The organism is Chromobacterium sp. W521, from assembly GCF_052805975.1.
In genome coordinates, this window is sequence record NZ_JBRBAF010000005.1 from 228,961 (window position 1) to 281,486 (window position 52,526).

The 52,526-nt window shown below is 60.3% G+C and carries 68 protein-coding genes and 1 tRNA gene (2 of these 69 only partly in view); 47 read left to right on the forward strand and 22 right to left on the reverse strand.

Translation table 11 applies throughout. The annotated features are described in order from the left end of the window. Positions 1-32, forward strand: partial view of a selenocysteine-specific translation elongation factor gene (selB, locus tag ACUXV1_RS09510; protein ID WP_446015244.1) — the end only. The gene continues 1,852 nt to the left of window position 1, outside the view; only the last 32 of its 1,884 coding nucleotides appear in the window; its start codon lies beyond the left edge, outside the window; the stop codon is at positions 30-32. On the opposite strand, the gene ACUXV1_RS09515 is transcribed toward selB, so the two are convergent. Continuing rightward, on the reverse strand, positions 29-1,783 hold the full coding sequence (locus tag ACUXV1_RS09515) for an ATP-binding response regulator (RefSeq protein ID WP_194427636.1): 1,755 nt from the start codon (positions 1,781-1,783) through the stop codon (positions 29-31). The genes selB and ACUXV1_RS09515 overlap by 4 nt on opposite strands. 32 nt (positions 1,784-1,815) lie before the next feature. Continuing rightward, positions 1,816-2,316, reverse strand: coding sequence for a molybdopterin-dependent oxidoreductase (locus tag ACUXV1_RS09520; protein ID WP_043640035.1), 501 nt, complete (start codon positions 2,314-2,316; stop codon positions 1,816-1,818). Between the two features lie 565 nt (positions 2,317-2,881). Between ACUXV1_RS09520 and ACUXV1_RS09525 the strand changes: the two genes are divergently transcribed. Continuing rightward, a tRNA-Sec gene (locus tag ACUXV1_RS09525) sits at positions 2,882-2,976 on the forward strand. A 486-nt stretch (positions 2,977-3,462) separates the two neighbouring features. Here the strand turns inward: ACUXV1_RS09525 and ACUXV1_RS09530 are convergent. Both ACUXV1_RS09530 and ACUXV1_RS09535 read right to left on the reverse strand, forming a co-directional pair. Next, entirely contained in the window at positions 3,463-4,494 is a 1,032-nt protein-coding gene (locus tag ACUXV1_RS09530; RefSeq protein WP_446015246.1) for a phage portal protein, read from the reverse strand. After that, entirely contained in the window at positions 4,494-6,260 is a 1,767-nt protein-coding gene (locus tag ACUXV1_RS09535) for a terminase ATPase subunit family protein (RefSeq protein ID WP_446015247.1), read from the reverse strand. The genes ACUXV1_RS09530 and ACUXV1_RS09535 overlap by 1 nt, the downstream gene beginning before the upstream one ends. A gap of 148 nt (positions 6,261-6,408) precedes the next feature. Here ACUXV1_RS09535 and ACUXV1_RS09540 point away from each other — a divergent pair, with 148 nt between their 5' ends. The 19 genes from ACUXV1_RS09540 to ACUXV1_RS09630 all read left to right on the forward strand — a co-directional run bounded on the left by ACUXV1_RS09540 (position 6,409) and on the right by ACUXV1_RS09630 (position 18,409). Beyond that, positions 6,409-7,248, forward strand: a complete 840-nt coding sequence (locus ACUXV1_RS09540; RefSeq protein ID WP_446015248.1) for a GPO family capsid scaffolding protein — start codon at positions 6,409-6,411, stop codon at positions 7,246-7,248. Between the two features lie 30 nt (positions 7,249-7,278). Then, the gene (locus ACUXV1_RS09545) at positions 7,279-8,304 is read left to right on the forward strand and encodes a phage major capsid protein, P2 family (RefSeq protein WP_446015249.1); all 1,026 of its coding nucleotides are present in this window, start codon (positions 7,279-7,281) and stop codon (positions 8,302-8,304) included. Then, complete coding sequence (gene gpM / locus ACUXV1_RS09550; RefSeq protein WP_446015250.1) at positions 8,301-8,975, forward strand: phage terminase small subunit; 675 nt, start codon at positions 8,301-8,303, stop codon at positions 8,973-8,975. The genes ACUXV1_RS09545 and gpM overlap by 4 nt, the downstream gene beginning before the upstream one ends. A gap of 95 nt (positions 8,976-9,070) precedes the next feature. Then, a complete protein-coding gene (locus tag ACUXV1_RS09555; RefSeq protein WP_446015252.1) occupies positions 9,071-9,553 on the forward strand; it encodes a head completion/stabilization protein in 483 nt (160 codons plus the stop codon). Next, complete coding sequence (locus ACUXV1_RS09560) at positions 9,553-9,765, forward strand: tail protein X (protein WP_446015254.1); 213 nt, start codon at positions 9,553-9,555, stop codon at positions 9,763-9,765. Before ACUXV1_RS09555 ends, ACUXV1_RS09560 begins: the two co-directional genes overlap by 1 nt. A gap of 4 nt (positions 9,766-9,769) precedes the next feature. After that, positions 9,770-10,138 (forward strand): putative holin, encoded by a 369-nt coding sequence (locus ACUXV1_RS09565; protein ID WP_446015255.1) that lies wholly within the window; start codon positions 9,770-9,772, stop codon positions 10,136-10,138. Next, positions 10,135-10,443 (forward strand): phage holin family protein, encoded by a 309-nt coding sequence (locus ACUXV1_RS09570; protein WP_446015256.1) that lies wholly within the window; start codon positions 10,135-10,137, stop codon positions 10,441-10,443. Before ACUXV1_RS09565 ends, ACUXV1_RS09570 begins: the two co-directional genes overlap by 4 nt. After that, positions 10,434-11,225: an N-acetylmuramidase domain-containing protein gene (locus ACUXV1_RS09575; RefSeq protein ID WP_446015257.1), complete on the forward strand. Its 792-nt coding sequence runs from the start codon at positions 10,434-10,436 to the stop codon at positions 11,223-11,225. Before ACUXV1_RS09570 ends, ACUXV1_RS09575 begins: the two co-directional genes overlap by 10 nt. A 303-nt stretch (positions 11,226-11,528) precedes the next feature. Next, positions 11,529-11,786 carry an Rz1-like lysis system protein LysC gene (gene lysC, locus ACUXV1_RS09580; protein ID WP_446015258.1) on the forward strand — a complete coding sequence of 86 codons (258 nt, stop codon included), beginning with the start codon at positions 11,529-11,531 and terminating at the stop codon, positions 11,784-11,786. Then, positions 11,783-11,989 carry a TraR/DksA family transcriptional regulator gene (locus tag ACUXV1_RS09585; protein WP_446015259.1) on the forward strand — a complete coding sequence of 69 codons (207 nt, stop codon included), beginning with the start codon at positions 11,783-11,785 and terminating at the stop codon, positions 11,987-11,989. The genes lysC and ACUXV1_RS09585 overlap by 4 nt, the downstream gene beginning before the upstream one ends. Next, positions 11,973-12,443, forward strand: a complete 471-nt coding sequence (locus ACUXV1_RS09590; RefSeq protein ID WP_446015261.1) for a phage tail protein — start codon at positions 11,973-11,975, stop codon at positions 12,441-12,443. Before ACUXV1_RS09585 ends, ACUXV1_RS09590 begins: the two co-directional genes overlap by 17 nt. Continuing rightward, entirely contained in the window at positions 12,424-12,879 is a 456-nt protein-coding gene (locus tag ACUXV1_RS09595) for a phage virion morphogenesis protein (protein WP_446015262.1), read from the forward strand. The genes ACUXV1_RS09590 and ACUXV1_RS09595 overlap by 20 nt, the downstream gene beginning before the upstream one ends. Before the next feature lie 205 nt (positions 12,880-13,084). Then, positions 13,085-13,660, forward strand: a complete 576-nt coding sequence (locus ACUXV1_RS09600) for a hypothetical protein (RefSeq protein WP_446015263.1) — start codon at positions 13,085-13,087, stop codon at positions 13,658-13,660. Between the two features lie 194 nt (positions 13,661-13,854). Then, positions 13,855-14,526 (forward strand): phage baseplate assembly protein V, encoded by a 672-nt coding sequence (locus tag ACUXV1_RS09605; protein WP_446015264.1) that lies wholly within the window; start codon positions 13,855-13,857, stop codon positions 14,524-14,526. Continuing rightward, on the forward strand, positions 14,523-14,876 hold the full coding sequence (locus ACUXV1_RS09610; RefSeq protein WP_446015265.1) for a GPW/gp25 family protein: 354 nt from the start codon (positions 14,523-14,525) through the stop codon (positions 14,874-14,876). Before ACUXV1_RS09605 ends, ACUXV1_RS09610 begins: the two co-directional genes overlap by 4 nt. A gap of 2 nt (positions 14,877-14,878) precedes the next feature. After that, positions 14,879-15,766 carry a baseplate assembly protein gene (locus ACUXV1_RS09615; RefSeq protein ID WP_446015266.1) on the forward strand — a complete coding sequence of 296 codons (888 nt, stop codon included), beginning with the start codon at positions 14,879-14,881 and terminating at the stop codon, positions 15,764-15,766. Continuing rightward, complete coding sequence (locus tag ACUXV1_RS09620) at positions 15,763-16,329, forward strand: phage tail protein I (RefSeq protein ID WP_446015268.1); 567 nt, start codon at positions 15,763-15,765, stop codon at positions 16,327-16,329. The genes ACUXV1_RS09615 and ACUXV1_RS09620 overlap by 4 nt, the downstream gene beginning before the upstream one ends. Further along, complete coding sequence (locus ACUXV1_RS09625; protein ID WP_446015270.1) at positions 16,326-17,963, forward strand: gp53-like domain-containing protein; 1,638 nt, start codon at positions 16,326-16,328, stop codon at positions 17,961-17,963. The genes ACUXV1_RS09620 and ACUXV1_RS09625 overlap by 4 nt, the downstream gene beginning before the upstream one ends. A 5-nt stretch (positions 17,964-17,968) precedes the next feature. Further along, positions 17,969-18,409: a tail fiber assembly protein gene (locus tag ACUXV1_RS09630; RefSeq protein ID WP_446015271.1), complete on the forward strand. Its 441-nt coding sequence runs from the start codon at positions 17,969-17,971 to the stop codon at positions 18,407-18,409. A gap of 47 nt (positions 18,410-18,456) precedes the next feature. Here ACUXV1_RS09630 and ACUXV1_RS09635 read toward each other — a convergent pair whose 3' ends face one another. After that, a complete protein-coding gene (locus ACUXV1_RS09635) occupies positions 18,457-18,660 on the reverse strand; it encodes a hypothetical protein (RefSeq protein ID WP_162788046.1) in 204 nt (67 codons plus the stop codon). Positions 18,661-18,712: 52 nt separating this feature from the next. After that, complete coding sequence (locus tag ACUXV1_RS09640; RefSeq protein WP_446015272.1) at positions 18,713-19,108, reverse strand: LuxR C-terminal-related transcriptional regulator; 396 nt, start codon at positions 19,106-19,108, stop codon at positions 18,713-18,715. 187 nt (positions 19,109-19,295) lie between these two features. Here ACUXV1_RS09640 and ACUXV1_RS09645 point away from each other — a divergent pair, with 187 nt between their 5' ends. The 13 genes from ACUXV1_RS09645 (at position 19,296) to ACUXV1_RS09705 (ending at position 30,023) form a co-directional block, all read left to right on the forward strand. Beyond that, positions 19,296-20,468 (forward strand): phage tail sheath protein, encoded by a 1,173-nt coding sequence (locus ACUXV1_RS09645; RefSeq protein ID WP_446015273.1) that lies wholly within the window; start codon positions 19,296-19,298, stop codon positions 20,466-20,468. A 12-nt stretch (positions 20,469-20,480) separates the two neighbouring features. Next, positions 20,481-20,993 carry a phage major tail tube protein gene (locus ACUXV1_RS09650; RefSeq protein ID WP_081571661.1) on the forward strand — a complete coding sequence of 171 codons (513 nt, stop codon included), beginning with the start codon at positions 20,481-20,483 and terminating at the stop codon, positions 20,991-20,993. Between the two features lie 26 nt (positions 20,994-21,019). Next, positions 21,020-21,316: a phage tail assembly protein gene (locus tag ACUXV1_RS09655; RefSeq protein ID WP_446015275.1), complete on the forward strand. Its 297-nt coding sequence runs from the start codon at positions 21,020-21,022 to the stop codon at positions 21,314-21,316. After that, on the forward strand, positions 21,244-21,447 hold the full coding sequence (locus ACUXV1_RS09660; protein WP_446015277.1) for a GpE family phage tail protein: 204 nt from the start codon (positions 21,244-21,246) through the stop codon (positions 21,445-21,447). The genes ACUXV1_RS09655 and ACUXV1_RS09660 overlap by 73 nt, the downstream gene beginning before the upstream one ends. Beyond that, positions 21,440-24,313: a phage tail tape measure protein gene (locus ACUXV1_RS09665; protein WP_446015278.1), complete on the forward strand. Its 2,874-nt coding sequence runs from the start codon at positions 21,440-21,442 to the stop codon at positions 24,311-24,313. Before ACUXV1_RS09660 ends, ACUXV1_RS09665 begins: the two co-directional genes overlap by 8 nt. Then, positions 24,313-24,756 (forward strand): phage tail protein, encoded by a 444-nt coding sequence (locus tag ACUXV1_RS09670; RefSeq protein ID WP_114153379.1) that lies wholly within the window; start codon positions 24,313-24,315, stop codon positions 24,754-24,756. The genes ACUXV1_RS09665 and ACUXV1_RS09670 overlap by 1 nt, the downstream gene beginning before the upstream one ends. Then, positions 24,753-25,958 carry a phage late control D family protein gene (locus ACUXV1_RS09675; RefSeq protein ID WP_446015280.1) on the forward strand — a complete coding sequence of 402 codons (1,206 nt, stop codon included), beginning with the start codon at positions 24,753-24,755 and terminating at the stop codon, positions 25,956-25,958. The genes ACUXV1_RS09670 and ACUXV1_RS09675 overlap by 4 nt, the downstream gene beginning before the upstream one ends. A 675-nt stretch (positions 25,959-26,633) precedes the next feature. Beyond that, the gene (locus ACUXV1_RS09680; RefSeq protein WP_114153377.1) at positions 26,634-26,969 is read left to right on the forward strand and encodes an ArsR/SmtB family transcription factor; all 336 of its coding nucleotides are present in this window, start codon (positions 26,634-26,636) and stop codon (positions 26,967-26,969) included. A 24-nt stretch (positions 26,970-26,993) separates the two neighbouring features. Next, positions 26,994-27,473, forward strand: a complete 480-nt coding sequence (locus ACUXV1_RS09685) for an ArsI/CadI family heavy metal resistance metalloenzyme (RefSeq protein ID WP_203390883.1) — start codon at positions 26,994-26,996, stop codon at positions 27,471-27,473. A 25-nt stretch (positions 27,474-27,498) separates the two neighbouring features. Beyond that, the gene (locus ACUXV1_RS09690; RefSeq protein ID WP_203390882.1) at positions 27,499-27,993 is read left to right on the forward strand and encodes an arsenate reductase ArsC; all 495 of its coding nucleotides are present in this window, start codon (positions 27,499-27,501) and stop codon (positions 27,991-27,993) included. Positions 27,994-28,048: 55 nt separating this feature from the next. After that, positions 28,049-29,125, forward strand: a complete 1,077-nt coding sequence (gene arsB, locus ACUXV1_RS09695; RefSeq protein WP_446015282.1) for an ACR3 family arsenite efflux transporter — start codon at positions 28,049-28,051, stop codon at positions 29,123-29,125. A 173-nt stretch (positions 29,126-29,298) separates the two neighbouring features. Then, positions 29,299-29,607: a type II toxin-antitoxin system MqsR family toxin gene (locus ACUXV1_RS09700; protein ID WP_446015284.1), complete on the forward strand. Its 309-nt coding sequence runs from the start codon at positions 29,299-29,301 to the stop codon at positions 29,605-29,607. Between the two features lie 11 nt (positions 29,608-29,618). Beyond that, on the forward strand, positions 29,619-30,023 hold the full coding sequence (locus tag ACUXV1_RS09705) for a type II TA system antitoxin MqsA family protein (RefSeq protein ID WP_446015285.1): 405 nt from the start codon (positions 29,619-29,621) through the stop codon (positions 30,021-30,023). A 192-nt stretch (positions 30,024-30,215) separates the two neighbouring features. Here the strand turns inward: ACUXV1_RS09705 and ACUXV1_RS09710 are convergent, their stop codons facing one another. Both ACUXV1_RS09710 and ACUXV1_RS09715 read right to left on the reverse strand, forming a co-directional pair. Continuing rightward, a complete protein-coding gene (locus tag ACUXV1_RS09710) occupies positions 30,216-31,064 on the reverse strand; it encodes a hypothetical protein (RefSeq protein WP_446015286.1) in 849 nt (282 codons plus the stop codon). Positions 31,065-31,146: 82 nt separating this feature from the next. Beyond that, positions 31,147-31,701 (reverse strand): PH domain-containing protein, encoded by a 555-nt coding sequence (locus ACUXV1_RS09715; protein WP_446015287.1) that lies wholly within the window; start codon positions 31,699-31,701, stop codon positions 31,147-31,149. Between the two features lie 279 nt (positions 31,702-31,980). Between ACUXV1_RS09715 and ACUXV1_RS09720 the strand changes: the two genes are divergently transcribed. Continuing rightward, positions 31,981-32,727, forward strand: coding sequence for a hypothetical protein (locus ACUXV1_RS09720; protein WP_446015288.1), 747 nt, complete (start codon positions 31,981-31,983; stop codon positions 32,725-32,727). A 132-nt stretch (positions 32,728-32,859) separates the two neighbouring features. On the opposite strand, the gene ACUXV1_RS09725 is transcribed toward ACUXV1_RS09720, so the two are convergent. From ACUXV1_RS09725 to ACUXV1_RS09740, 4 genes are all read right to left on the reverse strand, one after another. Next, positions 32,860-33,294 carry a hypothetical protein gene (locus ACUXV1_RS09725; protein WP_446015289.1) on the reverse strand — a complete coding sequence of 145 codons (435 nt, stop codon included), beginning with the start codon at positions 33,292-33,294 and terminating at the stop codon, positions 32,860-32,862. A gap of 11 nt (positions 33,295-33,305) precedes the next feature. Then, positions 33,306-33,743, reverse strand: coding sequence for a Panacea domain-containing protein (locus ACUXV1_RS09730; protein ID WP_446015290.1), 438 nt, complete (start codon positions 33,741-33,743; stop codon positions 33,306-33,308). 116 nt (positions 33,744-33,859) lie between these two features. Then, positions 33,860-34,174 carry a hypothetical protein gene (locus tag ACUXV1_RS09735; protein WP_446015291.1) on the reverse strand — a complete coding sequence of 105 codons (315 nt, stop codon included), beginning with the start codon at positions 34,172-34,174 and terminating at the stop codon, positions 33,860-33,862. Between the two features lie 49 nt (positions 34,175-34,223). Continuing rightward, positions 34,224-34,538, reverse strand: coding sequence for a helix-turn-helix domain-containing protein (locus tag ACUXV1_RS09740; RefSeq protein ID WP_446015292.1), 315 nt, complete (start codon positions 34,536-34,538; stop codon positions 34,224-34,226). Positions 34,539-34,622: 84 nt separating this feature from the next. Here ACUXV1_RS09740 and ACUXV1_RS09745 point away from each other — a divergent pair, with 84 nt between their 5' ends. The 11 genes from ACUXV1_RS09745 (at position 34,623) to ACUXV1_RS09795 (ending at position 40,876) form a co-directional block, all read left to right on the forward strand. Further along, a complete protein-coding gene (locus ACUXV1_RS09745) occupies positions 34,623-34,838 on the forward strand; it encodes a hypothetical protein (RefSeq protein ID WP_227104538.1) in 216 nt (71 codons plus the stop codon). A 61-nt stretch (positions 34,839-34,899) separates the two neighbouring features. Continuing rightward, complete coding sequence (locus tag ACUXV1_RS09750) at positions 34,900-35,346, forward strand: YmfL family putative regulatory protein (protein ID WP_118268227.1); 447 nt, start codon at positions 34,900-34,902, stop codon at positions 35,344-35,346. A 3-nt stretch (positions 35,347-35,349) separates the two neighbouring features. Beyond that, the gene (locus tag ACUXV1_RS09755; RefSeq protein WP_446015294.1) at positions 35,350-35,574 is read left to right on the forward strand and encodes an ogr/Delta-like zinc finger family protein; all 225 of its coding nucleotides are present in this window, start codon (positions 35,350-35,352) and stop codon (positions 35,572-35,574) included. An 89-nt stretch (positions 35,575-35,663) separates the two neighbouring features. Next, complete coding sequence (locus tag ACUXV1_RS09760) at positions 35,664-35,810, forward strand: hypothetical protein (RefSeq protein WP_446015296.1); 147 nt, start codon at positions 35,664-35,666, stop codon at positions 35,808-35,810. A gap of 10 nt (positions 35,811-35,820) precedes the next feature. Further along, a complete protein-coding gene (locus ACUXV1_RS09765; RefSeq protein ID WP_446015297.1) occupies positions 35,821-36,198 on the forward strand; it encodes a hypothetical protein in 378 nt (125 codons plus the stop codon). Beyond that, the gene (locus tag ACUXV1_RS09770) at positions 36,195-38,468 is read left to right on the forward strand and encodes a replication endonuclease (protein WP_446015298.1); all 2,274 of its coding nucleotides are present in this window, start codon (positions 36,195-36,197) and stop codon (positions 38,466-38,468) included. Before ACUXV1_RS09765 ends, ACUXV1_RS09770 begins: the two co-directional genes overlap by 4 nt. A gap of 13 nt (positions 38,469-38,481) precedes the next feature. Beyond that, positions 38,482-38,709, forward strand: coding sequence for a hypothetical protein (locus ACUXV1_RS09775; RefSeq protein WP_446015299.1), 228 nt, complete (start codon positions 38,482-38,484; stop codon positions 38,707-38,709). Beyond that, entirely contained in the window at positions 38,706-39,065 is a 360-nt protein-coding gene (locus ACUXV1_RS09780) for a hypothetical protein (protein ID WP_194427763.1), read from the forward strand. Before ACUXV1_RS09775 ends, ACUXV1_RS09780 begins: the two co-directional genes overlap by 4 nt. A gap of 116 nt (positions 39,066-39,181) precedes the next feature. Beyond that, on the forward strand, positions 39,182-39,415 hold the full coding sequence (locus tag ACUXV1_RS09785; protein WP_043591267.1) for a hypothetical protein: 234 nt from the start codon (positions 39,182-39,184) through the stop codon (positions 39,413-39,415). Further along, positions 39,370-40,566, forward strand: a complete 1,197-nt coding sequence (locus ACUXV1_RS09790; RefSeq protein ID WP_446015301.1) for an Arm DNA-binding domain-containing protein — start codon at positions 39,370-39,372, stop codon at positions 40,564-40,566. The genes ACUXV1_RS09785 and ACUXV1_RS09790 overlap by 46 nt, the downstream gene beginning before the upstream one ends. A 61-nt stretch (positions 40,567-40,627) precedes the next feature. Further along, positions 40,628-40,876, forward strand: coding sequence for a hypothetical protein (locus ACUXV1_RS09795; RefSeq protein WP_446015302.1), 249 nt, complete (start codon positions 40,628-40,630; stop codon positions 40,874-40,876). Between the two features lie 124 nt (positions 40,877-41,000). On the opposite strand, the gene ACUXV1_RS09800 is transcribed toward ACUXV1_RS09795, so the two are convergent. The 6 genes from ACUXV1_RS09800 to flgA form a co-directional block, all read right to left on the reverse strand. Beyond that, positions 41,001-41,288: a hypothetical protein gene (locus ACUXV1_RS09800; RefSeq protein WP_446015303.1), complete on the reverse strand. Its 288-nt coding sequence runs from the start codon at positions 41,286-41,288 to the stop codon at positions 41,001-41,003. A gap of 120 nt (positions 41,289-41,408) precedes the next feature. Further along, a complete protein-coding gene (locus tag ACUXV1_RS09805) occupies positions 41,409-42,752 on the reverse strand; it encodes a DEAD/DEAH box helicase (protein WP_081557102.1) in 1,344 nt (447 codons plus the stop codon). A 115-nt stretch (positions 42,753-42,867) separates the two neighbouring features. Continuing rightward, positions 42,868-43,788 (reverse strand): CobD/CbiB family protein, encoded by a 921-nt coding sequence (locus tag ACUXV1_RS09810; RefSeq protein ID WP_019100620.1) that lies wholly within the window; start codon positions 43,786-43,788, stop codon positions 42,868-42,870. Positions 43,789-44,009: 221 nt separating this feature from the next. Next, entirely contained in the window at positions 44,010-44,474 is a 465-nt protein-coding gene (locus ACUXV1_RS09815) for a flagella synthesis protein FlgN (protein ID WP_043640028.1), read from the reverse strand. A 23-nt stretch (positions 44,475-44,497) separates the two neighbouring features. After that, complete coding sequence (gene flgM / locus ACUXV1_RS09820) at positions 44,498-44,794, reverse strand: flagellar biosynthesis anti-sigma factor FlgM (RefSeq protein ID WP_043640027.1); 297 nt, start codon at positions 44,792-44,794, stop codon at positions 44,498-44,500. 130 nt (positions 44,795-44,924) lie between these two features. Continuing rightward, positions 44,925-45,602: a flagellar basal body P-ring formation chaperone FlgA gene (gene flgA, locus ACUXV1_RS09825; RefSeq protein WP_039753955.1), complete on the reverse strand. Its 678-nt coding sequence runs from the start codon at positions 45,600-45,602 to the stop codon at positions 44,925-44,927. A gap of 154 nt (positions 45,603-45,756) precedes the next feature. Between flgA and ACUXV1_RS09830 the strand changes: the two genes are divergently transcribed. Further along, positions 45,757-47,790 (forward strand): autotransporter outer membrane beta-barrel domain-containing protein, encoded by a 2,034-nt coding sequence (locus tag ACUXV1_RS09830; protein ID WP_446015304.1) that lies wholly within the window; start codon positions 45,757-45,759, stop codon positions 47,788-47,790. 252 nt (positions 47,791-48,042) lie between these two features. On the opposite strand, the gene thrC is transcribed toward ACUXV1_RS09830, so the two are convergent. From thrC to ACUXV1_RS09850, 4 genes are all read right to left on the reverse strand, one after another. Further along, complete coding sequence (gene thrC / locus ACUXV1_RS09835; RefSeq protein ID WP_446015306.1) at positions 48,043-49,452, reverse strand: threonine synthase; 1,410 nt, start codon at positions 49,450-49,452, stop codon at positions 48,043-48,045. Next, complete coding sequence (locus ACUXV1_RS09840; protein WP_019100614.1) at positions 49,452-49,784, reverse strand: hypothetical protein; 333 nt, start codon at positions 49,782-49,784, stop codon at positions 49,452-49,454. The genes thrC and ACUXV1_RS09840 overlap by 1 nt, the downstream gene beginning before the upstream one ends. Further along, a complete protein-coding gene (locus tag ACUXV1_RS09845) occupies positions 49,777-51,087 on the reverse strand; it encodes a homoserine dehydrogenase (RefSeq protein WP_446015307.1) in 1,311 nt (436 codons plus the stop codon). Before ACUXV1_RS09845 ends, ACUXV1_RS09840 begins: the two co-directional genes overlap by 8 nt. 207 nt (positions 51,088-51,294) lie before the next feature. After that, positions 51,295-52,526, reverse strand: partial view of a pyridoxal phosphate-dependent aminotransferase gene (locus ACUXV1_RS09850; protein WP_039753972.1) — the 3' portion only. The gene runs 1 nt beyond the window's last position; 1,232 of the gene's 1,233 nt are visible here — the last part of the coding sequence; the start codon is cut by the window's right edge — 2 of its three bases fall inside, at positions 52,525-52,526; the stop codon is at positions 51,295-51,297.

Sequence of the window (52,526 nt, forward strand, 5' to 3'; positions counted from 1 at the left end):
ACCTTCTGCGCGAAGCCCGGCTGTTCGACTAGCCGGCATGCCCGGGGCCTGGCGGCGACTCCAAGGCCCGGCCCAGCACCGCGCGCAGCCGGCTGATGTCAAACGGCTTCTCCAGACGCGCGGCGAACCAAGCGGCGCGCGGGTCGGCGTACTCTTCCGGATACGCCGTCATCGCGATGATTTTCACGCCACGGTGGCGCACGCTGCGCTTCAGCGCTTCCGCCACTGAATAACCGCTCTCATTACCCAGCTGCATGTCCAACAACACCACGTTGAAGCTCGCCTGCTGCAGCTTTTGACAAGCTTCCGCCACAGAGCTGGCGGTGGACACCGCGTAACCGTTCATCTGCAGACAATCTGAAAATGGCTCTCGGATATTCTTGTCGTCGTCCACCACCAACACCGAGCGCTCCGGCCCCGGCAGTTGGTCGGGCACCACAATCGGCAAACGGACGATGAATTCGGAGCCGACGCCTACCACGCTCTTCAGCTCCAGCTCGCCGCCCAGCAGCGACACCAGCTCCTTGACCACCGCCAAACCCAGCCCGCTGCTGCCCACTCGACGCGCATGCCCCTGGAAAAACGGCTGGAAAATGCGAGATTGAAACTCCTCAGGCACGCCGATGCCGGTATCTATCACCCGGATATCCAAAATATTGCGGCCATCGGCGGCGTCCACACCGGCCTCAACAGTAACCGTCCCGTGATCCGTGTAACGAATGGCGTTGGTCAGCAGATTCCCGACTATCTGCCGCAAACGGTCTCCGTCCAACCTCACCTTCGGCGGCAACTCGCCCAGCCGCACATGCAGTCCCAACCCCTTGCCATCCAGCTGAGCGCGATGCACGTCGATCACCTCGTTCAGCGCCGCCGCCACATCCACATCGCTGATATGCAAGCGGAACTGCATGTTTTTGATCGCGGAGATATCCATGATGTCCCGCACCTGGGTCATCAGATGCGCCATGCAGGTTTTCAAGCGCCCCACCGCCTTGGCCGCCTTTCCTGCCGGATCAATGTCGGGCTCGATCAGCTCCACGCATACCTGCATGGTCTGCAGCGGCGAGCGGATCTCGTGGCTCAGCGTGGCGAGGAAGGTGGTGCGGTCCAGTTCCGCGTTCACCGTGGCCTTATGCGCCTCACGCTCTTGTTCCAATAGTTGCTGACGGGCGGCGGCATCGCGGCGCGCGCCCTGATAGCGGTACAAGAGCACGAAAATCACCATGCAAATGCCGCCCAGCGCGAACCACAGCGAAGCGACCAACTGCTGGTTGTGCCGCAAATCCTTATTGCGCGCGTCGCGGGACGACACCTCGGCCACGCGCGCCTGAACCGCGAACTCCGCCAGCGAAGGCCTGATGCTGTCGATGCGGTCTATATTCTGCTGCGCGGTCCTTAGGCTGGGATGCAGAATATTCTCGTCTTCGAAGAAATCCTGCAGCAGGCTGGCGGTGCCCTTGAAGCCGTCCACGCGGCTCAGCATCTCCTGCATCTTGGATGGAGTGACGAAATCGAGGAAACGGCTGTTGGCCACCGCCAAGCGAAATTGCACTTGCGACTCGGGGACTTCCCCCGCCTTCAACCTCAACAGGTCCGCGCGGGCTTTCTCAAGCTCAAGCTGCATCTGCGCCACCGACCAGTACAAATCTTCGCTGCGCCCCTCAAAGCTGCGCGCCGGCACATAACGCTCGATCGCCATGTAAACGCCGATGGCGAGCAACAAAAAGCCAAGCAAGGCCAGCGCCGGAATCCCCTTCCAGCCGGACAGCATCGATTTGTTCATCGCTCGTCCCGAGCCCTCCTGACCGGCCGGCATCAAAACACCACCAGGCGATTGATCTGCCATACCAGCTTGGCGTCCATCACCGGCCCTTTCTTATCCTCCGGCATTTGGTCCAGTGGATACATCAGCCAAAGCGGCCCGCGGTTGGTGATGTCCAAAGGCTTGTTGTTGACCGAGCGCGCCAGCACGACGTCGAAGTCGTAGAATTCACGGCGGTCTATCCAGTACACGTAGTCGTTCAGCGCGCGCAGTTTCACTTTCTGGCCGCTGGCGCCCACCTTGGCCAGGATGTCCCGCATCAGCGGTCCGCTGAACACCGATTGCGGCGTCCAGCTGGTCTTGGTCACCACCGAATGCTGCTTGAAGTTCTGCAAATCCTGCTCGCGGAACTCGTACACATTCTTTTCTTTATTAGTGAACTGGCTGATCTTGCCCGACACCGTCAACACCACTGGCCCCGGTTCGGCATGCAGCGCGGCCATGCAACACGCCAGCGCCATTCCGCCCAAGACCGCCTTCCAGCTCTTCCCCATGCCACGCTCCCAACCCTGCTCATCCCGTGCCCGTCGTCCGACGTCTTCCGGCGCCGGGCTCATGACATTTGAACTTTGATTTCACAAGCAAAACAATTAAATCTAATTAGAACAAAAATGCCATTAAAATATTTCTGGCCAATATATCAAGCTGCCCGACAAAAAACCATCCGCCCCTATCCGGACCAGTACCATGGGACAGTAGCCGTCGCTCGCGGCGCTCAATGCGAAAGCGGCCCTGAAGGGCCGCTTTCGCTTCGCTCCGCCGGCCTCGCCGGCGATAGGTTCATTTGCCGCGGCGCAGCCCCGGACGTCCCGCGACATGGCAAAGCTGGGTAAACAAAGACAGAAGGTGCTTCATGCTGATTTCCTTTATTCTCAGTAGACGGAATGACCCGCGCGCTCTTGCGGCGCATTGCAGCGGGCCATCCATTCTAATGGCATGAGGCTCTGTCTAGAAATTCATTTTATTTATAAGGCATAAAATTGGCTTATCGCGATTCCGCGATATAATGCCCGCTGGCGTCGGCTTGACGCCAGCGGGCCAATAGTCCGTTCGCACTCTGGAAGAGACTCGTCCCCGGTGGGGCGGCTGGTCTTCAAAATCAGATGGGGCCGCCAGCGGTCCCGGGCAGGTTCGACTCCTGTTCTCTTCCGCCAGTTCCCAGCCGTTGAAAACCACGACAAGCCAAGGAAAGCCAAGCAGGCAAAGGCCTTTCAGGCTGTATCCATCCAGTCGCCGCCGGCCTTGAACGGCTTGCCGCGGCTTCGAAATTCGCACAACTATCGCACAAGTTTTCCAGCGCCCTATCATTCCTTATATATGGCGTTTTGTGCATCAAATTCGGTCAGCCCCTTGTCCTCTGCTGAAAGTCTACGCTCTTGCCGCGATTGCATGCATAGCGCGCATGAAAGCGCATGAGTGCCGGCCCCCCGCCAGCCGCGGCAAACCCCGCACCTAGAGCGCTTGCGGGGCGTTCATGCAGGTGCATGATTTCCCACACATGAAGCGCGGGGGCGAGGCGGGGCTTCGATGGCGCGCGCTGGGGGCTAGTGGGCCTCCTTCTCGGCCCGAAATAGCACAGACCGTCATAGGCGAATGAAAAAAACCCCGCATCGCGGGGCTGGTAGGACGATGGTCTGGCCTCAACCTGGGGAGGTGGCCAGCGCGTACTCTCCGAACTGGATCACCTCCTCGTCCAGCCAGTCGTTGACCTCCTGCAGCCGCAGTTGCAGCGGCTTGATCTCGTTTTCGTAGAACACGCCGGCCGCCTTGGGCGCGTCACCAAAGCCGCCGACATTGCCAGGAATCACGCCCAGCAGCTGCGGCGGCACCCGGTGCGCGGCCAGCACGTCGTCGCGCGTCACGTTCTTGATATTGAGAAATTCATCCTTCGCCGTCACTTCGCTGATGGGGAGCAGCTGCAGCCCATCTTTCTTGCCGTTCGGCGCGTACATGAACAGGTTCTTGAAGTTGCCTGGCCCTTTGCTGTCCTTCAACGCTTTGCGCAGATTGTCGATGTCCTGCTCGTTATTGGCGGCGTCGGTCATATAGAGAATGAAACCGGCGTGCGAGCCGTTCAGATAATACTTGCGGCGGAACAGCGTAGCGGACTCATTTAGCCAAGCCGATTGCAACGCGGCCAGGTATTCCGGCAGGCCGTACACCTCCTGATTGATGTCGGCGTCCATCAGGTGAAGAACCTGGCCGGCGAGCGGCTGCTCCTGATCGAAACCCGGCACCCACCAGAAGCCGGCCAGGTCTTTAGCCCGGCGCACATACTTGGCGCGCGCCGGCTTCAGCTCCATGATGCCGCCCAGCCGGTTGGTGATGGCCTGCAAATAGGCGTTGCCGAAGACCAGATAATCCATCAGCCAGGCGCTAAACGCCGACCGGCTCAGCAGCCGATGCGGCTTGAAGGTGCTGACCAACACATTGCGCTTCACTGTCAGCGCGCTGGCGTGGTGGACGTTGGCGCGCAGGCTGCGCGCCAGGCCGTCCCAGCTGACAGGCGGCTCGTACCAGCGGCCATTGTCCACGCATTGCAGGTAGTCCATCAGTTCGCGCCGGTCCAACACCGGCACCGGCTCGCCAAAGGAAAACGCCAGCGGCGTGCTGGCGGGCACCAGCGGCGTCGACGGCTGCTGGGTAAGGTTGCGGCTACGCGCTTTGGCCATTAGAAAATCTCCATGAAACTGGTATTAGTGGAAGTCGCGCCCTCAAGCGGCTCGTGCGCCAGGGCGTGCATGGTGGCCCACGCCAGATCGGCGTGGCTGGTTTCTTCGGAGCGGCCGGCGGCGAAGGTAACGCCGCGCCCGCTGGGAGTAGAGGTTTTCTTGATCGACAGGAAGGCGGCGGCGATGTCGTTATGGCTGGCGTCAAACTCCAAGCGGCCGCTGTTGATGACGTCCAGCGCTTTCAGCACCAGCCGGGTTTTCACTTCCACGCTGTAGCTGATCGCCACCGCGTCCGGCCGGAATTGCTTCACCAGCTGATAAACGCCGGTGCCCAGGCCGGAGGTGTCGATGCCGATGTATTCGACGTTGTAGCGCAGGGTTTGTTGGCGGATGAAGTCCGCCTGCTTGGCAAAGTCCATACCCTTGAATTGCGCTCGCTCCAAGATGCGGAACTTGCCGCCCGGCACCGCCGGCGGCGCCAGCACCACCAGCGCCGCGCTGTCGCCGGTATGGCTGGGGTCATAACCGAGCCAGACGGGGCGATGGCCAAACGGCCGCACGGCAAAGGGCTTGAAGTCGTCCCACTCGGCCCAGGCGTCCACCATCGCCCGCTGCAGCGCCGCGAAGGAAAACACGCTGGCGCCGTCGTCGATGAACTGGCACATGAACAGCTGCAGGAACTCTTCCGGGCTGTACTCCAGCCGCAACTGGTCGATGTCGAACAGATCGCAGCCGCCGGCCAGCGCGTCGATGATGGTGACGATCTGGCGCCAGCGGCCATCCGGACCGCGCACACCGCCGGCCAGCGCCTGGGCCGACACGTCCAGCTTGATGTGTTCCGCCTTGGGCCGACCACGGTTGAAATGCTCGCCGGTCCACACCTTGTAACCTTCATGCGACATGGCGGACGGCGTGGAGAAATACGTCTGGCGGTACATCTTCTGGCTGGCCATGCCGCTGGCCAGCTTGCGCAGCTCCAGAAAGCGCGGAATCCAGAAGTATTCATCCACATACAAATCGCCATGGCGGCCCTGGGCCGTGCGGCTGTTGGTGCCCAGGAAGGACAGCTCCGCGCCGTTGGGCAGCTTGATCACTTCGCCCTTCAGCTCGACGCCGGTGACGTCCTTCACGAAGTCACAGATATAGGAACGGAACTGGAACGCCTGGGCCTTGGAGGCGGACAGGAAAATCTGATTGCGCCCGGTTTCCAGCGCGGTAATCAGCGCTTCATGCGCAAAGTAGTAAGTGGCGCCGATCTGCCGGCTTTTGAGGATGTCGCGGATGCGCTCTTGCCGGCCTGCTCTGTACCAGTGTTTTTGATACTCGAACATGCCATCAAGGAAGGCCGCCACCAGCTGCGCCTTATGCTCGTCGGTAATCGGGTTCCGTTCCGGCTGGCGTTTAGGTTTGGCGTTGCGGTTGGCGAGGTTCGGGTTCAGATCCGACGCTTTGCCGGTCTGGCTGTACTTGCCCACGCGCGCCAGTCGTTCCACCTGGCGGCCCAGCAAGTCGATTTCCTTGAAGTCCTTCCCTTCCTTGTCCTCTTTCAGAATCAGCTGCTGCATCCGCGTTTCGATAGTGGACGCGATACGGTCGGCCGGGTCGGAGCCGTCCCAGGCATCGCGCCGCTTCCAACTGTGCACCGTCGCCGCTTTCACGCCCACATGCTCGGCAATGCGCGCCACGCGCCAGCCCTGCCAATACAAGGCGCGGGCCAGACGGCGCGGGTCTAGGTCCAGCTCGGCGATAAGGGTTTGAGTATCCATGCCGGCAGTCTGCCGGCTTGTCCGGCGCACTTCTTTGCCTGCCGGTTGTGCCTGCGCGCCACACAACAGCCACCGCTCGACCCCACCCCGCGCGGCCCGGAATATGGGCGCATCGCCACGACAGACACCCGACCGAGGACCGCAAACCATGGCAAGCCAAGACAAACCGAAGCCCACCGGCAAGAAGTCGAAATTCTTCCGTATCGCCACCGAAGGCGATACCACTGACGGCCGCGAGATCAGCCGCCAAGACATCGAGCAGATGGCTCGAAATTACAACCCGGAACGCTACGGCGCCCGCGTCAACATCGAACACGTCCGCGGCATCATGCCGGATGGCCCGTTCGGCATGTATGGCGATGTCGTTGCACTCAAAACCCAAGAAAACGCTGAAGGCAAGTTGCAACTGATGGCGCAGATTGACCCAACACCGGGCCTAGTGGATCTGGTCAACGTGAAGCGTCAAAAGGTTTACACCTCTATCGAAATCCAGCCCAACTTTGCCAATTCGGGCGAGGCGTACTTGGTAGGTTTGGCCGCAACGGATAGCCCCGCCAGCCTGGGCACTGACATGCTGAAGTTCTGCGCAGGCGCTCAAATCAACCCGCTCGCCCATCGCAAACAATCGCCGGAAAACCTGTTCACCGCCGCCATCGAATGCAGTCTGGAATTTGAGGACGACAGCGCCAGCGCGCTGGCCGGCTTCAGCGACAAGATCAAGGGTGTCCTGGGCAAATTCTCCAGACGCCAAAGCGCTGACACCGCCGAGCTGTCCGCTGCCGTGCAAACCATCGCCGAAAGCCAGGCCCAGATGCTGGAGCAGTTCAGCAGCGTGGCCTCTGCAGACCAATTGGCCGAGCTGCGCGAGCAATTCGCTGCCCAGCAAACCGCCCACAACGAGCTGGTGGCCAAACTGAGCAGCCAATCCACCACGCCGGCGCGCACCACCGCCACCGGCGGCACAGCCGAAATCGTCACCGACTGCTGATCCCTACCCTATTCTCCGGAGCCACACCGCATGAAAACCGAAACCCGCAATGTGTTCACCCAACTGCTGGACCAGATCGCCCGCTTGAATGGCGTCACTGCCGATGCGGTGAAAAACGCCTTCAGCGTGCAGCCGTCCATCCAGCAAAAGCTGGAAACCCGCATTCAAGAGTCGAGCGAATTCCTGTCCCGTATCAACGTCGTCGGCGTCGATGAGCTGGAAGGCGAAAAGCTGGGCCTGGGCGTGTTCGGCACCATCGCCGGCCGCACCAAGGTGACGCCAACCAACCCGCGCCGCCCGCGCAATCTGGCGGACCTGAACAGCCACAAGTATCGCTGCGAGTTCACCGAATTCGACACCGCCATCCCTTACGTCCAGTTGGACGCCTGGGCCAAGTTCCCCGACTTCCAGACCAAGCTGCGCGACGTCATCGTCAAGCAGCAGGGGCTGGACCGCATGATGATCGGCTTCAACGGCATCAGCGTGGCAGAACAGACCGACCGCGTGAAATACCCGCTGCTGCAGGACGTCAACAAGGGCTGGCTGCAGCACTACCGCGAGAAAGCGCCGGAACGCGTGATGGCGGAAGTGAAGAAGGGATCGGGCAAAGTGCTGATCGGCCACGGCGGTGACTACGCCAACCTCGACGCGCTGGTGATGGACGCCGTGGCCGGCATGATCGACCCGACCTTGGCCGGCAACCCGGAGCTGGTGGTCATCCTGGGCCGCGACCTGCTGCATGACAAATACTTCCCCATCGTCAACCAGGACAACAAGCCCAGCGAGCAGTTGGCGGCCGATGTCGTCACCAGCCAGAAGCGCGTCGGCAATCTGCCGGCCGTCACCGTGCCGTTCTTCCCGGCCGGCGCGATGCTGATCACCCCGCTGTCCAATCTGTCCATTTACTACCAGAACGGCAGCCGCCGCCGCCATCTGCGCGAAGAACCGGATTTCAACCAAGTGGCCAACTACGAAAGCAATAACGAAGCCTATGTGGTGGAGCGCTACGAGGCCGGCTGCCTGGTGGAAAACATCGAGCTGGTGAAAGCGGCATGAGCCACGCCCGCGCCCACTACCAGCGGGCCAGCGCGGCCAAGGCTTCGGCCTTGGCCGCGGAAGACGGCCCGATTAACTGCACCGCCTACGAGCTGATGCTGGCCAAACTGGCCGAGGACAAGCGTCGCTTGAAGCAAATCCAGTCCATGGAAGGCAAGGCCGCCGTCAAGCGCGAAGTGCTGCCCGACTACGCCCCCTGGGTGGAAGGCGCGCTGGAAGGCGGCCGCGGCCAGCCCGACGACGTGCTGATGACGGTCATGACGTGGCGCATCGATGCCGGCGACTACGCCGGCGCGCTGGACATCGCCGAATACGCGCTGGTCCACGGCCTGCCGCTGCCGGACCAGTTCAGCCGCACCACCTCCACCGTCGTCGCCGAGGAAATCGCTGACGCCGCCAAGCGCGCCCGCGACGGCCAGCAGCCCTTCGATCTGCAAACGTTGACCTACACCGCCGAGCTGACCGACAAGCACGATATGCCGGACCAAGTGCGCGCCAAGCTGCTCAAGGAAGCCGGCCTGATCCTGGCCGAGCATGCGCCGGCCGCCGCTCTGGAACATCTCCGCCGCGCCCAGCAGCTGGACAACCGGGTCGGCGTCAAAAAGGACATCGAGCGCATCGAGCGCGCCATCAAGAACAGCGCCCCGCCGCCCGCCGGCGGCCAGGCGTAGCCGAGCGACCCCGCGCGACTGACGGCAGGGGGTGGACGCCAGGCACCCGCCCACGGCCGAAGCCCCCTCCACCGTCACCCATCAGGACAACTGCCATGCAGATCAACACCGTCAACGCCACGCCCAGCAGCACACCCGCGCCGGACGATGGCCAGCCCATCACGTCCAGCCGCTTCTGGCCGGACGTCGAGCCCAGCCATTTCCGCGCCGCCATGCGCTACGACGGCACCGTCACCGCCGCCCGTCTGCGCGGCGCACTGATCGAGGCCATCGCCGCAGTCAACGGCGAGCTGGCCGGCTGGCGCGTAGCCAAGATCGCCGGCGGCGCGCTGGCGCTGGCCGACCTCGACGCAGAGCAGATCGACGGCGAATCGGTGCTGGTGCAGCGTTGGCGGCGCGCGGTCTACGCCACCGCAGCGGCGGACCTGGCCGAGCGCTACCGCTCGTTTGACGCCACCGGCGCAGCACGCCAGCGGGCGGACGATTTGGACGACACCGCTGAACAACTGCGCGCCGATGCTCGCGCCGCCCTCCGTGCCCTGATGGGCGTCGGCCGCTGCACGGTGGAGCTGATCTGATGCGAGCCATCCGCGCCATGCAGGGCGACAGCGTGGACGCCATCGCCTGGCGCGTCTACGGCAAAACCCGCGGCGTGGTGGAACTGCTGCTGCAACACAACCCAGGGCTGGCCGACCGTGGCCCGGTCCTGCCCAGCGGTGTGCTGGTGCAACTGCCGGACCTGCCGGCAGACCCGGCGCCCGCGCAAATCCTCATCAACCTATGGGACTAACACCATGGCAGAACCTGTAAGCAGTACCGCCACCACCGTCACACTGGCCGTCGTCGCCGGCCTGGCTATGTTGCCCGGCATCGACGCCGCCGTTGTGCTGGGCGCCTTCGCCGGCGCGGCCGTATTCGTGCTCAGCTCAGACAGCCTGAGCCTGATCAAACGGGCTGGATTCTTCATCGTCAGCTTTCTGGCCGGCCTGGTCGCCGCCGCCGGCGTAGCCAGTCTGTTGGCGCGCTGGCTGCCCATCGACGCCAGTCCCGGCGTGGGCGCGTTGCTCGCCGCCGCCCTCGCCGTCAAGGTGCTGCTGTGGCTGATCCGGCTGGCCGACGATCCGGCCGCCGCCGTGCGCGGCATGAAAGGGGGCGGCAAGTGAGCTGCGCCCACATCCTGGTCGCCGCCCTGCTCGCCCTGGTGCTGCTGGCCTTTCAGCGCGGCAGCAGCGCGCACCGCCCCTGGGCCAGTCTGCTGGCCTACCTGCTGATCGTCGTCGCCGGCGCGGTGGCGGTGCTGCGCCTGTTCGGCCATGCCTCCTTGGCGGATCTACCGCAGCTGTTCATCAACCTGGCCTTGCTGCTGGCGCTGATCGCCCAGCGCGGAAACGTGGTGGATCTGTTCCGCAATGGCAGCCCGCGCCAATCGCGGCTGGCCATGCTGCTGAGGAAAGCCACATGGATCTGATGAAGAAAGGCTCGCACGGCCTGGACGTGCAAGCGCTGCAACAGCGGCTCGCCGCCTTCGGCGCCAAGCTGACTGTCGATGGCTGGTATGGCGACGCCACCGAAGCCGCCGTGGCCGCCTTCCAGCGCCGCGACGGTCTGGTGGTGGACGGCATCGCCGGCGCCAAAACCATAGCGGCGCTGGCGGGCCAAGCTGGCCCTCGTCGTCAGCTGGGCGAAGCCGATCTGCAAGCCGCTGCCGAGCGCCTGGGCGTCGGCGTGTCCGTGGTCAAGGCCGTCAATGCGGTGGAGTCGCGCGGCTCCGGCTTCCTGGCAGATGGCCGCCCCGTCATCCTGCTGGAGCGTCATATCGCCTATCAGCGCGCCGGCAAGCAAGCCGGCCCCCTGGCCGCGCAATACCCGGCCCTCTGCAACAAGGCTCGCGGCGGCTATGCCGGCGGCGCGGCCGAGTGGGCGCGCTTCGCCAGCTTGGCCCTCATTGGCGGCGAACAGCTGGCCATCGAGTCATGCAGCTGGGGCGCGTTCCAGATCATGGGCTATCACTGGCAGCGCTTGGACTATGTCGGTGCGTCCGAATGGCGCTTGGCGATGGAGTCCGGCGAGCCGGCCCAGCTCGACGCCTTTGTGCGCTTCGTCCTGGCCGAGCCGGCGCTGCTCAAAGCGCTGCAAGCCAAGAAATGGGCGGCCGTGGCCCGGCTCTACAACGGCCCGGCCTACCGTGAAAACCTTTACGACGCCAAGCTGCAGGCCGCCTATGAGCGGGCGGAAAGGCTGGCCGCATGATCGCCGCCCTGCTCCCGTTTGTGCGGCGTGTGCTGTTCAATCTGCTGCTCGCTGCCGCCCTGCTGGCCGGCTACACCCTATGGCAGCAAAACAGCCAGCTCCAGCGCCAGGCCACCCGCCTGGCTACCGCCCAGCGCGATAACGCCACGCTGGCCGAGCGCAACCGCGCCCAGGGCGAACAACTGGCCGCCCAGGATATCGACATCAAGCTGCAGATCGCCGCCAACCGCGAGCTGGCCGGCCAGCTGTCTGCCCTATCCCGTCAACACGCCGCCGCCGCGGCGAAACTGGAGGCCGCCATTCATGCCACGCCTGACGCTATCGCCTGGGGTCGCGCTGCTATCCCTGACCCTGTTGCCCGCCTGCTCAACACCGCCGGCCAGCGACCCGCCGCCGCGGCTGATCCAGCCTTGCCCGGCGGTGACAGCCTGCTCGCTGCCGGCGCTGACGCCAAAGACCAACGCTCAGCTGGCCGACAGCTGGCAGCAACACCGGGCGGCGCTTGAGTCTTGCGCCGCGCAGATCAACAGCATCATCCATTGCCAACAGAACACACCATGACTGACTTCTATGACCGCGCCCAGGCGCTGGAGCAACGCCAGCGCGAGGAAGCCCTCGCCCGCCAGTTCACCCACCTCGCCCACGGCGCCAGCCTGAGCCATTGCGAAGACTGCGCCGAACCGATCCCAGAAGCGCGCCAGCGCATCGTCGCCGGCTGCACCCGCTGCGTGCAGTGCCAGGAAGATCATGAACAAGCCCGCTGACCTGCGCCGCGCCATCGAGGCCGCCTTGCCGGAGCTGCGCGACAACCCCGACCGCCTGATCATGTTGGTGGAGGATGGCGGCATCGTCACCGCGCCGGGCCGGCTGCATTTCGGCTACCGCTACACGCTGAAGCTGGTCATTACCGATTTCACCGGCCATCTGGATCAGCTCGTCATTCCATTGCGCGCCTGGATCGAGCAGAACGAACCGCCGCTGGTGCAAAACCCGGAGCGTCTGGAAAAGGGTTTCCGCTTTGAAGTGGAGTGGATCAGCGCCACCGCCGTGGATGTGCAAATCATCCTGCGGCTGTCCGAGGGCGTGCGCGTGGACGTGGGCCAGGACGGCAACGTCACCGCCACCCACTACGGCGAACCGGCCAAACCGTTCACTGGCGTCGAATGCTGGACCATCACCGTGAAGGGCGAAACCGTCGATGACAATCGTCCGGCTTGAATCTGAACTGTCCGGCTTGCTGCACAAGGTGGCGCCGGCCGCTCGCCGCGCCCTGGCCCGCGACATTGGCCGCGCGCTGCGGCAAAGCCAGCAACAGCGCATCGCTGCCCAGCAAAACCCGGACGGCAGCGACTTTGCCCCCCGTCAGCCACAATACCGCCAGCAAAAGGGCCGCATCCGCCGCCAGATGTTCGCCAAGCTGCGCACAGCACGCTGGCTCAAGATCGAGGCTAACGCTGGCGGTGTCGAGGTCGGTTTTATACGCCAGGTGGAGCGCATCGCCCGCGTACACCAATACGGCCTGCGCGACCGCATCAGCCGCCACACCCACCGCGAGGCGCAATACCCGGCGCGCGAGCTGCTGGGCTTGAACGAGATCAATTTAAATTTAACACGCTCATTAGTAATAGCCCATTTAGCCAAACAGATAAATTGAAAACAAGTACATTACGTACGTAAACATACATTAAAGCAATTCAAACAAAACAGAATTCAAAACACAAAAATAAATTTAAAATCAGCTCTTGCAAAAGTTAGAACCTGTACCAAATAACAGGAAACAATTAGCTAGCTCATCCTAGAATACTAGCTGGCCAAATCAGCCCCCAAGGCCAAACACAATTAACCCACAGGAGATTCAAATGAGCAGCTTTGCATTAGCACTGAATGAAATGCGCAACCACTACAAAAACAACATTAAGAATGAAAAAATTTCTCGCTACATTCCAAGCAAAGAACATATCACATTCCATCAGAATCAAGAAACAAAAGGCCTATCCAACAACGACCAAGAAGTTGTTGCCGGATTGCAACTCTACAGCCAAAATCTAGCCCAAAAGGAAAGCTCAGATATTGAGGGAGGCATTACGGACTCCACTCAAACATACAAAGACAGCGTCATAACCGACGCCTCAGCACAAACGCGTTTCAAAGACGAGCTTAATCGAAAGAGAGAAGAGGCCAAACGGCAGGCAATTGACAATGTGGATCGCGTATACGATGAAGCTCTGCGAATAGGCGAAGCTCATCCTGAAGCACAAGCCGCCATCATGGGTGTATTAGATCTGGCAGGCATATTCTTTCAAAATCTATTTGAAAAAATAGCATCATTTGTTTCAAGCATTGTTCAGTCAGTTGTCGAGTGGGTTGCAAATGCTTGGAGCAGTATAAAATCCACTTTCAACTCTATCGGATCGTGGATATCAAGCTGGTTCTAAATTAAATCCCAGCGCCCCACGCGCTGGGATTCTATCAATCCAAACAACTCTCAAAACAATCAACCCATTACTGATTAATGTACTAGGCAATTACTGGTGCAAGATTTAGCCGCCAATGTAATAGCAGTTGTGCCAACCCTCCACACAACATCCACCGCGCGACACCCCGCGCCGGCCTGTGCAAACTGGCCGGCATGGATAATTTCGCTGACCTCTCCCGCCGCATCGAGTCGCTGATCCGCCTCGGCACCATTGCCGAGGTGGACCACGCCGCGCGGCGCGTGCGCGTCCAGACCGGCGCGCTGACCAGCAACTGGTTGCCCTGGGGCGCGCGCCGCGCCGGGCAAACCCGCGACTGGAACCCGCCCACTCCAGGCGAACAGATAGTGCTGCTCTGCCCCAGCGGCGATCCGGCCGGCGGCATCGCTCTGCTGGCCATCTATTCCGATGCTTTTGACGCCCCCTCCAGCAGCCCGGACAAGCATCTGACCGTCTACCCGGACGGCGCCCGCGTCCTCTACAACCACGCCACCAGCGCGTTGTCCGTCACCGGCATTCAAACTGCCGTCGTGCAAGCGGGCGAGCACGTCACCGTGGATTGCCCGGAGTCCTTGTTTACCGGCAACGTCACCATCCAAGGCAAGCTGACCGTGCTGGGCGATGTATTCGCCAAGGCCCGCGCCACCGTGTCCGGCCTGTTCAGCTATCTGGCCGGTATGTCCGGTTCCGGCGGCGCCGGCGGGGCCACCCATATCAGCGGCAGCATCAACCATAGTGGCGGCAAACTGGCGTCTAATGGCGTGGTGCTGGATGGCCACACCCACCCGGACGCCCACGGCGGCAACACGGGAGGGCCGAACCAATGAACGCCATCGGCCTGAACCCCACCACCGGCCGCAGCCTGAGCGGTGATGATCACCTGCGCCGCAGTATCGCCTGCATCCTCACCACGCCGCGCGGCTCGCGCCTGGCGCGTCGGACATTCGGTTCGCTGCTGCCGGAGCTGATCGACCAGCCGCTCAACGGCAAAACCCGCATGCAGGCCATGGCTGCCAGCGTGATGGCCCTGGCCGAATGGGAGCCGCGCATCGAGCTGTCGCGCGTATTGCTGTCCGTCGGCACCGGCGACCAGGCCGGCCACCTCACTATCAACATCGAAGCCAAGCGCCGCGACAGCGGCCAGCCCCTGGCCTACTCCATTCCCGTGCGAGGCTGACCATGGCAATCGACCTCACCCGCCTGCCCGCGCCGGCCGTCATCGAGCCGCTGGACTACGAAACGCTGCTGGCGCAATACAAGGCCAAGCTATTGCAGTTGGCGCCGGCCGAGCTGCGCGACAGCATCGCCAGCGCGCTGCAGCTGGAGAGCGAATCGCTCACCCTATTCCTGGAGCTGGCCGCCTATCTGGACCTGCTCCAACGCCAACGCATCAACGAGGCGGCCAAAGCATCGCTATTGGCCTACGCCGCTGGCACCGACCTGGACAACCGCGCCGCCGATTATGACGTGCAGCGGCTGCTGATCCAGCCGGCCAACCCAGACGCCAACCCGCCGACCGAAGCGATATGGGAGTCGGACGCGCGCCTGCGCTACCGCTGCCAGATGGCACTGGAAGGACTCGCCGCCGCGGGGCCGCGCGGCGCGTACCGTTTCCACGCGCTCAGCGCATCGGCCGAGGTGGCTGACGTTGGCATCGACACCCCCATTCCTGGGCGCGTGCGCGTCTGGCTGCTAGGACAAACGGGCACCGCCAGCCAGGGGCTATGCGACACCGTTGCCGCAACGCTCAACGTAGAGCACGTTCGGCCGCTGTGCGATACCGTGGAAGTGCGCGCCGCGCAGCCCCTGGCCTTCCAGATCGACGCCAGGCTCATCTATCAGCCGGACGGCGAGTCGATCAGCGGCGGCGCGGACGGCGCACGCCAGCGCCTAGCGGCCATGCTGGCCCAGCGGCGCGAGATTGGCGGCAGCGTGCCGCGTTCGGCTATCGACGCCGCGCTGCATGTGCCAGGCATAGACCGGGTCATCCTGGCCAGCCCGGCGGGGGATGTGCAATGCGGTGTTGGCCAGTTTCCCGACTGCATCGCCGTCAAGGTGGCGTCATGAGCCGCCAGTTGCTGCCACCCAACGCCACGCCGCTGGAGACGGCGCTGGCCGATACGCTGCAAACCGGCATCAACCCGTCGCCGCTGCGCGGCATCTCCGACAGCGCGCGCTGCCCGGATGCGTTATTGCCATGGCTAGCTTGGGAACGCAGCGTCGAAAACCTCAGCGCCGCCGCCACCGTGCCACAAGTGCGTGCACTGATCCGCTCATCCATCGACGTGCATCGCCACAAGGGCACGATGGCCGCCGTGCGCCAGGTGTTCCGCGATACCGGGCTTGGCGAAGTGCGGATTGATGAAGGCAATAACCAATACTTGGCGGATGGCGCAATGACAGCGGATGGCTTTTGCACCGCAGGCGACCCGGATGGCTGGGCCGAATACCGGGTCCGCATCGACAAGCTGCTGGACGTGAATCAGGCCGAGGCGGCTCGCCGCATCCTCTACGACATCGCCCCCGCCCGCTGCGTGCTGTGGGGGCTGGACTTTACAGGCGCCACGCTCATCGCCAATGGCTACGCCCAGGCAACTGGCAAATACACCGCAGGAGTGATAAACGCATGACCGCGCTACCTACCCCAAAAGATCCTGGCTTCCCGACAGTTACTCAATACGAGGTAACGGAGCGGCTGCTCGGCGGCCCAGGCGGCCCACTCAACCGCGCGCCGGCCGAACTGCTGGAACGCACCGAGTTTCTGAAAAAACAGATCGACGACATCGTGTCCGGCGCGCTGACAGCCGAATACGCCGGCCGCCTCAAAACCCCGCGCAACATCGCCATCACCGGCGATGGCAGCTGGAGCGTCACCTTTGACGGCAATGGCAACGTCAGCGGCCCGCTGACGCTGGCCAATAGCGGAGTCACACCCGGCACCTGGCCTATGACAACCGTGGACGCCAAAGGCCGCGTCACGGCCGGCCGCGCGCTGGCCTCAGCCGATATCCCGGCACTGGAATGGAGCAAAATCACCTCAGGCAAGCCCACTACACTGGCGGGCTATGGCATCGGGGATGCATTGCCCAGAAACGCCCCAACGGTCAGCGGGGATATCTCATTTGATGGAAATGCAGGCAGCCTGGTTAGAAATTTCAGCGGCAGTTTGGCATTGCATGCCGGGCGCTATAGCTTTGTAGAGTCCGCGCTGGATTCCCATCTTTGCCAGAATGCATACTGGGATGGCGTCAACTGGATGCGTTATGACACATCAAAGCCGTCAGCCATGCTTGTTGTGCATGATGGTCAAGCTTGTGTTGCCGAGGCAAGCTCGGGCAATAACCCTGTGAGCTGGCCCGCATATAGCCAAATTTGGCATGCTGGAAACTTTAACCCAGACGCCAAGGCGGACAAGTCCAGCACCTTGGCCGGATATGGCATTTCGGATGCCGCCAGCAAATGGGATTTGCAAAATGCGATTGGCGGCGTACTTGGCAATGCTCCGGCAGGAATGGAGACGCTGCAAAAAATAGCCGCATCCATTGGCAACGACCCTCAATTCATCACATCCATGGACAGAAAGATTGCAAAAAAGCCTGACCAGGCGAGCAGTCTGGCAGGATATGGCATTACTGATGCCTACACCAAGCAAGAGGTGGATGGCCAGTTTTTGACAAAGAATGTGCCTGCAATTAATGGGGATATCCATTTCGACGGCAGTACTAGTAAAGTTAGAAATTTCGGCGGCAGCTTGGCCTTGCATGCTGAGCGCTTCAGTTTCTTAAACTCTCCAAATGACGCCCATGTCTGCCAGAATGCGTATTGGGATGGCGCAAACTGGATGCGTTATGATGTCAATAGTCCATCAGCCATGATTGTCATAAGCAATGGCCGCGCATTTATGGCATCGGGGGCGCCTGGCCCAAATCCGCTATCATGGTCTGCATATCAAGAGCTGTGGTCAAATGGGAATAGTGGCTTCATGGCGGGGGTGAATGGCTATCAAAAACTGCCATCCGGATTAATCATCCAATGGGGCTATGTCGCCGAGTCTCAACACGTAACGGATTACCGATATTTCCCGATAGCCTTTCCGAATGCTTGTTGCTCGCTGGTCCAGAGTTTCGAAGCCAGTACCATTGGTGGATTTGAGGCGAACTTTGGAATGGTATATAAGGTGGTGGATAGAACAAAATTCTTGTGGTCGGGAGGCGGCAATCTCTCCACAGGTGGGTATTGCAGCTTCATTGCAACGGGGCATTAATTAAAATGGAAAATCGATTTTATTTGCAGTTTGACAAGACTGGAAAATTGGCCACCCGCTATGATGTGCTAGTACATGGTAACGATATCCCTGACGATGCGATACCTGTAGAAGAGGACGTGTTTGGTAAAACGCTTTCAGCGTCTGAGTTTGACTGGGTTATTTTGGATGGGGAGGTGAAAAAGGTTTCACCACCCGCCCTCACCCCAAGCCAAAAAAAAGAACAAGATTTGCAAAGGGCTGAATTCAAGCTGAAGCAAGAGCGCGCGATTGCAGACTCAGCCATTATGCCGTTGCAGGATGCATTCGATCTGAAAATGGCAACCGACGCCGAGTCGAAAAATCTCGCGGCCTGGCGGCGCTACCGGGTGGAGCTGTCACGCGTACCGCAACAACCCGGCTTCCCCAGCAAGATCGACTGGCCCACGCCACCGGAAACTAAATGACACAAGCCCCGCACTCGCGGGGCTTGCTCGTTGCCGGCAGGCCGCTATCAAGCGGCGTGCTGGATCTGCTCCGCCTCATACCTCAGCGCCGCGGCGGCGCTGACGGCAAAGAAGTGGATCGACGGGTCTTCATGATGGCTGGCCAGGGTTTCCCCCAGGTGTGCCAAACACACGCAGAGGTTTTCCAGTGTCTCGCGTGGGTCATCCCCAATCAGGGGATTCAAGGTGTTGGCAACAGAACGATTGTGCATTTCTAACCTCATTTATTATTCAATTAGGCAATTAAATGCCAAGACGCTATTTTTACGAAATAGTTACAGGTTTGATATTGTCGTTTAAGCCAATACGTTGCATAACCTCCGGTAAAAAAATGTGCGCCACCAGCACGCGCACATCCTGCCGCTTGCCTACCTCAGATTTAAACCCAAGTTTTATAAAGGAATTTTCCACATGCGCGCGGATAGTGCGCTCGGTAATCCCCAGCGCCTGCGCCGCCTCACGATAACTGCGCCCAGCGGCGATAAGTAAAACTACGTACACCTCTGCATCACTTAACTGTCCTAATCGCTGGGCCTGCACCTGTTGCCGCAATGCGGCGTCCGCCAGCACCTGCCGCAAATCGTCTGCCAGCCGGATCCGCAAATGTGCTGGCGCTTTCTCTTTCGCGATTTCCGCGATGACATCCAACAACGTGAGCATATCCCGCGTGTCCGCTCTCTCCAGAGCGCGCTGGAGCAGGTCGGAGACGGGAAACGGCATAAAGTCCTAGGTAAAAGTACGGTTAAATTCAACGCTAGGTTGTGGCGCGGCCTGATACAACAAGCTCAGCTCGCGCCGGAATATCACGCGGGGCAACATGCGCAGAACCTCATCCGGAGACTGAGACATGCCCCAGGACTACCACCACGGCGTCCGCGTGCTGGAAATCAACACCGGCACGCGCCCCATTCGCACGATTTCAACCGCCATCATCGGCATGGTCTGCACCGCAGACGATGCCGACCCGGCCGCCTTCCCGCTCGATACCCCGGTCTTGCTAACCGATGTGCAAGCCGCCATCGGCAAGGCAGGCAGCAAAGGCACCCTGGCCTCCAGCCTGCAAGCCATCGCCGACAACGCCAGCCCGCTGGTGGTGGTGGTGCGCGTCAAAACCGGCAAGGACGCGGCGGAACAAAATAGCCTGATCATCGGCACCACCACGGCCAGCGGCCAAAATACTGGCCTCAAGGCGCTGCTCAGCGCCCAACAGCGCGTCGGCGTGCGCCCGCGCATCCTGGGCGTGCCAATGCTGGATACCCTGCCGGTGGCTACCGAGCTGGCCGCCCTCGCCGCCAAGCTGCGCGCCTTCGGCTACGTCAGCGTCAACGGCTGCAAGACCAAGGAAGACGCCGCCGCCTACCGGCAAAACTTTGGCCAACGCGAGTTGATGGTCATCTGGCCGGACTTCACCGCCTGGGACGGCGTGGCCAACAAGGACATGCCCGCCCCTGCCGTCGCCCGCGCGCTGGGCCTGCGCGCCATGCTGGACGAAACCCAGGGCTGGCATAAGACGCTGTCCAATGTGGTGGTGCAAGGCGTCACCGGCATCAGCCAAGATGTGTACTGGGATCTGCAAAACCCGGCCACCGACGCCGGCTTCCTCAACGAGAAATCCATCACCACCCTGATCCGCCGTGACGGCTTCCGCTTTTGGGGCAGCCGGACTTGCAGCGATGATCCGCTGTTCGCTTTCGAGTCCTACACCCGCACCGCCCAGGTGCTGGCAGACACCCTGGCGGAAGCGCATATGTGGGCGATGGATAAGCCGCTCACCCCCACCCTGGTCAAAGACATCGTGGACGGCGTCAACGCCAAGGGCCGCGAGCTGGTGACCCATGGCTATCTGCTGGGCTTTACCTGCTGGTACGACGCCACTGTCAACGACAAGGACACGCTCAAGGCCGGCAAGCTCGCCATCGACTACGACTACACCCCCATCCCGCCGCTGGAAAACCTGATGCTTCGCCAACGCATCACCGACCGCTATTTGCTGGACTTCGCGTCCAAGGTCAACGGCTAACAGGAGACAACCATGGCCGCACTGCCGCGCACCCTGCGCAAATTCAACCTGTTCAACGACGGCATGTCCTTCATTGCCGAATGCCTGTCGGTCAAGCTACCGGCGCTCAAGATGAAAACCGAGGACTACACCGGCGCCGGCATGATCGGCCCGGTGGCGCTGCTCAAGGGCGTGGAAAAACTGGAGATGGAACACACTTACAACGGCCCCATCCCGGAAATCATCGCCACCTTTGGCGCGGAAAAACACGACGCCGCCAAACTGCGCTGGATGGGCAGCTATGCCAACGAAGCCACCGGCGAAAGCCACGCCGTGGAAATCGTCGCCGCCGGCCGCCACAACGAGTTGGACTCCGGCGACGCTAAAGCCGGCGAGAACGGCGAATTCAAAGTCAAAACCGACCTGACCTACCTGAAATGGATCATGGACGGCAAAGAGCTGATCGAGATCGACATCGTCAACGACGTGTTCAAGGTAGCCGGCCAAGACCGCATGGCCCAGCACCGCGCCAACGTCGGCCTCTAATCCCCATAATCTAGGAACCCCAAACCATGACCGAAAACACCATCCAGCTGGACGCCCCCATCCAACGCGGCGAAACCAAGATCGAAGCCATCGAACTGCGCCGCCCCGGCGCCGGCGAGCTGCGCGGCCTCAAGCTGGCCGACGTGCTGCAGTTGGACGTGGATGCCGCCATCAAGCTGCTGCCGCGCTTGTCCATGCCGGCGCTGACGGAAGAAGAAGCCAAGCGCCTGGACCCGGCCGACCTGCTGCAATGCGCCACCGTGGTGGCCGGTTTTTTGTTGAAGAAATCGGAGCAGCCCGCCAGCCCCTCCCCGGCAGCGTAGACGACGCCATCGCCGATATCGCCACCATTTTTCATTGGCCGCCCTCGGTCTATCACGCCATGCCGCTGGCCGAGCTGGCCAGCTGGCGCGAGGCGGCCCGCCTAAGATCAGGAGCCGCCGACGATGATTAGCAAGCTGAAAATCGAAGTGCTGCTGGCGGCCGTGGACAAACTGACCCGGCCGCTCAAGCAAGCTATGGCCGGCAACCAAGGGCTGGCGCGCGCGGTGAAGGAAAGCCGCGACCAGCTCAAGCAACTCCAAGCCGCGCAAAGCAGCATTGACGCCTTCCGCAAACTCACCAAAGAAAGCAAGGACACCGGCCAGGCGCTGGCCGGCGCGCGTCAGCGTCTGGAGGCCGTCCGTCAACAAATGACGCAGGCCGGCGGCGCCAGCATCAAGCTATCCCGCGAATACGCCGCGGCCGAACGCGCCGTGGATAAACTCAGCATCGCCCACCGCAAGCGCCTGGAGGCCGCACGCGCCGCCTCGGCCGGGCTGCAAAAGGAAGGCATCGACACCCGCCAGCTTTCCGCCACCGAAACCACACTCGCCGCCCGCCTCCAAGAAACCAACCGGGCGCTGGAGGCGCGGCAAGGCAAGCTCGATGCCGTCGCCCGCCGTCAGCGGCGGCTCAACGAGGCGCAGCAGCGCTACAGCCAACATATCGCTGTGCGCGACAAGATCGCCGGCGCCGGCGCAAAGGCTGCTGCTGGCGGTGCGGCCATCGGCGCCGGCATGGCCATGCCGGTGATGGCCTACGCCCAGGCCGAAGACGCCGCCACACAGCTGAAGGGCGCGATGATGGTCAAAGATGGCAGCGTTAGCGGTGAGTTTGCCAAGATCACCGAGTTGGCCAACCGATTGGGCGACAAGCTCCCAGGCACGACAGCCGATTTCCAAAACATGATGACGATGTTGATTCGCCAAGGCATGAGCGCCAAATCGATTCTTGGCGGCACCGGCGAAGCGGCGGCCTACTTGGGCGTGCAATTGAAATTGACGCCGGAAGCTGCCGCCGAGTTTGCCGCCAAGATGCAGGACGCCACCGGTGCGGCGGAAAAGGACATGATGGGTGTCATGGACACCATACAGCGGACTTTCTACGTTGGCGTGGATCCGTCCAACATGCTCAACGGCTTTGCCAAGCTCTCCCCTGCCTTGGCCATGATCAAGCAACAAGGGTTAGATGGGGCCAAAGCCATGGCGCCGTTGCTGGCCATGGCGGACCAGAAAAACCTTGTTGGCGAATCTGCGGGCAATGCGTTCCGCAAAGTGTTCCAGCGCAGCCTGGATGCCAAGAAAATTGCCAAGGGCAACAAGCTCATCAGTGCAACAAAAGCTGGGTTCAAGCTGGATTTTTCCGATGGTAAAGGCGAGTTCGGCGGGCTAGACAAGGTGTTTAACCAGCTCGCCAATCTGAAAAGATTGAACACCCAGCAACGCAATGCCGTCATTCAGGAGATTTGGGGAGACGATGCGGAGACACTGCAAGCCTTGGATCTGATGATCAAGGACGGCATAAGCGGATACCGCGAAATGCAGCAGAAAATGGAAACCCAAGCCAGCCTGCAGCAGCGCGTCAATCAACAGCTCGGCACCCTGAAAAACCTATGGGACGCCGCCTCCGGCACCTTCACCAATGCCATGGTACGCTTTGGCGAAGCCATCAGCCCGGAGCTGAAGTCGGCCACGGAGTCGATTGGCAAGCTATCAGAAGGACTAGGCGCGTGGGCCATGGAAAACCCGGCGCTAGCCAACGCCATCATGAAAACCCTCGCCATCGTCGGCCTGCTGCTGGCCGGCCTGGGCGGATTGGCGCTGACTACGGCGGCCGTCATCACCCCGTTTGCCATGCTGGGCCTGGTCATGTCCAAGGCATCCATCGTCATCGGCTCGCTGGGCGGCATCTTCGGTCTGCTGCGTGGCGCGCTCTCCCTGCTGGGTGGTGCGCTGGGCATGGCCGCCAAAGCCATGCTGTTTCTCGGCCGCGTGTTCCTGATGAATCCCATTGGATTGGTGGTCACAGCCATCGCGGCGGCGGCCTATCTCATCTGGCGCAATTGGGGCTGGATCGGCCCTAAGTTTGCCGCGCTGTGGCATGGCATCAAGGACGTGTTCTCTACCGTCTGCGGCTGGGTCACCGGCTATCTGATGAACTGGACGCCGGTTGGCTTCATCGTTCGGCATTGGGAAGACCTGTGCAAGATCACCGCCGCGCTTTGGGACCGCTTCAAGGGCATCGTCTTTGCGGCCGGCGGCGCGCTGGTGGCGTACTTCCTCAACTGGACACCTCCGGGTTTGATCATCAAGCATTGGGACAGCATCCAGACAGGCGCACGGGCGGCTTGGGACTGGATCAGCGCCAAGGCGACCGGCGCCGGCCAAATCATCGCTGATTACTTCAAGAGCTGGACATTGTTTGGTGTCATCGTCCGCCATTGGGATCAGATCACCGGCTTTCTGGGCAGCTTGGGCGCGCGGCTGGCCGACCTGGGCCGCATGGCCATGGACGGGCTGATCGGCGGCATCATCAGCAAGCTGGAAGCCTTGCGCAACGCCATCAGTGGCGTGGGCGACAGCATGATCAACTGGCTCAAGATCAAGCTGGATATCCATAGTCCATCCCGCGTCATGGCCCAGTTGGGCGGCTTTACCATGGCCGGCCTAGAACAAGGCATCGACAAGGGCCAAGCCGGGCCGCTGGCCAGCATGCGTGAAGCGGCCAAAAAGCTCACTGCTGCCGGCGCCGGCGTGGCCATCGCCACCGCGCCCGCCATGGCCGGCCAACTGGAGCACCGCCCACCGCTGCGCGCCAGCGCACCGGCCGCTGCGGCCGCTGCGGCCGCGTCCAACATCCACATCACCGTCAACGCTGCGCCAGGCATGAACGAGCAGCAGCTCGCCGCCCTGGTGCAACGCCAAGTGGCGCAAGCGCTGGCCCAAGCCGCCAACCAGCAAGCCGCCGCGCGCCGTTCCCGCTTTGGAGACTACGACTAATGCTAGGCATGCCGATGATGGCCCTGGGCCTATTCGTGTTCACCCTGGACACCCTGCCCTATCAGGATTTCAAACAACAATACGGCTGGCGCTGGCCCAGCAATAGCCGTGTCGGCCTGCGGCCTGCTTATCAGTTCCTGGGGCCGGATGAGGAAACGATCACCCTGGCCGGCCGGCTGATGCCGGAGTTGACCGGCGGCGAAACCGCCCTCAGCCTGCTGCGCCTGATGGCGGACCAAGGCCGCGCCTGGCCGTTGATCGAGGGCACCGGCACGCTGTACGGCTATTTTGTGGTGGAGAAGATGGACATCAGCCGGCAGGAGTTTTTCAGCGACGGCGCGGCCAGATGCATAGACTTCACCCTGTCGCTCAAGCGCGTGGACGATCAGTTGCTAGACCTGCTCGGCACCGTCACCCACGCCATGCTGGAGCTGATCCAATGACCGGCGCCGGCCAGTTGTTCGAACAAACCGCCAGCCAGTTGGATAGCCTGGCCAAGCAGGCCAGCCAGACGCTAGACAATCAGGCCGCCCAAGCGTCAGAGGCACTGCGCCAGCCGCGCCGGCCCGTCTGCCGCATCCTGCTGGGCGGCAAGGACATCACCCGCAATATCACCCCGCGGCTGATCAGCCTGACGCTCACCGACAACCGCGGCTTTGAGGCGGACCAGTTGGACATCGTACTGGACGATAGTGATGGCAAGCTGGACATCCCGGAACGCGGCGTCACCGTCCAACTCGCGCTGGGCTGGGCAGATGGCCCGCTGGTGGATAAGGGCAGCTACATCGTGGACGAGGTGGAACACACCGGCGCGCCGGACACCCTCACCCTACGCGCCCGCGCGACCGACCTGCGCGCCGGCATCGCCACCAAGCGGGAAAAGAGCTGGCACAAAACCACCGTGGGCGCCATCGTGCAAGCCATCGCCAAGGCCAACGGCCTGACGGCGGCCATCCCCGACTGGCTAGCCAAGCAAAAGATCGAACACATCGACCAAACCAGCGAGAGCGACGCCAACCTGCTCACCCGCCTGGCCACGCAATACGACGCCGTCGCCACCGTCAAGCAAGGCCGGCTGATCTTCTGCAAAGCCGGCGACGCCGAAACCGTCACCGGCCAGCCCTTCCCCGCCTGCCTGATCCGGCGCGGTAGCGGCGACAGCCACCGTTTCAACATAGCCGACCGCGACGCCTACACCGCCGTCAAAGCCTACTGGCATGACGTGCGCGGCGCGAAGAAAGGCGAAGTCATCGTCAACAAAGACACCAAGTTTGAACGCCGCGCCACTATCACCAAGCTAGGCCGCAAGAGCAAGCGGACTAAACTCACCTCCATTCAGCAAAAGGGCATTGAACCCAGCAGCGAAAACATCAAAGTCCTGCGCCACGTCTACGTCAGCGAAGCCACCGCGCTGCAAGGCGCCAAGGCCGCTTGGCAAAAGCTGCAACGCAGCGTAGCGGAATTTTCCATCACCCTGGCCGAGGGCCGGCCGGAGCTGTTCCCGGAACTGCCCGCCCAGGTGCAGGGCTTCAAGCCGGCCATCAACGCCACGGAATGGGTGATCAACAAAATCACCCACACGCTGAACGACGGCGGCTATACCAGCCAGCTGGAGCTGGAGATGAAGCTGGATGAAGTTAAATAACGATTTACTTTTATTTCAAATTTAAGGTTACATGACTCGCGTAGTATGTCCCTTTGTACACCTCCGCGACAATAAAGATATTCTGTTTTTCGTTATCTATGGAATAGCTGCCCCAATTTGACTTTGTCGTGACATAATTAGAGTACCCCTCAAGCATATTGTACATTTGATTAGTATACGTTTTATGCTGAAACCATTTTGAATTCTCCAAGTGTTTCCTAAACTCATCTTTCAATTCAGAAAATATCGTATTATGGCTGCAGTACTTAACGGAATTTCGCAAGAGATGCTTATGTATTGCTACGGCATAACACATCGCACCTTGTAGTATGTGATTTTCCGCAAAATTGTCGGTATACTGAACTTTAGGCATTTATTATTCCTCAAGAGATTTGAATGAATATCTGGTTACAGTATTCACTCAGAAAACTATGAACACCCCATCCAGATAAATCAAATGACATTTCCTGTCATTTTGAATAGCTACACATCCTCTTCCCCATCCCATCCGGGACAAAGCCGCGCCCGGGCAAACCGCGCTGAGTAAAGGGCGATCCCGCCTTAGCTATCTCGCAGCCTGTGCTTTCTCAGAATCCTCGCTATCCTTCAGCAGAATTCTGCACAAAACAACCGCTAGGCCTTGACCACATCAATTATTTCGATAAATATAGAAATATGGAAACGAAAAATGCTGTCACCCTATTAGCCGCTTTGGCACAGGACACACGCCTGGCGATCTACCGACTACTGGTCCAGCAAGGCCCCGAAGGCCTGGCGGTAGGCCAGATCGGTGAGCGGCTCGCCGTGGCCAACGCTACCTTGTCCTTCCACCTGAAGGAGTTGTCTCACTCCGGCCTAGTCCAGGCCCGCCAAGAGGGGCGCTTCATCTACTACTCGGCCAACTACGAGCAGATGAATGCCCTGCTGGGCTTTTTGACTGAAAACTGCTGCCGCGGCGAGGCTTGCGCGCCGGCGAGCAGCATCTCGCCCTGCGATGGCGCTTGCTCATAACGAATCACTATCGGGAGTTCGATCATGAAACGCTTTCACGTCCACGTCGCGGTAGCCAATCTGGAAGACAGCATTCGCTTCTACTCGGCGCTGTTCAATGCACAACCCACGGTCCAAAAAACCGACTACGCCAAGTGGATGCTGGAGGATCCACGGCTCAACTTCGCGATCTCCAACCGCGGCACCGCCACAGGAGTCGATCACCTCGGCATTCAAGTGGACAGCGAGGAAGAGCTAGTACGGCTACAACACCAGTTGCAGGCGGCCGACATCAGCATGGTGACGCAGACAGGTACCGCCTGCTGTTACGCCGAATCAAACAAACACTGGGTCACCGACCCCGCAGGCATCGCCTGGGAGAGTTACCAGACGCTGGCGTCGATCCCGACGTTCAACGGTGGCGAGCCCCCTGCAAGTGAACCGGCCAGCACCTGCTGTACGCCGAAGATCGCCGTCAAGATCACACCCAAGAACACCTGTGCGCCGGACAGCGGTTGCTGCTGAAGACTACCGAGAAAGAGAGCCCGCCATGAACCAAGCCGCGATCAATGTGCTTTTTCTGTGCACCGGCAACTCCTGTCGCTCCATCCTGGCCGAAGCAGTCTTCAACCACCTGGCGCCGGCGGGTTGGCATGCAATGAGCGCCGGCAGCCAACCGACTGGACAAGTCCACCCGCGCTCGCTGGCGCTGCTGGCGCGAGAAGGGATCGCCACCGATGGCTACCACAGCAAGTCCTGGGATCATCTGCCAGCGACGCCTGACATCGTGATCACGGTGTGTGCCAGCGCCGCCGGAGAGACCTGCCCCGCCTATCTGGGGCCGGTGCTGCGCAGCCACTGGGGCGTGGAAGATCCCGCCCATGCAACGGGTAGTGATCAGGAGATCGACACGGCCTTCCTCACGGCCTATCGCATCCTGCGCGCGCGGATCGAGGCTTTCCTGGCCTTGCCGCTGGACACGCTGCACCAGGATCGGCCCCGCCTGAAAGCTGAGCTTGATCGCATCGGCACACTGCACCTCTGAGCAGCACTGCCTTCGCGGCAGCATGCATGATCGCCCCCATCCCACGGAGAATGGCATGTCCACCCAATCTGAAGCCGCCCATCCCTGCGCCGCTGGCGCCTCGCTTAGCCTATTCGAGCGCTACCTGACCGCCTGGGTCGCCCTCTGCATTGTGGCCGGCATCGGCTTGGGGCAGGCTTTCCCCAGCCTGTTCCACACGATCGGAGGTTTGGAAATCGCCCAGGTCAACCTGCCAGTCGGCCTGCTGATCTGGGTGATGATCATCCCAATGCTGTTGAAAATCGATTTCGGCGCGCTGCATCAGGTCAGGGCGCACATCAAGGGCATCGGCGTTACCCTCTTCATCAACTGGCTGGTCAAGCCCTTCTCGATGGCCTTTCTGGCTTGGCTATTCATTCGGGTATGGTTTGCGCCACTTTTGCCGGCAGCACAGCTGGACAGCTACATCGCAGGTTTAATCCTGCTGGCGGCCGCACCGTGCACCGCCATGGTGTTCGTCTGGAGTCGGCTGACCGGCGGGGATCCGTATTTCACACTGTCCCAGGTGGCGTTGAACGACTTGATCATGGTGTTTGCCTTCGCGCCGCTGGTCGGCCTACTGTTGGGTGTCTCCAGCATCACCGTACCTTGGGCCACGCTACTGACCTCGGTCGGACTGTATATCGTGGTGCCGGTGCTCATCGCGCAGATCATTCGTAAGATGCTGCTGAACAAAGGACAGGCAATATTTGACGCTGCCATGCACCGGATCCAGCCGTGGTCCATCTCGGCGCTACTACTGACTCTGGTACTGTTATTCGCCTTCCAGGGCAACGCCATCTTGCAACAGCCGCTGGTTATTGCGCTGCTGGCCGTGCCCATCTTGATCCAGGTGTTCTTCAATTCGGCTCTGGCCTATTGGCTCAACCGCCAGGTAGGCGAAACACACTCGGTGGCCTGCCCATCTGCGCTGATCGGCGCGTCTAACTTCTTTGAACTGGCCGTCGCAGCCTCGATCAGCCTATTCGGTTTCCAGTCTGGTGCCGCGCTGGCTACGGTTGTAGGGGTGCTAATCGAGGTACCCGTGATGCTGCTAGTGGTACACATCGTTAATGCCAGCAAAGGCTGGTACGAGAAAGGCTCGCAGCCCTAGTAGGTCTAACTGATATACCATCATCTGGCAGCAATCAGCAGCCCATGGCGCTCACGGTCCAGCATCATATCTGGCTGGCGGTGTGCCAGATCGGTGTGTTGAGAGAGTTGGCGGAGTAAGCAAAATGTAAATAGTGAATTGTAAAAACTAACGGATTCCGTTAGTATTGAGTAATGGAAAAACGCACCGCCCACTATTCTTTGGACGAAATTAAAGCTGCGGTGCAGGTTCGCGGCGTGCCCTGTTTCACCAGAACCGCGCGAACCGGTTTTGTGGAGTTGGGCTTGAGCGAAGCGGAAGCCCTGGCCGTGGTACAGTTGATTGGCCGGCGGGACTTCAACAAGTCGATGACAACCCATCTAGACCACACGGTATGGCAGGACGTGTACAAGCCCATGACCCCATGTGGCCGGGCTTACGTCAAATTCACGCTGCGCACGGATGGCGCCATCGTCATTTCGTTCAAGGCGTGCGCGGAATAAAGGAGAACATCATGGCGCATCATTGCCTGAATTGCGAAGCGGCCGAGATGGTTCTTGAAACCAAGGATGTCACGGTCTCCTACAAGCATTTATCCGCGGTGGTACCGGCGGTGACAGGCTGGCATTGTCCGCATTGCGGCGAAATCGAGTTCACCGACGAGGCCAGTTCGCGCCGCCACATGGACGCGCTGCAGGAACTGGCCCAGCGTCAGCGGGCGGAAACACGCTTCTTTGTGAAGGCCACCCGGCAAAAGCTCAAGCTGACCCAGGCTGCTGCGGCCAAGATCTTTGGCGGCGGCGTCAATGCATTCAGCGAGTATGAGCGCGGTGTCACTCAACCGCCAGTGGCAACCATCAAGCTGTTGAAAGTGCTGGACAAGCACCCGGACTTGCTCCGGGAAGTCGTTGAGGCCTGATCAAAAGCCCCGCTTGATGCGGGGCTTTTTGATTCAGTGGGCGCGTTGGAACCATATCCCTAACCGCGCCACAGTAGCAGGCATCCTATTAGCAGCACCCCGGCCAGCCAGCTGAGCTACGTCACCACCCGGCTGTAACAAACGTGGACACCATGGAGCGATATGTGTCAGGCATGCCTGCACGGGAGATGATTAAAAAATATAGGGCAGCAAATTTATATTATTGACATTAGCCCTAAACTTCTCCAATTCAGATTGAGCATCTTTTATTTTATCAATCCCTTTTTGAATTTCCATTACTGAGGTAGAAACCTTATTCAGTTCAGAGGTCGAGCTAGCTAGGGGATCCAAGTCTTGCAATGCTTTTAAGGCTTTTTGCGCTTTCAGAAAAATATCAGTTTCATTCAAGGAGAAGCACTTTACATTTACCAGATCCCCCATATGCTCATTTACTTCACGTGACGGGTACTCCCTCACCTTCTTTGCTTCCTTAAATTCTTCATCCGATAGCCTTCTGGTACGATACACTGAGTAATCAGCACGATTTGCAATCTCCTTTAGTTTCTCAACCACATCCTCTCCTCGTTCGATTGATTTCTTAAAATCAGCACGAGAAATCAAAAAAGCTTTGGATTCACTCTTAATACGCTCCACTAAATCATAGTAATATTCAAAGTCATCTTGCAATTTTTGCGCAAACCTCAGTGCACCCAAGTGTCGAATTTTGTTTTCTGCCATCCGCGCATGAATAACAAAATTATCGGGATCAAATTTACGACCACAGACGTTACCAATATTGGACACTTTTCCAGATTTCAATCTAATAAGATAGCCTTTGCCATGTGGCTGTCTACAACCTAACTTTTGGCATGGCGTCTTTTCCTTATCCTTTAGCCGATAGTGACCCGAAATTGAAGAGAACTCATCCACCTCTGGATCAATTCTCTCGGTGTAACCTGGAACTTGGCGAATCTCTTCCATGTTGTCGTAAAAATCAAAATCATCAATATTGCCACGTAACTGCTCTGTTGGTACTTTCATATAGTTTCCCATTACTACAGATACATGAACAGCTATCCTTTACCAGCTTTTTGGGCTTCACTAGTGAAGCTTGGTTGCTCGCTTAAATCGAACTAAGAATACGGACTTTCTGTTCAGCAAACTCAGCATCGGTGATCAGCCCCTTGTCTTTCATCGCGCTTAGCTTCTCAAGCCGAGCCACTGGATCGTCTCCTGAGGAAACGACTTGTGGTTGGTGGTACTTCCGCGCATTAATCGCATCCCGCACCTTATTGGTAAACGGCACCACGGTCTTTTTCCAAACATTGTCTATCTTGCGCTCGGATGCGCCATTCTGGATCAGGATCTTGCCAAACAGCAGGCCAGTACTTCCAGAGACCGAATTAACCTTGTCCAACTCTATCGCAGTTTGCTTCAGACCAAAAATCATCCCTTTATCAAGAAACAGAATGCGGTGATCGGTCAGCACAATCAGCCAAGTGTTGCTGTCCATGAGGCCAGAGGTGAACGCCAGTACCTGCTCCCCATTGGCCAGCACCTCCGGCAAGTGGTTCAGTTCTTTCTTGGTAAAAAACTGATCGTCACCGATCTCTTTGGCGATACGGTCGTATTCCGCCTTGAGCGCTTCTTTGGGGGCGGTTTTGAAATCAAAGGCCATCGTGTTTCATTCCTTGAACGTATTGGTGATGGGTCAGCAGACAAGATGCCATCGAACATGCCCCGCCAGCAGACAGGCTGGACGACAGAAAGTGGCAGCCGTTTACCTTATCGTGGACGACCACAGAGCCTCCTTGAGCGCATTCTGAAGTCTCGCGCCATTGGCGCACATTAATGACTATGAGTTAAGCCATCATTGTACAAAATGTTATTCACATAGAGCTAATTTGTTTCAAGATGTAAAATGGAAGCCCGTTAAGAACTTCAAGATGCCTTCGCGATGAAAAATTTGCTCATATTGATTGCGGCCATAGTGGTGGCCGTGGTGGTCTGGAAGCTGTTAACCAAGTGGCTGAGCGGCAAGCAATCTCATGGCGCTGTGGTCGTCACGCTGGGCGGGATCGGCTCTGCGCTCTCCTTCTTGCTGACCGTGGGCATTCTTGCGCCGGAACCGGACGCGAAGCCAGAAGCCAAGGTGGAGGCTCAGGCCACAAACAAGGCCGAGCCGTTGGCAACAGCGTCCGCAGCCAAGCCAGAGGTCAAGCCAGCCGCTCAGCCCACACCGCCGCCTGAAAAGATTGCCCAGCAAAAAACGCTTGGCCTTTCCACCGCCAAACTGGTAGGCGACATCGAGATTGCCAAGCGCGAAGACTCGCCGCTGCGGGATGGTACGCGCCGGGAAATCTTGACCATCAACAAGATCATGACCTTGGAAGCCATTGGCGAGCCACACAACCTCAGCCGCTACACTCTGGTCTTTGGCGTGCCCAATGACGACAATGCATCGCTAATGCTCAACGCCGTCACTGCCGCGGCGATGTTCGCCAACACCTATCCCGAGTGGAATGGCAAAAAGGACAATGCGGTCAATTGGTTCACCAGCGCGATGCGCAAGCTGACCAAGAATGTGCAGAAAAACCGGGATGAGCCGACGCCGGTCAAGCTTGAGCGAGACGGCAAGACGGTGGAGCTCAGCGCCGTCCCCGCCCTGGGCATGATCTTTCTGTCGGTAGAGCCGAAAGAGTAAAGCCCTGGACATGCAAAACGCCCGGCACTTGGCCGGGCGTTGTTATGCTTTGATGATCATCATGCCGCTTGAGCGCGAGCACTAAAAAGCAGCATCATGTAGAACTGCCTATAAAAATATGTATTTAAAAAACTACGTGTTTTTTAAATTGCTTAGGCATACTTTGTGCTCAGGATCCCACCATAAAAGCTTTACCGTACCATTTAACCGAATTCCAAAAACTCTTTTAGGCCCCGTGAGCCGAAAAGAAAAAAGTTCATCAATATCATTCTGCTGTATTTCCTCAAGCCTTTTTTGAGCATCTCTAGAGAGACGATCAACTGAAATAGAATGGTGCTTAGCCCCTTCAATTTCAGTCCATCGCATAGAGTCGAACTCATGCAGCTTACTTAATATTTCTAGCTCTTCCGTACTTCCTTTTGGCCATGGGAAAGGCCCACCCAAATCAACAGATGAAAATCTCCAGCAGGGTGACTCAAGTTGAACTTGGGCTGGAACAACAACTTTTTTTGCGCTTTCGTCTCTATTTACAGCTTGATTCGGTATTCTTTTCTGTTTTTTCGCCATAACTAGCCCCCCTACAAGGAACCATAAAACTCACCCATGGCTGACCATGATATTTCTTTATTACTTCTCTCACTTGGGGGAATGCCTTTCCTAGCATTTCTCCAAGGAGCTTCGCTATGAGTTTGTTCGCTCAACCATCTAGCAGATTTATCCGCATAGTTTTCTAGCACGATATCTAAAGTATCGCGCTCATATTTATTCAATGCCTCCGAGCGGCCTCGATCACCAATAGTATCCGCCGTGACAAAAAAACAACCTCGATGAACATCATAAAGCTCTGGGCAAACTGGACCATTTGCCCATGCTTCAATCTTAGAATCAAATAGCGGAGAATCGTCCCACACTAGAGACCAAGCCTGAGCATAGTAAACTAGCTTTTGTAGTTTCATGGCACTCATTTCACCATGTTTTTCAAGAATATACTTTGCAACATCAAGCACACTAGCCATTACAATCTCCTACAACATCTTAAAAACGCAAAAACACGATACAGGGACATATAGAAAAACACCAGAAACTATATGTCAGTGCCCGTTTTTGATTTTGTAGCGAAATACATATAATTTTACTCCAACACCTCAACAATTTTATGCATCATCCCCAGCACCAGGTGCTGGCCGCGCGAGTCCAGTTGCTGGAACTGTTTCAATAAGGTATGAGCATCTTGTGTCAGCTTAGACTCATTTCGTTGTCCCACGATGATAAAAAGCACGTCAAACCCTGACCCATAAAGCCTTCCGAGGGCTTCAGCATTCCGAAAGCTCGTGCCTTTTTCATAAGCCATGTACATGGTGTACCCAACTCCAGCCGCTTTCGCGCTTTCCATTTGGGTGAAGTCAACACGCATCCGCTCTTGGCGGAGCCGTTCGCTGATAGTCACAGCAGTGTCTCTTAAAGTAGCTAACAGCCACCCAAATCAGATAGGTGGCCTAGCTATGGGCCTTGTTGTAGGCCTGGATCATGTCACAAATGAAGTGCTTGCCACGTTCGTCTAGTTGGGCAAAGGAAGCCAAAACGGCGTTCTGTTCGGGGGAGAGGTCAGAGGCGTTCCGCTGTCCGGTGACGATGTAAAGCACATCAAACCCCGCTGTAGCCCAGCTTGCCAATGACTGAGCGTCAGGATATCTGTCGCCCCTCTCATACCCTTGATATGTGGAATAGGCGATGCCACCGACCTTGGCAGCCTCTTGCTGATTCCATCCAAAACGGGCTCTTTCCGCCCGCAATCTATCCCCAAGGCTCAATTTTTTAATCCATACCTGTTGCGCAGATTAATTTTTTAATCCATCATGTGCTTGCGAATCACTTTCTTGAGCATAGTAACTCACATGCAAAACGCCGAACAGACAGCCCGCCCGCGCCGCGCTTACGGTCCGCGCGGCACTTCCAAGGTCAAGCCGGTGCAGATGCGCCTGCTGCAAGCCGAGCGCAGCGAGTTTGATCAAGCCATCGCAGATACCGGGTATTCCGAAAGCAAACTGGCCCGCGACATTTACCTGCTGGGCCTGGCCGCCTGGAAAGCCAGCCGCGCCGGCAATGCTTGAACTGTAGCCAAGCCACCGCGGCCTGGAAACCACAAGACCTCTAGATTTTTGGTGATACCCGATGGACAACTTCAGAAATTGCTACCAACAGATGTGCAAGGGCATGCCCGGCGGATGGCCGGCGATGGCCGCCGCGCTGGGGATCACCAAGGATGCGCTGGAGAACCGCGTTTACGAGCGCCGGGGCCAGGTGATCAGCCTGCATGAGGCGATGCAGATGCAGGCTTTCCACGGCTCCACGCTATTTGCCGAGGCGGTGGCGATGGACAGCGGCGGCGTGTTTGTGCGCATGCCGGACGCCGAGCGGGTGGACAACGAGGAAATCCAGACCCTGTACATGGAGCTGGTGGAAGACGTGGCGCGGCTGGCGCGCGAGTGGCGCGAGGCCACCCGCGACGGCGAGGTGGACAGCCGCGAGCGCCGCCGCCTGGAGCGCATCCAGCACGATATCTGCGCCAAGACGGTGCAGATGAACGAGCTGACCTTTCAGTTGTTTTGCCGGAGCTGAGGCATGGCGTACCCATGCAAATACTGCGGCTTTGTCTCCTATGCGCGCACCAGCCGGATGCTGACGGAAACGGTGAGGGAAACCTACTACCAGTGCAGCGATTACGAGCACTGCGGCAAGCCGTTCAAAACCTACAGCGAGTCCTGCGCCATCGAGCATAAGCGCACGCGCCTGGGCTTGAGAACGCCGATTGACGATAGGCAGCTGGAGCTGCCCGGCCTCGCCTGACGAGCTGATTTAACCCCGTTCCCCCTTGCAAAAAAATCGCACCCACGCGGCGCGAGGGGGCTTTTTACGCCCAAAAACTGGAGAACCCCATGAAAAAGCTGCGTTACGTCCGCTTCCAAAACGGCACCGGCGGCTACACCGCGCCGCTGCGCCAGCCGGCTGGCAACGGCCAGGCCATCGCCGCCGCCCTGGTGCTGGCGCTGCTGGTGGTGCTCCAGTTCACCCTGCCCGTCTGAGGAAATTGCCATGTCTTACGTTGACTTTCAGGCCGCGTGCCAGCGGCTGGATGCCCAGGTGGACGAACGCCGCGCGGTTCAGCATTTGCAGTCCGTTAGCGCCTTGCAGTCCAAGGTGCTGACGAAGGCGCAGTTGGAGGCCATCGCCGATATGCAAGACGGGATCAAGGTGATAGCCGGGGTGCGCGAGCAGATAGTCCGCATGGCCGCGATGCACCGCCTGCCGCTGAAAGGGCTGGGGCTGGGCATGACGGGGATGGGGCAGCTTTGGTACGAGTTGGAAACCCTGCTGGCGGAGAGCGAGCACGCCGCGGCGCGGCTGGCCGCCGGTGCTGTAGATGTGGAAGCGCCGGCAGCGCTGCCGCATAGCCAGGACGCAGCCGCATGACACCCAAGATGCCGGAACTGAGCCACCTGCCGGACAGCTGGGCGCTGGCCAAGATTGGCCACTTTCCGCGCCACTTGCAGCGGGCGGTGCGTGGCAACTGGCTGCGCCGGCGCAACCGCAACCTCACCAGCCGCAAGGGCGTGCTGGACGATGGCCGCGAGGCGGAAGCAAACGATTACCTGCGCGAGCTGGTGGGCCGTTTCCCGGCCAAGGCGCTGGAGCTGGGCGCCAACGAAAGCCAGCTGGTGGAATACGCCAAGGCCAAGGCAAGCCAGGCGGAGGCGCTGCACCGCGACGGCGCCAGCATGGAAGATCTGGAGCGCTTCTGCAGCGAGCACGGCATCGCGCTGCCCAACGCGGACACCGACGGCGGCATCAAGCTGCGGCTGGCTTGCAGCCTGTGGTGGCGCCGGAACCTGCGCCGTGTAAACGCGCGCAAGGCAGAGGCGCTGTCCATCGCGCTGGGCCTGGTGCACAAGCGCCACGCGCTGTACGCCAGCCACGACGCGGTGACCCGCCGGCGCGAGCAGAAGCGCCGCAACCGTGCGCTGCTGGAGGCGCTGACTGCCATCAATGAGCTGGGCGAGGAGTTCAGCCTGGCGGACGTGGCCGACGCCGGCATGAGCAATCCGCGCATCCGCCGCGCCGAGCTGATGTGTCGTATCGCCGGTTTCGAACATATCGCCATCGGCCTGGAGCTGGCCGGCGAGTTCATCACCCTCACCGCCCCTAGCCGCTTCCACCCGCGTGTGGCCGCCAGCGGCCAGCGCAATCCGCATTACGACGGCGTCAGCACGCCGACGGATACGCGGGATTACCTGGGCGGGGTGTGGTCACGCATTGGCGCCAGCCTGGCGCGTGCCGACATCAAGATTTTCGGCTTCCGGGTGGCGGAGCCGCATCACGACGGCACGCCGCACTATCACGGCTTGTTCTTCATGAAGCCGGAGCATGTGCGCGAGTTTCGCCGCATCGTGGCGCGCCATGCGGTGCGTGAGGACCGCCAGGAGCTGGGCCTGCGCTACGCGCTGACGAGGGCCGACGCCATGGCCATGGCGCGTAAGCAAAAGGCCGTCGGCGCCAAGGAACCGCTGGCCAAGCTGGCGGAGGCCATCGGCTGGGAGAAGGCTTTCTGGAACGGCAAGCGTTCGCGCTGGGTGTGGAAGGCCATCAAGGCCCGTGTGGACTTCAAGCGCATTGACTGGAGCCGCGGCACCGCTGCCGGCTACATCGCCAAATACATCGCCAAGAACGTGGACGGCACCCGCCAGGACGGGTTTTCCATCGGCCAGGACCATGAGGCCATCGGCGGCCGGCCGGATGGCGACGACGGCCTGACGCTGGCCGAGGATTACGCCACCGATGCGGTGATCACCGCCCAACGCGTGGACGCCTGGGCCAGCACCTGGGGCATTCGTCAGTTCCAGCAGGTTGGCGGGCCACCGGTGGGCGTATGGCGCGAGCTGCGCCGTATTGACTACGCGGACGCCGAGGATGTGCTGATGCGCGCCGCCGCCGCGGCGGACGCCGGCAACTGGGGGCGTTTCGTCGAGGTGATGGGCGGCCATGAAGCCAGCCGCAAGAACATGCCGCTGCGGCTGGCCAAGGACAGCGCGCCGGCCACCAACCGCTACGGCGAGCCGGGACAGAAGCGGCTGTTTGGGGTGGTGGAAGTGGACGGCGGGCAGCTGGCGGTGACTCGGATGCACACCTGGGAAATCAGGCGCGGGGTTGGGGTTTCAGGGCGCGAAAGCGCCCCTTGGACTCGTGTCAATAACTCTACGGAAACGAAATTCACCCCGATTCCGGCCCAGCCGGGCGACGCCCAGCGCATTGCGGCCGAGGCGGCGGAGATGGACATCTACATGAGCACGCGGCCGGAAGACGACGCCTTTCTGCCAGAGGCCGAAAACCGCGCCCGCCAGCAGCGGGGCCGCGCCGCTCAGCGGCAGTTCCAGCAGCAGATCAGCGAGTTCATGAAGTTTGCCGACGGCTGGGTGCAGCAAGCCCAGCGCCAGGCCGAACAGAAACGCGCCGACACCGTGCTGCGCCTGACCAGCCAGCGCCTGACTAAGCGCTTCAAGCGCATGGCGCCGGCGGCCGGCCTGGAGCAAATCAACGAAATCCGCATGGCCGCCCTGCTGCAAAGCCAAGACGCGCCACGGCCAGGTGCACGCTGGCGCGCCGAGGGTGGCAGCAGCAAGCCCATCGCCAGACAGCTGAACAACGCAATCGACCGCGCGCGGAAGTTCACCGCTCGGGTCCAGTGAGGAGGAAGGGAACATGCAACAGCAAGTGTATGGGCCGGACAGGAATGTAATGGCGAACCTGCTGATCGAGGAAGCCAGAGACGTTGATGGGCTTAGCAATGCCATGGCGCGTGTCGTGTGCCTGCAGCTTATAGATGGGCGTGGATACGGCGAAACGCTGCAGCGGTTTCAAAAAGCGTATGCGGAGTCCCGCGCAAAGTGGGCTCGATGCAGGCAACTCTTGGGGATGGATGAGAAATGAACGTGCAAACCAATCTCTACACCCGCCTTGTGCAAGCCGCCACCGGCAAATTCCGCGCCGAGCTGGACGCGGTCAACGGCCAGCTTCACAACATCGACCGCGCCGAACGCATCGCCCGGCGACTGCGCGACATCGAGCTGGATGCCACGGCCGAGGCCGGTCCTGGCGCTGTTCCGTTCATCGTGTTGCGCTTGCCGATTGACCTGTTGCAGCTGCAAGGCAACGTCATCGCCCTGGTGCGCAACACCCTGGAACGCCAGCTGGTACAAAACGGCCGCGACAGCCAAGGCCGCGACTGCTTCCAGATCCTGGACGAAGAGCGCGCCAGCCTGGCCATGGTGGTGGAGCCCATCTAAACCCCGGCCGCAACCGCGGCCATAGGCGAGCGGCCAGCCCAATCAACTGGGTGCGCCGTTCTCTGATAAGCCGGCAAGGCCGCTCGCCTATGGCCGCCAGTGCAAGGAAGCAAGACATGATAGAAATCGGCGATAATGTAAAAATTCATCTGGAATGGCTACCGCAGGCGCGCTACTGCGAAATCATGGGCGATACGCCTGATGGCGTGCGTGCCAAGAGGCGCGGCGGCGTCTGGCGCGAGAATGTGGAATGGCGGATTGCCGGCGACGGCAAGGTATGGGTCAACATCAAGGCGGTTCAAGAATGGGCAGCGAGCAGCAGAGCACCAAAAGCACGCCACGCGGCGTAAACATCAGGGGGAAAAGCCTGCAGGTGGCTTTTTCCTTCCGGGGGGTCGAGTGCCGTGAGACGCTGAAACTCGACCCCACCGCGGCAAATATTCGATATGCAGAGCGCCTGCGCGCCGAAATCCTGAACGCTATCGAGCGTCAAACCTTCCGCTACTCCGACTACTTCCCCAATTCGAAACGCGCAGCCCTGTTTGGCCATGCGGTGTCTTCCGTCACCGTTGGCCAGCTGCTGGACAAGCTGATTGCGCAGACGGAAAAGACGCTGGAGTTCGGCACGTGGAATGAATACCGCAAGGCGGTTGAGTTCAAGCTGAAACCCAAGTTTGGAGCCAAGCGGATCACCAACTTGATCGGCGCTGATATCCGCGATTGGGTTGTAGAACGCAATGTCACAATCAAAACCATCAGCAACGACTTGATACCACTGCGCCATGTTGTCGAGCAAGCGCTGTCGGATGGGCTTATTGAACGGAACCCATTCGCAGGCGTCATCCTGAAAAAGCTGGTGAACAAGGAAACCGCCAGCACCGATTATGAGGTGGACCCGCTCAACCGCCGGGAGATTGCCGCAGTGGTGGCCACCGCTGAGGGGCAGCTTAGAAACCAGTTTCAGTTCGCCATCTATAGCGGGCTGCGCACTGGCGAATTGATGGCGCTGCGCTGGGAGGATATCGACTTTGTGAACGGCATTATCAAGGTCCGCCGTGCCATCAGCCGCAAGCGAGAGAAGGGAACCAAGACCAATGCCGGCAAGCGTGACGTGCTGATGCTGCCGCCGGCGCGCGCGGCGTTGCTAGAGCAAAAGCGGTTTACGCTGACAGATCGTGAGCGGTTTGCCGGCCACGGCCGCGTGTTCATCAACCCATACACAAAAGCCCCCTGGACGCTGCCAGACCAGATCAACCAGCAATGGGGAACGGTCCTCAAACGCGCTGGCGTCCGCGCTCGCAACGCCTACCAGACCCGCCATACCTATGCGTCGATGTTGTTGTCCGCCGGCGAAAATATCATGTGGGTGTCAAATCAGCTGGGGCATGTTGACACCGAAATGGTCATCAGGACATACGGCCGGTGGATACCGGACCCGGATAAGCAGGGTGGGTATCAGCCGGTCAATGACTGGCAATTGCCATCTGAAAAACTGGCGTAACCGCCAGATGGGGGCTTTCTTTGTAAAGCCAAAGTGCGTGCAAATTTAGGGGGTCAAAGCAATGACGTTTTATAAGAACTTGGATCAAGCAAAGAATGCTCCTTTTGTAAGCAGTGGAGATCATTGCTTTTGTTGTAATGAAAAAATTGAAGGCAGTGTGGTTGCCTATGATGCTTATCCAAATCCAGACAGTGAGAGGCTAGTGCGAGTAATGATGCATAGGGATTGTGCGTTTGCAATGGCGCAGCGTCTGATCTGTGATGCTTGGCCAAACCGCCATGAGGGGGAGTTATTGAAGGTAGATGCATAAGACAATTCAGAGCCTACCAGATGGTAGGCTCTGCTTCTTGGGCTAGTCACAAATGCCGTCACGTTATCGCACAGCGGTCGCACAAACGAATGTGCGAAAAAGCAAAAAGCCCGCCGCTATTGGGTTATAGAGGGATGGATAGCAGGTTCGACTCCTGTTCTCTTCCGCCGTTCGCTCCGCCAACATCCCGCCCCAGGCATAGCGGGCAATGGCATTGGATCGCATGCTGTTTCACCAGCGCGCGCAGGCGTTCCAGCCGCTTCGCCTCCGCCAGCATCACAGATGCCGCCACGGGCTTGGCCTCGGTCCTCCCCAAAGCGGATGGAAGCGTCGTTGTCGCCGCCGCTCCCGCCGCCGCGCCTGCGCCCAACATCACTCCGCCCACGCCGATATGCAGCCACTTCACCTCCATCGCCCTCTCCCTATCCCAGAACGGTTCGCACAGATGTCCGACTCTATCGCTGACAGGAAGTGCCGACGATGCGCATAAAAAAACGGCCCCATCAGGGCCGTTTCATGTCTATTCGTCCAATCAGCGAATGATTTCCACCTTATAGCGCGGCGGCAGCAGCAGAGCCGGCACCTCGCGCTTCGCCTTCCGGCTGCGACGGCCGCTCAAAGGTCTCTTAACGCCCTCGGTCGAACCGGCCAGAACCGAAGCTTCCGGCTTGGGCGGCGCCGGCAAGCGCTCACGCTCCCGTTCCCGTTCGCGCTCACTGGGGCGCGTCAGCCAGGAAGGGCGGAAACCGTCGACGATCTGCGGCGTCAACGTCTGCTTGGTCAGCTTCTCGATAGACTCGTGCTGACGGGTTTCTTCCGGGGACATTAACGAAATCGCCACGCCCTTGGCGCCGGCGCGGCCGGTACGGCCAATCCGGTGCACATAATCTTCCGGGGCGTTCGGCAGCTCGAAGTTGACCACATAGGGCAACTCCGTCACATCCAGGCCGCGAGCGGCGACATCGGTGGCCACCAATATGCGCAGTTTGCCTTCCTTGAACCCCGCCAGCGTTTCCAGACGCGCGCCCTGAGCCTTGTCGCCGTGAATGGCTTCGGCTTGCAGGCCATCGCGCTGCAATTCACGCGCCAGACGGTCGGCGCTGAGCTTGGTCTTGCAAAACACGATGACCTGGCTCATCTCGCGAGATTTGATCAGATGCGTCAACAGATGGCGCTTTTTGAAGGCGTCCACCGAGTAAACAATCTGCTCGACCTGATCGTTGGTGGCGTTTTGACGCGCGACCTCCACCGTTTGCGGCGACTTCATGAAGTCAGCGGCCAGCCGTTTGATCTCCGGCGCAAAAGTGGCGGAGAACAATAGAGTCTGACGCTCTTTGGGCAGCATGCCCATGATCTTGCGGATGTCCTGAATGAAACCCATATCCAGCATGCGGTCGCCTTCGTCCAGCACCAGCACTTCCACCTTGTTCAATTGAACGGTTTTTTGCTGGATGTGGTCTAGCAGGCGTCCCGGCGTGGCGATCAGGATTTCCACGCCGCGGCGCAGTTCCTGAGTTTGCGGGTCCATATTGACGCCGCCGAACACCGTGGTGGCGCGCAGAGGCAGGTATTTGGTGTAGCTCTTGACGTTGACGCCGATCTGATCCGCCAATTCGCGGGTAGGAGACAACACCAAGGCGCGCAGCGGATGCATCGCCGGGGACACGCTGGTATTGGCGTATTTCTTCAGGCGCTCCAGAATGGGCAGCATGAAGGCCGCGGTCTTGCCGGTGCCGGTTTGGGCGGCGGCCAGCAAATCGCGGCTGGACAAAACCAGAGGAATCGCCTTTTCCTGAATCGGGGTGGGCTGGGAATAGCCCTGTTCTTCAATGGCGCGCAGAATCTCGGGCGACAGCCCGAGTTCGGAAAACAGCATGGACAACACTCCTGCAAAACTCGCGGGGCCTGTTGCGCGCACGCGCCAACATGCCCCCGTATTCAAATGACACAAACAGACAAGACAACGCCGCCCTAACGGCGGCGTTGGGTCGTCAGCCCATGTGGCTTGCGACGCTGAGCAGCAGGATTACGGCCAACCATAGCAAGGCGGAACGCCAGACCAGACCAACCGCGCTTTTCAGGTAGTTGGGGTCGGCTTCGTCGCCCAAGCCCAGTTCGGGCCGGAAGCGTATGGAGTAATCCTGTCTGAGCGGATCGCCCAATTTCACACCGATCGCACCCGCGGCCGAAGCCAGAAGAATGCCATTAGCGTAGTTCCCCCATGTTTTGGCCTGGGAGCGCCAGCAATACACCGCATCTTCGAAATCGCCCATGATGGCGAAGCTGGCGGCGGTCAAACGCACCGGAATCCAGTCCAGCCAGGCAGCGGCGCTAGCCGAGAAACGACCGAACGGGTCTTCGTCCGCGTCGCGGTTGCCCCACTTCTGATTCAGCATAGAACAGAGTCGATACAACAGCGCGCCGGCCGGGCCCGGCAACAACACAAACCAGAACATGGTGCCGAACACATGGCGGTAGCTGTCCACCACCCCCTGCTCAATCGCCAGCCGGGAAATTTCCTCGACAGACAATTCAGCGGTGCCCTGGCCAGTCCAATTCGCCAGCGCGGTGCGCGCGTCCAGATCCCGCCCTTCGGCCAAGGCCTGGGAGATTTCGGAGAACGCACTGGAGAAATGGCGGAAACCCATGGTCAGATACAAGATCAGGACATTCCACAACATCGCCAGGATCGGGCTCAAGGCGTGCAGCGCGTAGTAGATCAGCAAGCTGAGCAAGACCGCCGGCACGATCGCCAAGGACCACGCCAACACGCCATGACGGTTGGAGCCGGCATTCAGATTGCGTTCCAAATGATTGGCGTAGCGAGTGAACAGCAGCCAGACGCGATTGCGATTGCCTAACGGCCGCAACTGCTCCAGTGCCAGAGCGATAATCAAGGAAATCAGGGTCATTGGTTCCGGATAGTGGTTTTCTCAGGCCCGGAGAGGAAGATACCATAAAGGCCAGGGCATTCCCACTACTCCTTGAGAATAGACTCTAAAACCGGCCGCGACGCGGTGAAAAAGCCAAGAGCGCCGCAAAGGCGCTCTCTTCGTATATTGAGCTTGCCGGGGGCGTTTTCACTCCCCTTTTCCAGCCATCCCGCCCACGCGCGGCGGACTTTGAACAAACCTCAGGCGGAGCCGAGAAAGCGCCGCCCGGTCGCCAGTTCCGGCAGCTGCCCGGCCTTGTCGTAGCCCATGGTGGAGGCTGCGGCGTCGCGCAAGGTGTTCAGCGCGCCCTCCACCAACGACAAGCGCTGGTCGATGAAGCTGCCGTTGAGCTGATTGATGCTCTGCGCCCGCTGAATCGCCTCTTCCAGCCCGGTCCAGGCCAGGCTGGCTTCCGGCTTGTCCGCCAGCCAGATGTAAACCGTCTCGCTGTCCTGCACGCCGATCCGACGCATCAGTTCGCCGCGCTGAGCGGCGCTGACGGCCAGTTGGTCCAGCACTGCGCTCTTGCCCTCGGCCAGAGCGTCCAGCTGAACGTCAAAACCCTGCACCAATACCTTTTGTTCTTGCTCCAGCAACGCAATCAGCCGGGCAACGAGATCGCTCTCGGCCCGGCACAGCTGGCAGAATTCTTCAACAACGTTCATGCCTGACTCTCAACTGCGCGCGCTTAACGCGCCAACAATTCCTTGGTGGAGGCGATCAAGCCATCGGCGATCTTCTCCGGATTGACACTGAATGTGCCCGCGGCAATGGCCGACTTGATCGCGGCCACCTTGCCGGCATCAAAGCCGGAATCGCCGCTGACCTTGCTTTCCACCGCGCTCAGACGGCTGGCCAAAGGATTAATCGTCACGCTGTCGGATCCACTGGCGGCAGGGTTGGCGTTGGCGGCCGCATCTCGCGGCGCGGCCTTGTTCTGGGTGCTGTAGCTTGCTGACAGCTTACCCGAGTTATCTACTTTCATGGCATGGCCTTCCCAAAGGGAACCTGGATTACCTCTATTATCGGACGGAAAAACAATATCTTGAAGACTTTCTCCTAATTATCCGTCCCCGCGCGCCGCGGCCGCCACATCGGCTTGCCGGCGAGCCGTCTCAATATATCACCATCACGCTGCCGTCCGCCTGCACTTGCCCGCGTATCACCCGGCCGGAAGCCATGCGCACCGACACTTGCTCGCCTTCGGCGGCATTGCCTATCGCCAGCCCGTCGGCCGCCGCGGCGAAACCTTCCCCCGACGCCACCACCTTCACCCGCTGGTTGCTGTTCACCAGATAGGGCGCACGCACCATGAAGCTGCGCAACCAGGCGCCGGCCGGCGCGCCGGAGCGCATGGTCTTGCCTATGGCTTGCTGCAGGTCGTCCAACACATTCCGCGCTAGGCTGGGATTGGCCACGTCGACTAAGCGCACGTCGGCGGCGCTCAGCACCTCGCCGGCCGCCACGGCCCGGCTCAGGGCCACGCCCATTTTCTTTTCATTGATCCGCACGGGAATCCGCAGCGCCCAACCCAGCTCCGGGCACGACACCGCGACGAAGGTGGCGCCGGTGGTCACGCCTGGCGTCGCCCAATCCGCCTTGGGCTGCGCGCAGGCCGGCACCGCCAGCTTACGGTCCAACTGCCCCAAGGTCCAAGTGGCGGGACGCATCGACAATTCGTGCTTGAGGAAGTCTCCGGCCAAAGCCTCCAAGCGTCCCAGGTCCTGCATGCCCGCGGCCGATGCCGCCACGGCCCAGACGCAGCACATCATCCAAAGTAGTAAACGTCGCATACCCACATTCTAGCGCAAGCAAGGCCAGGGCTGCAGCCTGCGCCCTCCTATTGACAATGCCATGGAGAAATTAAAATAATCGTTCGAATAGAGCTTAGACTCTTAAACCTAAATCAAATAAAACCAAAAATTTATCCGGAAGGGGACATTCCAAATGCGCAAGCGCCTGAACACGCTGGCCGTGGCCACTCTGCTGGCCCTGCCGACCGCCGCCAACGCCTATAGTCATTTCTATTTCTTCGGCGACAGTCTGACCGACACCGGCGCTTTCGGCGGACTGGGCGGCCTGCCGTCAACCTCCCGCTGGACTCTGGGCTACGGAACGGGTTGGGCCGAAGTCCTGGCCAATCACTACGGCCAAAGCGTATCGCCCAACAACGGCCTAAACACCCACATTGCCAATACCGCAGGCAATAATTATGCTCAGGGCGACGCTCGCGCGCAGCCCGCCAGCCCGCCCAATACAAATCCAGAGACGCCCAGCCAGAGCCCTGCCGCCGACGCGATCCCGGTCACCGACTTGCCGGGCCAGATCAACGCTTATCTGGGCCAGAAAGGCCAAAAGGCCGACCCCAACGCCGCCTACGCCATCTGGATCGGCGGCAACGACGTCATCGCCGCCGGCAGCCAGAGCAACCCAACCGCCTATCTAGGCGCCTCCGCAGGCTACACCGCGCAGGCGGTGGCAGCGCTCAAGGCTGCCGGGGCAAACACCATCATCCTGCCCAATCTGCCCGACATCTCCGCGGCTCCGCTATCCGTGCTCGCCGCCATTCAGACAGCGCTGCCCGGCGCCGGCAACGCCGGCAAGGTCCTTACCGCCTGGGGCGCCGCCTGGGAGGTGCTGAGCGCCGGCCAGACCAGCAATTCGCCGGCCCTCATCAACCAGGCGCTAAGCAAGGCTGAAACCACCGCCGGCCTGAGCGAAGGCACGCTGACCAGCGCTTACGCCGCGGTACAACCCAACCTTCAAAAAGGCGCTAGCGGTTACAACCAGCTGGTGGATATGGCGCTTAGCGCAGGCAATCTGCAGCATGGCGTCGTCAGGGCCAATATATCGGGCCTGTTTTCTGAGCTTCTGGCCAATCCGCGAGCCTATGGTTTCAGCAATACCTCCGGCGCGGCTTGCCCGCAGTCCGCTCTATACTGCCTGGCCTCCGTTATTCCGGGGCAAAACTATCTGTTCACCGATGCCTTGCATCCCACACCGGCAGCCTATCAATTGATAGGCGACTACATCTACGGCCTGCTGCAAGCGCCCTATTTCGCCGGGGCGCTGCCGGAATCCGCGCTGAACAACGCCCGCCAACTGGGCGGAACGCTGGACAGCCGCTATCAGGCCATCCGCGCGCAGAAGCGCGAGGTTGGCGCGGTCAGCGCCTTCGTCAGCGGCGCCTTCAACGACGACAAGATCGGCTATGACAGCCTGTCCGCCAAGCCGCAAGGCCGTCTGTACACCGTGGGCCTGGACTTCCAGGCCAGCCCAGCGCTTAGCCTGGGGCTGGCGATGTCGCGCCAGAACGGCAAAACCGACATCAACGGCATTGCCACACCAGGCAGCGTAGATGACCGCAGCACCTTGATGAGCGCGTTGTTCAGCTACAAGCAGGAACGGTTCTGGCTGGACGGCGACGCCCACATCGGCGCCGGCGATATCGACACCCGCCGCCAAGTATCGCTGGGCGCCGCTCAAATCGCGCTGAACGGCACGGCTCGTCAGAGTCAATACGGCGTGCGCGTCGGCGGCGGTTACCTTATCCCGCTGGGCGCTTACCGCACCGGCCCCATCGCTGGACTGGACTACGCCCACGTCAAGGTGAACGGCTTCACAGAGCAAGGCGGCAACAGCAGCAGCATGGCCTTCAACGCGCAAAACGGCACCTCACTGGTGGCGCGCGTCGGCTGGCAGTTGGAGGCCGATATCGGCCGTTTCAGCCCTTACGCCAAACTCAGCTACGCGCACGAGTTCAAGCGCGACGACCGCATAGTCACCGCCGGCCTGGCCACCACGCTGGGCGATTACAGCGTCAAGTTGGGCAAGCCCAAGGCGGATTGGCTGGAATGGACCGCCGGCCTCAGCGCCCAGTTGAGCAAGAGCGTGTCGATGTTCGGTCAGCTCAGCGCCGCCAGCGGCCGCAGCGGCAGCAGCCAGACCGCCGGCAATGTCGGCGTGGCGCTGACGTTCTAAGAGCCTGTTCAAAGTCTCGCGAGCAAGGGCGAGACAAGGCGAAAACGAGCGAAAAAGCGGAATGTACGAGTGGTACATGAGCATTTTGAGCTCGTTTTCAACGCCGTATCGCTGAAGCGCAGCAGACTTTGAACAGGTTCTAAGAGCCTGTTCAAAGTCTCGCAAGCTAGAGCAAGACTTTGAATAAGCCCTAACGCCGCGGCAGACGCAAAAAAACGGCCCCCATGGGGCCGTTTTCGCGTCCGAGGCGCTTCAGCTCAAACTGCGTTCGATGAAGGCTTTGACCTCGTCGGCGTCCGCCGGAAACACCGACACTTTCTGCGGCAGATCCTCCAGGCCGTCGAAACCGTCCGGCCGCGGCGGATCGCGGTCCAGCGCTTCGCGGATGGTGGCGGCGAACTTGGCGGGCAAAGCGGTTTCCAGGCAAACCACGGTTTCGCCGGGGAGGCGCAACTCGCGCGCCACCTTGATCCCGTCGGCGGTATGGGTGTCCACCACCACGCCGTCTTCGCGGTCCAGCTGGCGGATAGTGGCCAGGCGGTCGGCATGGCTGCTCTTGCCGGAAACGAAGCCGAAGACCTCTGCGGCGGCGGCGGTCCGTTCCTCGGACAAGGTGAAGCCGATTCCGGCGTCCACCTGGCGCCACAGCGCTTTCAGCGCTTCCGGGTCCCGTCCCAGCAGATCGAACACGAAGCGCTCGAAGTTGGAGGCCTTGGAAATATCCATCGACGGACTGGAGGTAACGTAGGTGTTGGCCGTGCCGCGCGGGCGGTAGGCGCCGGTGCGAAAGAACTCGTCCAGCACGTCGTTCTCGTTGGTGGCCACCAGCAGCCGTTCGATCGGCAAGCCCATCTGACGCGCGATATGGCCGGCGCAGACATTGCCGAAGTTGCCGGACGGCACACAGAAGCTGACCTTTTCCTCATTGCTCGCCGTGGCGTTGAAATAGCCCTTGAAGTAATACACCACCTGGGCCACCACTCGCGCCCAGTTGATCGAGTTGACGGTGCCTATCTTGTGACGCGCTTTGAAGGCATGGTCGTTCTGCACCGCCTTCACAATGTCCTGGCAGTCGTCGAACATGCCCTGGATCGCGATATTGTGGATATTGGCGTCGTGCAGGCTATACATTTGCGCGCGCTGGAACGGGCTCATCAGTCCGTCCGGGCTCAACATGAATACTTGGATGCCGGCCTTGCCCCGCATCGCGTACTCGGCGGCGCTGCCGGTGTCGCCCGAGGTGGCGCCCAGGATGTTCAGACGCTCGCCCTTCCTGGCCAGCACGTATTCGAACAGATTGCCCAGCAACTGCATCGCCATGTCCTTGAAGGCCAGCGTCGGGCCGTTGGACAGTTCCAGGATGGCCAGGCCGTCGTGCAGCCGCTTGAGCGGCGTGATCGCCTCGCTGCCGAAGGCCGCGCGGGTATAGGTACGCTCGACGATGGATTTGAGATCGTCTTCCGGGATGTCGGTGGCGAACAGACGGATGACTTCAAAGGCCAATTCGGCATAGGACAGGCCGCGCCAGGCGTCCAGCCGCTCGCGATCAATCCGCGGATAGCTCTCCGGCAACACCAGGCCGCCATCGGGCGCCAGGCCCATCAGCAGGATGTCGCTGAACGATTGCGGGGCCATGCCCCCGCGGGTGCTGATATAACGCATCAGGGAGTTTCCAGATATTGGGCGCAGGCGGCGGAGGCGTCCTTCATCCGCTGTTTGCCGCGCGGGTCGTCTTTCTTGATCTGGCCGGTCAGCACGCCCATCACCTCTTCCGAGGAAAAGCGGCCGGCCAGATGCTGGCTGGCGCACTGGCAATATTTTTGCACTTGTTCCGACGAGTGCTGGCCAACGCCGTCCGAAGCCGGAGTGCGTTTGACGCAGCCACGCATCAAAAAGCCCTGCAACAGGCTGTGCTGGCCGGGGGACAAGGGCGTCGCCCCGGCGCTTGCCAGGATCAGACCGGCGCCGAGGCCGGTCAGCCAGCGTTTAATCATTCAGTTCTTCCATGCGCAGGCGCACCACTTTGCCGGTGATGCTTTCCAACGCCTCGATGCCGGAGATGGCGCGGTCAATCGCCTGTTCCTGCACGCGATGGGTCAGGATCACCACTTCGGCGGTGCCGTCGGACACCGAGCCTTTCTGGATGACCGCCTCGATCGAGATGCCGTTTTCCGCCAGCAGACGGGTGATGTTGGCCAGCACGCCGGCGCGGTCAGCGGCGCCGATGCGCAGATAGTAGGAACTGACCACGTCGGAAATCGGCAGGATGGGCAGGTCCTGCAACTGGTCCGGCTGGAAGGCCAGATGCGGCACGCGGTGCTCCGGGTCCGCCGTCAGCAAGCGAGTCACGTCGACGATGTCGGCCACCACCGCGGAGGCGGTGGGCAGCGCGCCGGCGCCGGCGCCGTAGTACAAGGTGGGCCCCACCGCGTCGCCCTTGGCCAGCACAGCGTTCATCACGCCGTTGACGTTAGCGATCAACTGGCGCACCGGAATCAGCGTCGGGTGCACGCGCAACTCCACGCCGGCGGGGGTGCGGCGGGTCAGGCCCAACAGCTTGACGCGGTAGCCCAATTCCTCGGCGTATTTGATGTCGCGCCCTTCCAGCTTGCTGATGCCTTCCAGATAACAGCGGTCGAACTGCATCGGAATGCCGAAGGCCAGCGCCGCCATGATGGTGAGCTTGTGGCCGGCGTCATGGCCTTCGATGTCGAAGGTGGGGTCGGCTTCCGCGTAGCCCAGCTGCTGCGCCTCGGCCAGCACTTCGGCGAAGCTCGCGCCCTTCTCGCGCATCTCGGTCAGGATAAAGTTGGAAGTGCCGTTGATGATGCCGGCAATCCACTCGATGCGGTTGGCGGACAAGCCTTCGCGCAGCGCCTTGATGATGGGGATGCCCCCGGCCACCGCGGCCTCGAAGGCCACCATCACGCCTTGTTCCTGCGCGCGGGCGAAAATCTCGGTGCCGTGCAGCGCCAGCAGCTTCTTGTTGGCGGTGACCACGTGCTTGCCGTTGGCGATGGCCTTGAGCACCAGCTCCTTGGCCACGGTGTCGCCGCCGATCAATTCCACCACGATGTCGACGTCGGGGTTGTTCACCACCTGCATCGCGTCGGCCACCACGTCCACGTCCGGACCCAGCAAGGATTGCGCGCGGGCCTGGTTGCGGTTGGCCGCCTGCAGCAGGCGGATCTGACGCCCGGCGCGGCGGCTGATTTCCTCGGCGTTGCGTTTGAGAACGGTGGCGGTACCGCCACCTACAGTCCCCACGCCCAATAGGCCGATATTGATCGGTTTCATTATCTGCTCCCTGTCTCTAGTATTTTGTCCCTGCCCGCGACGGCCAGCCCTGATCAAGAGCCGTGCCGCCAAGCCATTGCCGGCGCAGCGGGCGCGTGTCCCAAGTTTTCCTTGTCAGCGGACCGTATCCGCTGACAAGGAAAGCCTGATGGCAAGACGGGAGCCGCAGCCCCCGTCCCTCCGCTCAAGCCTCAAGCAACCGCGGTTTCAGGCTTCGCCGCCGTGGCGCTTGCGATAGTTTTCCAGGAAACGCGCAATGCGGCCGATGGCCTCGACCAAATCGTCCGAGTTGGGAAGGAATACCACGCGGAAGTGATCGGGCGCAATCCAGTTAAACCCTGAGCCCTGAACCAGCAACACCTTCTCCTCCTGCAACAGCTCCAGGATGAACTGCTGATCGTCGCCTATCGGGTAGACCTTGGGGTCCAGCTTGGGGAACAGGTAGAGTGCGCCCTGCGGCTTGACGCAACTGACGCCGGGGATGTCGGTCAGCAGCTTGTGCGCCAGATCGCGCTGGCGCGCGAGGCGGCCGCCCGGCGCCACCAGGTCGTCTATGCTCTGGTAGCCGCCCAGCGCCGTCTGGATTGCGAACTGCGCCGGCACGTTGGCGCACAAACGCATCGAGGCCAACATGTTCAGGCCTTCGATATAGTCCTTCGCGTGTTTCTTTTCCCCGGACAGAATCATCCAGCCCGCGCGGTAGCCGCAAGCGCGGTAGTTTTTGGACAGACCGTTGAAAGTGACCACGAACAGGTCCGGCGCCAGGGAGGCGATGGAGGTGTGCTTGACCTCGTCGTACAGCACCTTGTCGTAGATTTCATCGGCGTAGATGATCAACTGATGCTGACGAGCCACCTCTACGATCTGCTTGAGCAGCGCCGGCGGGTAAACCGCGCCGGTGGGATTGTTGGGGTTGATTACCACGATGGCGCGGGTGGAGGGCGTGATCTTGGCGCGGATGTCGTCGATGCTGGGGAACCAGCCCTGCTCTTCGTCACACAGATAATGCACCGCCTTGCCGCCTGCCAGGCTGACGCCTGCGGTCCAGAGCGGGTAGTCCGGCGCCGGCACCAGCACTTCGTCGCCGTTGTCCAGCAGCGCCTGCATCGCCATAACAATCAGTTCGGACACGCCGTTGCCGACGATGATGTCGTCCATGCCCACATTAGGCAGCTGTTTTTGCTGGGCGTAATGCATGATCGCCTTGCGCGCGGCGAACAGGCCCTTGGAGTCGGAATAGCCGGAGGCGGACGGCAGGTTGACGATCACGTCCTCGATGATTTCGTCCGGCGCGAAGAAACCGAACGGCGCGGGGTTGCCGATGTTCAGCTTGATGATGCGATGGCCTTCGTCTTCCATCTTCTTGGCGTGCTCAAGCACCGGACCGCGGATGTCGTAACAGACGTTGGCGAGTTTTTGCGATTTATGGACTGGCTGCA

Bases quoted from the DNA above. Each gene is read 5' to 3' on its own strand.
- ACUXV1_RS09515 (WP_194427636.1), bottom strand. From the start codon at position 1,783: ATGAACAAATCGATGCTGTCCGGCTGGAAGGGGATTCCGGCGCTGGCC.
- ACUXV1_RS09520 (WP_043640035.1), bottom strand. From the start codon at position 2,316: ATGGGGAAGAGCTGGAAGGCGGTCTTGGGCGGAATGGCGCTGGCGTGT.
- ACUXV1_RS09530 (WP_446015246.1), bottom strand. From the start codon at position 4,494: ATGGCCAAAGCGCGTAGCCGCAACCTTACCCAGCAGCCGTCGACGCCG.
- ACUXV1_RS09535 (WP_446015247.1), bottom strand. From the start codon at position 6,260: ATGGATACTCAAACCCTTATCGCCGAGCTGGACCTAGACCCGCGCCGT.
- ACUXV1_RS09540 (WP_446015248.1), top strand. From the start codon at position 6,409: ATGGCAAGCCAAGACAAACCGAAGCCCACCGGCAAGAAGTCGAAATTC.
- ACUXV1_RS09545 (WP_446015249.1), top strand. From the start codon at position 7,279: ATGAAAACCGAAACCCGCAATGTGTTCACCCAACTGCTGGACCAGATC.
- gpM (WP_446015250.1), top strand. From the start codon at position 8,301: ATGAGCCACGCCCGCGCCCACTACCAGCGGGCCAGCGCGGCCAAGGCT.
- ACUXV1_RS09555 (WP_446015252.1), top strand. From the start codon at position 9,071: ATGCAGATCAACACCGTCAACGCCACGCCCAGCAGCACACCCGCGCCG.
- ACUXV1_RS09560 (WP_446015254.1), top strand. From the start codon at position 9,553: ATGCGAGCCATCCGCGCCATGCAGGGCGACAGCGTGGACGCCATCGCC.
- ACUXV1_RS09565 (WP_446015255.1), top strand. From the start codon at position 9,770: ATGGCAGAACCTGTAAGCAGTACCGCCACCACCGTCACACTGGCCGTC.
- ACUXV1_RS09575 (WP_446015257.1), top strand. From the start codon at position 10,434: ATGGATCTGATGAAGAAAGGCTCGCACGGCCTGGACGTGCAAGCGCTG.
- lysC (WP_446015258.1), top strand. From the start codon at position 11,529: ATGCCACGCCTGACGCTATCGCCTGGGGTCGCGCTGCTATCCCTGACC.
- ACUXV1_RS09585 (WP_446015259.1), top strand. From the start codon at position 11,783: ATGACTGACTTCTATGACCGCGCCCAGGCGCTGGAGCAACGCCAGCGC.
- ACUXV1_RS09590 (WP_446015261.1), top strand. From the start codon at position 11,973: ATGAACAAGCCCGCTGACCTGCGCCGCGCCATCGAGGCCGCCTTGCCG.
- ACUXV1_RS09595 (WP_446015262.1), top strand. From the start codon at position 12,424: ATGACAATCGTCCGGCTTGAATCTGAACTGTCCGGCTTGCTGCACAAG.
- ACUXV1_RS09600 (WP_446015263.1), top strand. From the start codon at position 13,085: ATGAGCAGCTTTGCATTAGCACTGAATGAAATGCGCAACCACTACAAA.
- ACUXV1_RS09605 (WP_446015264.1), top strand. From the start codon at position 13,855: ATGGATAATTTCGCTGACCTCTCCCGCCGCATCGAGTCGCTGATCCGC.
- ACUXV1_RS09610 (WP_446015265.1), top strand. From the start codon at position 14,523: ATGAACGCCATCGGCCTGAACCCCACCACCGGCCGCAGCCTGAGCGGT.
- ACUXV1_RS09615 (WP_446015266.1), top strand. From the start codon at position 14,879: ATGGCAATCGACCTCACCCGCCTGCCCGCGCCGGCCGTCATCGAGCCG.
- ACUXV1_RS09620 (WP_446015268.1), top strand. From the start codon at position 15,763: ATGAGCCGCCAGTTGCTGCCACCCAACGCCACGCCGCTGGAGACGGCG.
- ACUXV1_RS09625 (WP_446015270.1), top strand. From the start codon at position 16,326: ATGACCGCGCTACCTACCCCAAAAGATCCTGGCTTCCCGACAGTTACT.
- ACUXV1_RS09630 (WP_446015271.1), top strand. From the start codon at position 17,969: ATGGAAAATCGATTTTATTTGCAGTTTGACAAGACTGGAAAATTGGCC.
- ACUXV1_RS09635 (WP_162788046.1), bottom strand. From the start codon at position 18,660: ATGCACAATCGTTCTGTTGCCAACACCTTGAATCCCCTGATTGGGGAT.
- ACUXV1_RS09640 (WP_446015272.1), bottom strand. From the start codon at position 19,108: ATGCTCACGTTGTTGGATGTCATCGCGGAAATCGCGAAAGAGAAAGCG.
- ACUXV1_RS09645 (WP_446015273.1), top strand. From the start codon at position 19,296: ATGCCCCAGGACTACCACCACGGCGTCCGCGTGCTGGAAATCAACACC.
- ACUXV1_RS09650 (WP_081571661.1), top strand. From the start codon at position 20,481: ATGGCCGCACTGCCGCGCACCCTGCGCAAATTCAACCTGTTCAACGAC.
- ACUXV1_RS09655 (WP_446015275.1), top strand. From the start codon at position 21,020: ATGACCGAAAACACCATCCAGCTGGACGCCCCCATCCAACGCGGCGAA.
- ACUXV1_RS09660 (WP_446015277.1), top strand. From the start codon at position 21,244: ATGCGCCACCGTGGTGGCCGGTTTTTTGTTGAAGAAATCGGAGCAGCC.
- ACUXV1_RS09665 (WP_446015278.1), top strand. From the start codon at position 21,440: ATGATTAGCAAGCTGAAAATCGAAGTGCTGCTGGCGGCCGTGGACAAA.
- ACUXV1_RS09670 (WP_114153379.1), top strand. From the start codon at position 24,313: ATGCTAGGCATGCCGATGATGGCCCTGGGCCTATTCGTGTTCACCCTG.
- ACUXV1_RS09675 (WP_446015280.1), top strand. From the start codon at position 24,753: ATGACCGGCGCCGGCCAGTTGTTCGAACAAACCGCCAGCCAGTTGGAT.
- ACUXV1_RS09680 (WP_114153377.1), top strand. From the start codon at position 26,634: ATGGAAACGAAAAATGCTGTCACCCTATTAGCCGCTTTGGCACAGGAC.
- ACUXV1_RS09685 (WP_203390883.1), top strand. From the start codon at position 26,994: ATGAAACGCTTTCACGTCCACGTCGCGGTAGCCAATCTGGAAGACAGC.
- ACUXV1_RS09690 (WP_203390882.1), top strand. From the start codon at position 27,499: ATGAACCAAGCCGCGATCAATGTGCTTTTTCTGTGCACCGGCAACTCC.
- arsB (WP_446015282.1), top strand. From the start codon at position 28,049: ATGTCCACCCAATCTGAAGCCGCCCATCCCTGCGCCGCTGGCGCCTCG.
- ACUXV1_RS09700 (WP_446015284.1), top strand. From the start codon at position 29,299: ATGGAAAAACGCACCGCCCACTATTCTTTGGACGAAATTAAAGCTGCG.
- ACUXV1_RS09705 (WP_446015285.1), top strand. From the start codon at position 29,619: ATGGCGCATCATTGCCTGAATTGCGAAGCGGCCGAGATGGTTCTTGAA.
- ACUXV1_RS09710 (WP_446015286.1), bottom strand. From the start codon at position 31,064: ATGAAAGTACCAACAGAGCAGTTACGTGGCAATATTGATGATTTTGAT.
- ACUXV1_RS09715 (WP_446015287.1), bottom strand. From the start codon at position 31,701: ATGGCCTTTGATTTCAAAACCGCCCCCAAAGAAGCGCTCAAGGCGGAA.
- ACUXV1_RS09720 (WP_446015288.1), top strand. From the start codon at position 31,981: ATGAAAAATTTGCTCATATTGATTGCGGCCATAGTGGTGGCCGTGGTG.
- ACUXV1_RS09725 (WP_446015289.1), bottom strand. From the start codon at position 33,294: ATGGCGAAAAAACAGAAAAGAATACCGAATCAAGCTGTAAATAGAGAC.
- ACUXV1_RS09730 (WP_446015290.1), bottom strand. From the start codon at position 33,743: ATGGCTAGTGTGCTTGATGTTGCAAAGTATATTCTTGAAAAACATGGT.
- ACUXV1_RS09745 (WP_227104538.1), top strand. From the start codon at position 34,623: ATGCAAAACGCCGAACAGACAGCCCGCCCGCGCCGCGCTTACGGTCCG.
- ACUXV1_RS09750 (WP_118268227.1), top strand. From the start codon at position 34,900: ATGGACAACTTCAGAAATTGCTACCAACAGATGTGCAAGGGCATGCCC.
- ACUXV1_RS09755 (WP_446015294.1), top strand. From the start codon at position 35,350: ATGGCGTACCCATGCAAATACTGCGGCTTTGTCTCCTATGCGCGCACC.
- ACUXV1_RS09760 (WP_446015296.1), top strand. From the start codon at position 35,664: ATGAAAAAGCTGCGTTACGTCCGCTTCCAAAACGGCACCGGCGGCTAC.
- ACUXV1_RS09765 (WP_446015297.1), top strand. From the start codon at position 35,821: ATGTCTTACGTTGACTTTCAGGCCGCGTGCCAGCGGCTGGATGCCCAG.
- ACUXV1_RS09770 (WP_446015298.1), top strand. From the start codon at position 36,195: ATGACACCCAAGATGCCGGAACTGAGCCACCTGCCGGACAGCTGGGCG.
- ACUXV1_RS09775 (WP_446015299.1), top strand. From the start codon at position 38,482: ATGCAACAGCAAGTGTATGGGCCGGACAGGAATGTAATGGCGAACCTG.
- ACUXV1_RS09780 (WP_194427763.1), top strand. From the start codon at position 38,706: ATGAACGTGCAAACCAATCTCTACACCCGCCTTGTGCAAGCCGCCACC.
- ACUXV1_RS09785 (WP_043591267.1), top strand. From the start codon at position 39,182: ATGATAGAAATCGGCGATAATGTAAAAATTCATCTGGAATGGCTACCG.
- ACUXV1_RS09790 (WP_446015301.1), top strand. From the start codon at position 39,370: ATGGGCAGCGAGCAGCAGAGCACCAAAAGCACGCCACGCGGCGTAAAC.
- ACUXV1_RS09795 (WP_446015302.1), top strand. From the start codon at position 40,628: ATGACGTTTTATAAGAACTTGGATCAAGCAAAGAATGCTCCTTTTGTA.
- ACUXV1_RS09800 (WP_446015303.1), bottom strand. From the start codon at position 41,288: ATGGAGGTGAAGTGGCTGCATATCGGCGTGGGCGGAGTGATGTTGGGC.
- ACUXV1_RS09805 (WP_081557102.1), bottom strand. From the start codon at position 42,752: ATGCTGTTTTCCGAACTCGGGCTGTCGCCCGAGATTCTGCGCGCCATT.
- ACUXV1_RS09810 (WP_019100620.1), bottom strand. From the start codon at position 43,788: ATGACCCTGATTTCCTTGATTATCGCTCTGGCACTGGAGCAGTTGCGG.
- ACUXV1_RS09815 (WP_043640028.1), bottom strand. From the start codon at position 44,474: ATGAACGTTGTTGAAGAATTCTGCCAGCTGTGCCGGGCCGAGAGCGAT.
- flgM (WP_043640027.1), bottom strand. From the start codon at position 44,794: ATGAAAGTAGATAACTCGGGTAAGCTGTCAGCAAGCTACAGCACCCAG.
- flgA (WP_039753955.1), bottom strand. From the start codon at position 45,602: ATGCGACGTTTACTACTTTGGATGATGTGCTGCGTCTGGGCCGTGGCG.
- ACUXV1_RS09830 (WP_446015304.1), top strand. From the start codon at position 45,757: ATGCGCAAGCGCCTGAACACGCTGGCCGTGGCCACTCTGCTGGCCCTG.
- thrC (WP_446015306.1), bottom strand. From the start codon at position 49,452: ATGCGTTATATCAGCACCCGCGGGGGCATGGCCCCGCAATCGTTCAGC.
- ACUXV1_RS09840 (WP_019100614.1), bottom strand. From the start codon at position 49,784: ATGATTAAACGCTGGCTGACCGGCCTCGGCGCCGGTCTGATCCTGGCA.
- ACUXV1_RS09845 (WP_446015307.1), bottom strand. From the start codon at position 51,087: ATGAAACCGATCAATATCGGCCTATTGGGCGTGGGGACTGTAGGTGGC.